The organism is Gordonia sputi NBRC 100414 (assembly GCF_000248055.1).
GTDB classification, from domain to species: domain Bacteria; phylum Actinomycetota; class Actinomycetes; order Mycobacteriales; family Mycobacteriaceae; genus Gordonia; species Gordonia sputi.
The window spans coordinates 57,672-115,342 of sequence record NZ_BAFC01000059.1; the positions used below are offsets into that span (position 1 = coordinate 57,672).

Below are 57,671 nucleotides of genomic sequence, written 5' to 3' on the forward strand. Positions count from 1 at the left end.
CGGCACACTGCCCGACGGCGCTCTCGGACTTCGCTTCGACGACGTCGACTTCGCGTTCGGCGACAAGGCCGTCCTGCACGAGATCGACCTCGACATCGCTCCCGGCGAGTGCGTCGCGATCGTCGGACCACCCGGCTCCGGGAAGTCGACCATCGCGGAATTGACCAGCCGCTACCTCTCCCCGACCGCCGGCGAGGTGTCACTGGTCTCGACCGATGGCACCCACGACGTCGCCACGCTCTCCGCCGAGAGTCTGCATTCCGCGGTCGCCGTCGTCTTCGACGAACCGTTCCTCTACTCCGACACGATCGCCGCCAACATCGCACTCGGCGTTCCCGCCGATGCACGCACGCTGCCAGACGGCTCGCCACACCCACGCCTCGTCGACGCCGCAGCCCGCGCCGACGCGCTCGAGTTCATCACTGCCCTCCCCGACGGATTCGAGACGATCGTCGGCGAGCGTGGCCTGACCCTCTCGGGAGGCCAACGACAACGCATCGCGCTCGCCCGTGCGCTGTACGCCGACCCACGCGTACTCGTGCTCGACGACGCAACATCTGCCGTCGACGCCACGACCGAATCGCGCATCCTGCGTGACCTGCGCAGCGGCGGGGATGCCCGGCCGACGATGCTGGTCCTCGCGCATCGACGGTCGACGCTGATGCTCGCCGACCGGGTGGCCGTTCTCGACGATGGGCGGATCACCGACATCGGAACCGTCGCCGAACTCGATGCCCGCAGTCCGCGCTTCCGTGCCTTGATGACCGGCGTGGTCGTCGAGTCGTCGAGCGCGTTGGTCGCGCAGCGCGACACGACACCTCACGCCGAGCCGACGGCACCTGCGTCGGCCGACGACGCACTCATGGACCGGCTGTGGCCACCGGCCGATCCGGGATCGACACCGGCGGCAGACGTCAGCGCGGCGTCGACGATGTCGCGCATCGCCCCACCACCGGGTCGCGGACCGAGTGGTCGCGGAGGCGGTGTGGCGAGCGCGCTCGGTTCGATGCAGGCGACGCCCGCATTGCTCCGGGCCGTCGACGCCCTGCCGCCCGCCGACGAGGATCCCCGAGTCGACACCGCGTCGGTACGTCGTGAGAACCGACAGTTCAGCCTGTGGGGCATACTCTCGCCGGTCCGCCTGCTGCTGATCACCGCGATCGTCTGCATCTCGCTGGACACGCTCATCGGCCTCGCTTTTCCGTCGTTGGCCCGTGCGGTTCTCGACGCCGCGGGCCGCGCCGACGAAGCGCGCCTGTGGGAGGTCGCGGCCTTCGGTGTCGGACTGGTCGCGCTCGGCTGGATCGTCGGCGCCGTGATGACGTTGACGTCGACACGCGCAGGCGAGCGCGTCCTGTTCGGCCTCCGGGTGCGCAGCTACGCGCACCTGCAACGACTCGGCCTCGACTACTACGAGCGCGAACTGTCGGGCCGCATCATGACGCGGATGACCACCGATGTCGACGCGCTATCGACGTTCCTGCAGACAGGTTTGACCTCGGCGATCGTCGCCGTGCTGACCCTCGTCGGTGTCACGGTCGCACTGCTGCTCACCGATATCGAACTCGGACTGATCATCCTGCCCGTGTTTCCGATCATGATCGCCGCGACCATCGCGTTCCGACGGGTCGCCGCGGATGCGTACACCCGCTCGCGCGAACTGGTGAGCGTGGTCAACGCCGACTTCCAAGAGAACATCGCGGGGATCAGAACCACACAGACCTACCGCAACAGCGACATCGCCATGACCCGCTTCACCGATCGCACCGTCGAATGGGTGCGCGCACGAATGCGTTCGCAGCGGGCCATCTCGGTGTACTTCCCATTCATCACGCTGATGTCCGACGTCGCGACGGCCGTGGCGATCGCCGTTGGTGCACATCGCATCTCGACCGGAACGATGCAGGCGGGCACACTCGTCGCCTTCATCCTCTATCTCTCGTTGCTCTTCGGACCGGTGCAGCAGCTCTCTCAGGTCTTCGACGGCTATCAGCAGGCAGTCGTGGGGCTTCGACGCATCGCGGACCTCCTCCGCACACGCAGCTCGCTGGAGTCACGCGAGGATCGGATACCGGTGCCCGCCAACGGTTTCGACGGCGACATCGAACTCGACGACGTCGGGTTCCGGTACACCGGCGCTCATGCCGACGCGCTGCGCGACGTCGAACTGATCATCCCGGCAGGTTCGTCACTGGCGCTCGTCGGTCGCACGGGGGCGGGCAAGTCGACAGTCGTCAAACTGCTCGCCCGCTTCTACGACCCCACCAGCGGTGAGGTGCGCATGGATGGGACCGACATCCGCGACTTCGGACTGCTCGACTACCGACATCGGATCGGGCTCGTACCCCAGGAACCACACCTGTTCACCGGTAGCGTCGCCGAGAACATCGCCTATGGCCGACCCGACGCCGACCGGACACAGATCGCGGCCGCTGCACTCGCTGTCGGCGCCACCGATGTCATCGCCGGACTCGACGGCGGGATGCGCCATCAGGTCGGCGAACGCGGCGGCGGGTTGTCGTCGGGCCAACGTCAACTCATCGCGCTTGCGCGGGCCGAACTAGTCGACCCCGACCTCCTGCTTCTCGACGAAGCAACCGCGACCCTCGACCAGGCCACCGAAGCGCTGGTGCTCGCGGCGGGCGAGACGGTCACCCGCCGACGCACCTCGGTGATCGTCGCCCACCGACTCGCCACCGCGGCGCGCGCCGATCGGATCGCCGTCGTCGACAACGGACGCATCGTCGAGTTGGGAACACACGACGAGTTGCTGTCGTTGGGTGGAAGGTACCGCGCGTTCTGGGATGCAGGTGTCGATTCGGACGTCGACGGTATCGAGCCTGCTCAAGGCGACGATCGCGTCTGACGATCGACGTTGCTCACCAGGGTCGCGGGTCGGGACCGCAACCGGGTGTGACGTCGGCGCGGTCGGTACACGGGGCGCAACGTCGCGCGCGTACCATGAGCAGGTGGTGCGTCGTAATCTTCACAAGGGACTCCACGACGCGAGCGAGCGACCCGACACCAGAGGGAATTGAGGCGAGATACCGCTGTGAGCAGTTCGATATCAGATTTCGGACAAAACACGTGGCTGGTCGACGAAATGTACCAGCAATTCAAAGAAGACCCGAACTCGGTCGACCCGAGTTGGCACGATCTGCTGAAGGACTACAAGCCCGGCGACGATGGCTCGTCCAACGGCACGTCAGCAGCATCTGCGGGGGCATCGTCTGCGGCCAAGTCCACAACCGCAGCGACTACCAAGACCGCATCGACCAAGACCGCGCCCGCGAAGAACACGGCGTCCGGCAACGGATCGGGAACCGCACACAGCAACGGTGCGTCGAACACCGCAGCCCCTAAGAAGACCGCAGCCGCGAGCAGCAACGGCAGCGCCTCGTCGAATGGCAAGGCCGCACCCCGTCAGGTCACTCTCGACCAGGAGCCGACCCCGCGTCCGACCACCACCAACTCCCCCGCCCGCGAGTCGACAGCCACCAAGGCCGCGTCGGGTCACAGCGTTGCGAGCCGCGACGGATCGTCGCGGTCACAGAAGGCGCCTGCGTCGGCCAAGGCCGCGTCGACGACGACGGACGCAGCACCCGCCGAAGACACCGAGAAGGTTCTACGCGGCGCCTCGGCCGCCGTTGCCAAGAACATGACGGCGTCGCTGCAGATCCCGACCGCCACGTCCGTTCGTGCGATCCCGGCCAAGCTGATGATCGACAACCGCATCGTCGTCAACAATCATCTGGCCCGCACCCGCGGCGGCAAGATCAGCTTCACCCACATCCTCGGCTACGCGATCGTCCAGGCGATCAAGGCGTTCCCGAACATGAACCGCCACTTCGCCGAGATCGACGGCAAGCCGAATGTGGTCACCCCTGCGCACACCAACCTCGGTCTGGCGATCGACCTCGTCGGTAAGGATGGCAACCGCTCGCTCGTCGTCGCCGCCATCAAGAACTGCGAGACAATGGGTTTCGCCGAGTTCTACTCGGCGTACCAGGACATCGTGCGCCGTGCGCGCGACGGCAAGCTCACCGCGGAAGACTTTGCGGGCGTGACCATTTCGCTGACCAACCCGGGCACCATCGGCACCGTGCACTCCGTGCCGCGCCTGATGAAGAACCAGGGAGCCATCATCGGTGCGGGTGCGATGGAGTATCCGGCCGAGTTCCAGGGCGCGAGCGACGAGCAGATCGCCGAACTCGGTGTCGGCAAGTTGATGACGCTCACGTCCACCTACGATCACCGGATCATCCAGGGCGCCGAGTCGGGCGACTTACTTCGCAGGATCCACGAACTGCTCCTCGACGACGCGTTCTACGACGAGCTGTTCACCGCGTTCCACATCCCCTACGAGCCGATCCGTTGGCGTCGTGACATCCCCGCAGGCGTCGTCGACAAGAACGCGCGGGTACTCGAGCTGATCGCGGCCTACCGCAACCGCGGGCACCTCATGGCCGACACCGATCCGCTGATGATGGACAGCTACGCGCGCACATCGCATCCTGATCTCGACATCCTCACCTACGGCCTGACCCTCTGGGATCTCGACCGTAGTTTCAAGGTCGGCGGCTTCCACGGCCAGGACACGATGAAGTTGCGTGACGTGCTCTCGATCCTGCGCGACGCGTACTGCCGACACGTGGGAGTCGAGTACACGCACATCCTCGAACCGGAGCAGCAGCGCTGGGTTCAGGAGCGTGTCGAGATCAAACACGTCAAGCCGCCGGTCGCCGAGCAGAAGTACATCCTGTCCAAGCTCAATGCCGCCGAGGCCTTCGAGACCTTCCTCCAGACGAAATACGTTGGGCAGAAGCGCTTTTCGCTCGAGGGCGCGGAGTCGGTCATCCCGATGATGGACGCCGTGATCGACCAGAGCGCCGAGTATTCGCTCGACGAGGTCGTCATCGGCATGCCGCACCGCGGCCGCCTCAACGTGCTCGCGAACATCGTCGGCAAGCCCTACTCGAAGATCTTCACCGAGTTCGAGGGCAACCTGAATCCGTCGCAGGCGCACGGGTCCGGTGACGTGAAGTACCACCTCGGCGCCGAGGGCAAGTACTACCAGATGTTCGGCGAGAACGAGATCAACGTCTCGCTCACCGCGAATCCCAGCCACCTCGAAGCGGTCGACCCGGTTCTCGAAGGGCTCGTCCGCGCCAAGCAGGACCAGCTACCCGAAGAGCGTGAGTTCTCGATCATGCCGCTCATGCTGCACGGCGACGCCGCGTTCGCCGGCCAGGGTGTTGTGGCCGAGACCCTCAACCTCGCGATGCTGCCCGGTTACCGCACCGGCGGCACCGTACACATCGTGGTCAACAACCAGGTTGGGTTCACCACGGCTCCCGAGCATTCCCGATCGAGCGAGTACTGCACCGACGTCGCGAAGATGATCGGTGCCCCGATCTTCCACGTCAACGGCGACGACCCCGAGGCGTGCGTCTGGGTGGCCAAGCTGGCGGTCGACTACCGCGAAGCCTTCCACAAGGACGTTGTCATCGACCTCGTCTGCTTCCGCCGTCGCGGACACAACGAGGGCGACGATCCGTCGATGACCCAGCCGGCCATGTACGACGTGATCGACACCAAGCGTGGCGTCCGCAAGTCCTACACCGAGGCCCTGATCGGTCGTGGTGACATCTCCACCAAGGAGGCCGAAGACGCGCTGCGTGATTACCAGGGGCAGCTCGAACGGGTCTTCAACGAGGTCAAGGAACTCGAGAAGTTCACCCCGGAGCCGAGCGAATCGGTGGAAGCCGATCAGCCGCTTCCGCAGAAGCTCGTGACCGCCGTCGACAAGTCGGTGCTCGAGCGCATCGGCGACGCGTTCTACGACACTCCGGACGGTTTCACTCCGCACCCACGCGTGAAGCCGGTGCTCAAGCGCCGCCACGAGATGAGCCGCGACGGGCACATCGACTGGGCGTTCGCCGAGTTGTTGGCCTTCGGTTCGCTGGTGCTCGAGGGACGCACCGTTCGCCTGTCGGGCCAGGACTCGCGTCGCGGTACGTTCAGCCAGCGCCACTCGGTGCTCATCGACCGTGAGAACGGCTCCGAGTACACACCCCTCAATCACCTCGCACCGCTCGACGGAGACGCGGACTCGGAAGGCCGCTTCATGGCCTACGATTCGCCGCTCTCGGAGTTCGCGGTGGTCGGTTTCGAGTACGGCTACTCGGTGGGCAACCCCGACGCACTCGTGCTGTGGGAAGCGCAGTTCGGCGACTTCGTCAACGGCGCACAGTCGGTGATCGACGAGTTCATCAGCTCGGGCGAGGCCAAGTGGGGTCAGCGTTCCGACGTCGTGCTGCTCCTGCCGCACGGCCACGAGGGCCAGGGCCCCGACCACACCTCGGGACGTATCGAGCGGTTCCTGCAGTTGTGCGCCGAGGGTTCGATGACGGTCGCGCAGCCGTCGACGCCTGCGAGCTACTTCCACCTGCTGCGTCGGCACGTGCTCGACGGGATCAGCCGTCCGCTGATCGTGTTCACGCCGAAGTCGATGCTCCGCAACAAGGCTGCCGTCAGCCCTGTCGAGGATTTCACCGACGACAAGTTCCGCTCGGTGATCGACGATCCGAAGTTCTTGAAGGACAACGGTGATCGCAGCAAGGTCAAGCGCGTCCTGCTGGTGAGCGGCAAGATCTACTACGAGATCGCCGCCCGTCGGGACAAGGAGAGCCGCGACGACATCGCCGTGGTCCGCGTCGAGCAGCTCTACCCCGTGCCGCATCGTCGTCTCCAGGAGACGCTCGAGAAGTACCCGAACGCCGACGATTTCGTGTGGGTCCAGGACGAACCCGCCAACCAGGGACCGTGGCCGTTCCTCGGACTGTGGCTGCCCGAGATGCTGCCGAACCTCCTCAAGGGTCTGCGCCGCATCTCGCGTCGCCCGATGTCTGCACCGAGCTCGGGCTCGTCGAAGGTGCACGCCGTCGAGCAGCAGGAGATCCTCGACGAGGCGTTTGCCTGAGGCGTCGAATAGCAACGAGTGAGGGCCGCACCCGTTTCGGGTGCGGCCCTCGCTCGTTTGTCGATCAACGTCGGAAACTCACATAGGTCCCAGCGGAAGACTGAGCGGTCAGCTCTCCGAGAGCGGACGCGGATCGAATGTCACGCGAATCCGCGTGATCAGGCCGTTCTCGACGTGACTCCAGTTCGCCGTCGGTAGTGATGCGTTGTCGGTGACCAGGTCGAACCACGTGATCGCATCGGCACCGTCCACAACACGCGCGTGCAAGACGAGATCGCGCATCAGGCGCTCCGACATCCCGCGCAGACCGGCAATGCACTCGTCGATTCCGCGTGCCGTCCCCATCACACCGACGAAGTCGACGTCGGGGGCGAGAACCGAACGCAACCGGTCGAAATCGCCTGCGCGCCATGCGTCGAAGTAGGTTGTCGCCGCATCCCTGGTGATCGCCGTATCGGCCTGCGCAGTTGTGTCCACAGTCATCTCTTCTCCCTTTCGAAGCATCGGTCAGTGGGTGTTCGCACTCCAGACTGCTCGGCGGCGATTAATCTGTCCAACATCTATTTCTTATGGCATTTATCATTGCCAGTCATGGAACTGCATCAGCTCCGCTACCTCCTCGCGGTCGTCAACACCGGATCGTTCACCGCTGCAGCGTCGACTCTGCACATCAGCCAGTCGGGTGTGAGCACTCAGATTCGCAAGCTCGAGAACGAACTGGGGATCGCACTGCTGCAGCGCACCACCCGACGCGTGACGTTGACGAGCGAAGGAGAGCGAGTACTGCCCGCCATTCGCGGGGCAGTCGAGGGAGTCGACGCGGTCGTCGCTCTGGCCGACGATCTGCGCGGCCTCACCACAGGGACACTGCGGGTGGGCACCGTGAGTGGACTCACCTGGCAGCCCATCTTCGACGCCATCGCGAGCATGCACCACGATCATCCCGGCGTCGACATCTCGGTCCGTGAAGCCATCTCGACGACGCTCATCGACGGGGTGCACTCGGGCGAGCTCGACGTCGCGATAGCTGCGTGGTCGGGCGAGCCGCCCCAGCACGTACACACCACAGTCATCGTCGACGACGCGCTGCATGCCGTCGTCGCGCGAGATCATCCGTGGGCGACGCGTGCCGATGTGGGACCCGATGAGATCGCCGATGCCGACCTCATCTCGCTCACCCGCGGCACCGGCGCCCGCACAGCACTCGACGCCCTGCTGGCACGTGAGCGAGGCGCTCGGGTTCCGCGCTGGGAGGTCGCAACGCCGTCACTTGCGCACATGCTGACCACGCGCGGGCTCGGCGTCGCCGTACTCAGCGAGAGCACCGCCGCCTCGTGGCGAGACACGGTCAGCCTGCCGATCACCGACCCTTCCGCGCGATCCACACTCGGCATCATCTGGCGCGAACCCCCGTCACCGGCGACCGCGGCCCTGCTCCGCGAGATGCGGCGTCGAACCGGTTGATCCCGAGGATTCCCGTACGACAAACGCACGACGCAGGCCTTCCACCTGCACCGACGTCGGCGGATCATCAGTGGCATGGCCGGTCTGATAGTCGTAGCAGTGCTCGTCGTCGTCTTGACGCCCATGGCGCTGATGTACCGACGGGCGTGCAGGCAGGCTCGGGAGTTTCGTGAATTCCGACGCGCACAGGGGCTCTCGGATCCGAGTCAACGGCCACCGTTCCCAGGAGACCCGACCGGCGGCAACTGGGGTTTCTGGGGTCCCTGATACGCCTGGTTCAGTGCGCCGGAAGATCGGTGAGGGTCGTGACAAGGGCAGGCAGGGACGAGGAAATCACGGCAAGCAGTTGGTCGCGGGTGATCTCCCCGTCGGTGAGCCAGCCGATCGTGACCTCCTCGACAAAGGCGATCCACCCGAATGTCGCCAGTCGGACCGCCGGGGTGACCTCGACGCCGAGCGCAGGCGCGTGATCGAGGATGCGCTCGGCCATCACCGCCCTGGTGCCGTCGATCACGGCGCGCATCGCCGGATCGGTACTCGACGCGCCGCGCAGGAATGCGGTGTAGGCGCTGCGATGCTCGCTGACGTAGTCGACGAACGCTGACAACGAGCTCCACAGGATGGCGAGCGGATCGTCGAGGGTCTCGTCGGGCGCTGTCAGCCGCAACATCTCCTCGCCCTGCGCCTTCGCGATGGCGACGTGAAACTCCTGCTTCGACGCGAAGTAGTGAAACAGCAGTGCGCGCGACACACCGGCGACCTCGGCGATCGCGTCGATGGACACCTCGTCGAGCGGCCGCTCCGACACCATCTGCAGCCCGAGCGCGATGAGCTGGTCGCGTCGGGCCTCCGGGCTCATCCTGGTGCGCTTCGACTGGGTCACAGACACAGTCTAGGCGACTTATTGACCAGCGTTCAATACGCTATTGACTAATGTTCAATAGGCCCCTAACGTGAGGAGCATGACAACGCACAATGTTGAGGTTGCGATCGTCGGCGCCGGGTTCTCCGGCCTCGGCGCGGCGATCAAGATGAGCCAGAACGGCTTCACCGACTACGTCATCCTCGATCGCGGAGCTGACTTCGGCGGCACCTGGCGTGACAACACCTACCCCGGCGCCGCGTGCGACGTCGCGTCGAACCTGTACTCGTACTCGTTCGCCCCCAATCCCGAATGGTCACGCTCGTACTCTCATCAGCCCGAGATCCACCGGTACATCAACGACGTCGCGGATCGTTTCGGCGTGCGCGACAAGGCCAGGTTCGGCGTCGAGGTCACCCGTGCCGCGTGGAGCGAGTCGGACCAGCACTGGCTGATCGACACGGTGCCCGCCGGAACCGACCCCGACTCGTCTGCTGTGACGACGTACCGGGCGCAGCACCTCATCGGCGCGGTTGGCCCGCTGTGCGAACCGAATCTTCCGGACATCGACGGCATCGAATCGTTCGGCGGAACGGTCATGCATTCCGCGCGCTGGGACGACGACGTCGAGCTCTCGGGTAAGCGCGTCGCCGTGATCGGCACCGGTGCGTCGGCCATCCAGATCGTCCCCGAGGTGGCCAAGCGCGTCGCCCACCTCGACGTCTACCAGCGCACGGCGCCGTGGATCGTCCCGCGTACCGAGCGGCCCTACACCCCGGTCGAGCGCTGGCTGTTCAAGAACGCGCCCATCGTGCAGAGCGCCGGTCGCGCGGGGGTGTACGCCTTCAACGAGTTCATCGCCTTCGGTCTGACGCACTCGCGTACCGCGCTCAAGCCCGTCGAACTCGTCGCGCGCGCCAACATCGCGCGCGGAATCCGTGACCGTAAGCTGCGCGACAAGGTCACTCCCCGCTTCCAGGTCGGCTGCAAGCGAATCCTGCGATCGAACGCCTGGTACCCGGCACTTGATCGACCCAACGTCGACCTCGTCACCGACCCCATCGCACGCGTGACGCCGTCGGGCATCGTGACCGCGGACGGCACCGAGCGCGAGATCGACGTGTTGATCGTCGCGACAGGCTTCCACGTCACCGATTCGCCCGTGTTCGACTGCATCGTCGGCGCCGAGGGACGATCGCTCGCCCAGACGTGGGAGACGAACGGAATGCAGGGCTACAAGGGGTCGTTCGTCCACGGCTTCCCGAACATGATGCTGATGGTCGGACCGGCGACCGGACTCGGACACACCTCGATGGTGTACATGATCGAGTCGCAGCTCAACTACCTGGTCGACTATCTCAAAACCGTTCGCGCACAGGGAATCACGCGCGTCGACGTCGACGAGCAATCGCAACGCGGGTACAACACCGGCATTCAGCACGCGCTTCGCAACAGCGTCTGGGTCAACGGTGGTTGCGCCTCCTGGTACGCCGACGACAACGGCAACATCACGACGCTGTGGCCGGGCTTCACGTTCAACTTCCGCAAGCAGACCCGACGATTCGATGTCGCGGCATACGACGTCGCTCGCGATTCGTCGGCGACCGACACCCCGCCCGTGCTCGCGAGCACCCGCGCCTGATCTCGACTTCATCCGCGTGCACGCCGGATCTCGCACGCACCAACACACACAGGAGAACACCATGAAGAACTTTCGCGACAAGGTCGTCGTCGTCACCGGTGCGGGCTCGGGCATGGGCCGCGAACTGGCGGTGAAGCTGGGCCAACAGGGCGCCAAGCTGGCGATCTCCGATGTCAACCCCGATGGCCTCGCCACGACGGAGAAACTCGTCGCCGAGACAGGCGCACCGGTGCACGCCCAACTGCTCAACGTCGCAGAGCGTGAGGCGGTCCTCGAATACGCCGACACGGTCATGGCCCACTATGGCAAGGTCAACGTCGTCTTCAACAACGCGGGCATCGCGCACCACGGCGAGGTCGAGCGCACCGAGTTCAAAGACATCGAGCGCGTGATGGACGTCGACTTCTGGGGCGTCGTCAACGGAACGAAGGCCTTCCTGCCACACATCATCGCGTCGGGCGACGGCCACATCGTCAATACGTCGTCGCTGTTCGGTCTGCTGTCCGAGCCTGGCCAGGCGGCCTACAACTCGGCGAAGTTCGCCGTTCGCGGGTTCACCGAGTCGCTCAATCAGGAGATGTTGATCGCCAAGCACCCGGTGCGCGTCACCTGCGTGCATCCTGGCGGCATCAAGACCGCGATCGCCCGCAACGCGACGGTCGCCGACGATTACGACCAGGCCAACTTCGCCAAGTTCTTCGACAAGTACCTCGCGCGCACCTCGGCGTCGTCGGCTGCCGACACCATCATCAAGGGCGTGAAGAAGAACAAGGCGCGAGTGCTCATCGGCGCCGACGCCATCGTGCTCGACGTCTGGGTGCGCCTCGTCGCGTCGAAGTACCAGGGCGTCGTGGCGGGCGTGACCAAGCGGGTCACCACATCGTTCCGCTGACCGCTGTCGTCGTTGCTCAGTTCGTGCGAAAGACGACGTAGTCGACCGCACGAACTGGGCGACGCCCTTCTCTCCGATCGAATTTCTCCGATCGAGCGGTATCCACACGATCGAAATATTGTTCGATTTTTCCTCGACGTTGTCCGTATTGTCGGGTAGTGTAGAACACATATTCGACACGACGTGGGGCGGGGGTGGCGGCACGTGAACAGCAACAGCGATAGTGGAAACGGCCGTGCGCCTTCGGCTTTGGCCACGGCGGCGGTGGGGTCTGCGGATGCGGTGGTGGCGGAGAAACTGTCACGCCTCGCTGCGGTGTTGGATGAGTTGGCTGCCGTGGATGTGTCGTTGGTGTCCGACGACGTGCTCGTCGAAGCCACGATTGAGGCCGAACGCCTGGCGTTGCGGACGGCGGGCGCGGTCACGGATCGCTTGGTCGTGGAGGCCTCTGACCGGGATCTGCCCCACTCGTTGGGTTTCCGCGATATTCGGAATTTCATGGGACAACGTCTGCATATTGGCGATCCGGCCGCCCGGCATCGGGTGATCGCCGCGACCGGATCGTTCACCACGATCTGCGGCGACCGACTCCCACCGTCGTGTCCGACTTTGGCCGGCTACGTCGTGGAAGGTCGGGTCGCTGGCGCACACGTCCGCGCGGTGTTGGAGGTGTTGGAGGCGATCCCCGGTGAGGTGTCGGCGGAGACGAAAGCTGCCGCCGAAGCACAGATGGCCGGGTATGCGGTCCAGTTCACCCCCGCCGAAATCACCAATTTGGGTTCACGATTGTTGGCGCATCTGGATCCGGATGGGACGCTCACCAACCCGAAAGACCGCAAACGTCGACGCCGCTTGTGGGTGAACCGGCAAAACGCGCAACTCATGTCGCGGTTGACCGCGGATTTGGATCCGATCGCCCGCGCACGCCTCGATGCGGTGCTCGACTCGTGGGCCAAACCCGGCATGAACAACCCCGACGATCCCGACTCACCCGTGGGTCCGATCACCACTGCCAACGCCGAACAGGTGGCTGCGGCGGCGCTGTTGGATCAACGCTCACCCGCCCAACGCAACCATGACGCCTTCTCCGCCCTCCTCGGGCAGGTACTCGAATCCGGGATGTTGGGTAATACGCATCGAGGGTTGCCGATCCAGGTGATCGTCACCACCAGCCTGCACGAGTTGGAAGCACAAGCGGGGATCGCGCAGACCACATCCGGAACACTCCTCCCGATCCAAGACGTGATCGAGATGGCCGCTTCCGCCGGTGCCAGTCAGTATTTGGCGGTGTTCGGTGAGCACACCAGTGTGCCGCTCTACCTGGGTCGGTCGAAGCGGATCGCCACGTTGGGGCAACGGTTGGCGTCGTTCGCCTCACCCGGCGGCAAAATGTGTTCCGCCCCCGGCTGCAACCAACCCGCCTCACGGGTGCAGATGCATCACGCCGCGAAAGACTGGGCCGACGGCGGGTTGACCGATATTGACCAGTTGGTGCCCGCGTGTGATGTACACAACCGCAGGGTTGGGCCGAAACCTGGCCAGTTCACCACCCGCATGATCACCGACGGACCCGACACCGGCCGGGTTGCGTGGCGGCTCAACGCCAAACCGGGGATGCCGGCCAATCCGGAACGCATCAACCGCGTCGCCGACGTCAAAGCCGATTTCCACGACTACCTCGCTGCCGAACACATCAGCAACGAAGCCGCCGCCACAGCACGCGCGGGCGGGACGGGCACAGGCGCGACGGTTACCGAGATCGGCGCGCGAGCCCCGGGTTCAACGGACGCGGAGATCGTCGCGGACGCAGTCGGTGCCTGGATGGTGTCGCCTTCGACGCCAAGTGCGCCGAGGGCGAATGAGTCGACGTTGACCGGCGTCGAGCTCGCGTTGGCGGGTTCGATGCGCCTGACCGGTGCCCCACCGCTCAGCGCGCGGGTCGACATCCAATGGAACCTCGCTGATCCACCCGAGCCCGAGCCGCCCACAGACCCCGACGCGCCAACTGGTCCGGCCCCACCAGCCAGCCCCTGGTGGCTCGGCGACGTCGACCCACCAGGAGGCGTCGACCCACCGCTGGCAGACGCAGCCTGATCGCCGCGCCAGCTGACCGGCCGCGCCAGCTGACCGGCCACGCCGACCCGGCCGACACGCTAGCCCAACGAACCGGGCAAACCGTCGAATCCGGCTGTGCCGCAACCGTCTACACCCCGCCACCACACCCCGGTGGCGGGGCAGACGTGGTTGAGCAACGTGGTTGGGCAACGTGGTTGGGGGCGACGAAGCCTCCTGCCCCGCTCCAACTAGAGGCCGTGCTCGCCGAGCCACCCGGCCGCGAGGTCGCGTGGCTTGGTGCCCGCGTCTGCGCGTCGTGCGAGTTCGGCGAGATCGGCGGTGGTGATCTCCCCCGCGACACGATTGATCTGCTTGACCTCGCTGCGGGTCAGCGCGGCGGTCCGGTACACCGGCACGAGATTCTGCGCCCGCGGCCCGCTCTGCGGCGACTGACTCGACGGGGCGGATGGGGTGGATGTCGTAGTCGGAGTAGCCGGGGTTTGTCCCGCGTCCTGCTGCGTCGGCACGGGAACTCTCAGCGCCTGGATTTGTGGCGCCGCGGGGTCGATAGCGACCGCGGCGTCGAGGGCTGTCACGACGCCGACAGCCTGTGCCGTCCCGACCCGTGCGATCACCTCGCGTGCCGATCCGACCGACTCCACCGCACCGAAGCGACAACCCTGCGCGGCAAACACGGCCATGTCGGCGGGTTGCGGACGTCCGACGACCACCACGGGAAGCCCTTCGGGCAGTCGCCCACATTCCGATAGGTCGGTGACGTTGCTCGACTGCGCCAGCGACGTCGCGACGAAGACCTGGGGCGTTGCGCTCACCGGCGTCGCGTCGCCCACCGAAACACCTTGGGGCAGAGAGCGATTGAGCTCGTCGTAAACCTCGTCCGACGACGTGACGGTCGACTTCGGCGCGAGCGAGGTGAGCAGTTCGCCGCTGAATGCCGGAAACAGGTCGACCCGCGCGCGATCCATCTCGTCGAGCAGTGCGGTGTCGTCGCCGCGGGCCATGTCATCTGCCACGGGTGCACCGACGTCGCGCAGTGCTCCGGCGTAGATCTCAGCCATCACACGCAGCGCCGAGTCGTCGGCCGAACCGAGATGCAGCAGTCGACTCGACGACGCCGAGCCGCGCGACGAATCCGAACATCCCGCGAGCACCCCGGTGACAACCATCGCAACCGCAATGATGACAGCGGTGGCCCACACACGATTCCGCACGGCTCTCACGGTATAACGATGCCCCTGCGCGAGTAGCATCCACCTCGTGCCAATGCCCAACCTCCGCCCAGGTGCACGGAACGCACGTGGTGCGCGTCCGCTCCCCCGGATTCCGGTCCCCGTCGCACGGGCGGTCGTCGACTGCGCGGTCTATGTCGACGGGATCAGGCAGCCGGGGCGTATCACCTACGCCGACGCGTTCGAGCAGGTACGTGAGAGCGGCGAGGGGTTCGTGTGGCTCGGACTCGTCGCTCCCGACGACGCGCAGATGACCGGCGTCGGCGAGGTGTTCGGCCTGCACGAACTCGTCGTCGAGGATGCGGTGCACGCCCACCAACGTCCGAAGCTCGAGGTCTACGACGACACTCAGTTCCTCGTGCTGCGGACGGTCAAGTACGTCGAACACGAGTCGATGGAGAAGGCCAGCGAGGTGGTCGAAACCGGCGAGATCATGGTTTTCGCGGGGCGCGACTTCGTCATCACCGTCCGCCACGGCGACCACACCCACCTCCACAATCTGCGTCGACGACTCGAAGCCCGACCGGAACGCCTCGCGCTGGGTCCCACCGCCGTACTGCACGCCATCGCCGACAAGGTCGTCGACTCCTACCTCGCCGTTTCCGAACGGATGGAGGACGACGTGGTGTCGATCGAGAGCACCGTCTTCTCGCGGCAACAGCGCTGGCTCAACATCGAGCCGGTCTACCTACTCCGGCGCGAGGTGCTCGAACTGCGCCGTGCGGTCACACCGCTTGCGGGCCCGCTGTCGCGGCTGGCTTCCGACAACACGTTGGTGCCCAAGGAGATTCGACGCCAGTTCCGCGACGTGTCCGACCACCTCAGCACCGTGATCGAGCACGTCGTCGAATACGACGAAGTCCTCAGTTCCCTGCTCGACGCCGCCGCGACGAAGGTGAGCATTCAGCAGAACAGCGACATGCGCAAGATCTCGGCATGGGTGGCCATCGCCGCGGTGCCGACAATGGTCGCAGGCCTCTACGGGATGAACTTCGACATCCTGCCCGGCATGCACGACCGACAGGGCTTCGGCATTCTGTGCCTGGTCATGTTCCTCATCTGCGGCGGCCTGTGGGCGACGTTCCGTCGAAGTCACTGGCTGTAGTCGGCGACGTACCTGGCTGCGTGGCCAACCTGCGCGGACGGCCCGCGCGAGGCGTGTCGCACCGGATCACATGGTGGCGGGAGAACGCCTAGGGTCGGCGATGTCGATGCCCGCTTCCGCCCACGCCTCGCGCAGGGCGTCGGCTCCCTTGAGTCGCACCCAGGCGGCTTCGTTCGCGGTGATCGGGATCGTTCGCAGGAACCGCACCGGTTCCATCGGGTCGGGTAGTGCAAGCTCGCCCAGATCGTCGGCCATCGTCAGTAGCGCGGTGAACGGCGCGCCATCCCACAGGGGCTCACCGAGATCGACCAGTGCGTCCGGCGCGAGGATGAGTCCCTCGACCGCAGGCGCCGCGGCAACGGTCGCCAATCGCCGGTGCAGTCCGGGCATCGGGACCCGGTTGTGCATCCGCACCACAAGTTCGGCGCGCGGGCCGCGCAGCGGGTCGGCATGCAGGTCGCCCGGATCGGTCATCGGATGACGGGCGCATCCGACGGTCACGAACACCACGTCGTCGTCGAGCGCGAATCGTTCGACGTCGATGGGCTCGACGCCCAGGAAGGTCACCGACGCCCGCTGTGGTTCGACGCCGAGTTCGGAGACGACGTATTCGTGCACGGTGTCGGTGACGGAAGGACTCACGGCACTCAACGGTAGCCGGGCGGTTCAGGGACGCGGTAACCGCCGGTGCAGCGGATTGGTGGTCACCGGCGTCGAACGTCGCGGCGAACCCGGGACCGACGACACAACGGCCGGTGCGTCGGCGGTCGCTCGTGTTGCGTCGTGTGCCCGCATGGCAGCACTGTCGCCGACGCCGAGCCGCGGGGCGGTCACGATTCGTCGAGCACGCTCCGAGCAGACCGGGCACTCCACGTCGTCGGGGACGGTGAGCATCGAGTGCACCTGTTCGACGTCATCGCATGCCTGCGGGCACCGGAAGACGTAGGTTGGCATGTGCAGACCATAGCGCGACCTGTGCGTCGCGGAATCTTGAATGGCACTGCACCGTCGCGACATCAGGAGGCCGTCATGCCGGAGTTGCTCTTCCCGTTGGACTCATCGAAGCCGTTCACCGCGCAGCAGATCGTCGGACACAATCGGTGGCATCCCGATATTCCGCCTGCGGTCACGGTGAAGCCGGGAGACACCTTCCGCGCACATTGCCGCGAGTGGTTCGACGGCGCGATCCACAACGACGACTCGGCAGACGACATCCTCAACGCCCCGCTGAACAACGTGCACACACTCTCCGGACCGTTCGCGATTGAGGGCGCGCAGCCCGGCGACCTGCTGATCGTCGACATCCTCGACGTCGGGCCCATTCCCCAGGAGGATTCGGGTCCGCTCGCAGGTCAGGGATGGGGTTATACGGGCATCTTCGCCAAGCTCAACGGCGGTGGGTTTCTCACCGAACAGTTCCCCGACGCCTACAAGGCGATCTGGGATTTCGCCGGGCAGAGCGCGACGAGTCGCCATGTGCCGCATGTGAAGTACACCGGAATCGTGCATCCCGGCCTGATGGGCACGGCCCCGAGCCCACAGTTGCTGGCAACCTGGAATGCGCGGGAGGGCGCGCTGATCGCCACAGATCCCGAACGCGTTCCGCCACTGGCACTTCCACCCGAACCCGACGGCGCCATCCTCGGATCGCTGAGCGGTGCCGACTTCGGTCGCGTCGCCGCGGAGGCTGCGCGAACGGCACCGCCTCGCGAGAATGGCGGCAACCAGGACATCAAGAATCTCACCAAGGGCAGTCGCGTCTTCTATCCCGTCTTCGTGCCGGGCGCCAACCTGTCCTTCGGCGACCTGCATTTCTCACAGGGCGACGGCGAGATCACCTTCTGCGGGGCCATCGAGATGGGCGGTTTCATCGATCTGCACGTCGACCTGATCAAGGGCGGCATGGAGACCTACGGCGTCACCGAGAACGCGATCTTCATGCCCGGCAACACCGATCCGCAGTACTCGGAGTGGATCGCGTTCTCGGGTACATCGGTCACGCTCGACGGTGAGCAGCGCTACCTCGACTCCGACCTCGCCTACCAGCGGGCATGTCTGCACGCGATCGAGTACCTCACGAAGTTCGGATACAGCCCGGAGCAGGCGTACCTGCTTCTCGGCTCGGCACCGATCGAGGGACGGTTGTCCGGGGTCGTCGACATTCCCAATTCCTGTGCGACCGTGTACATTCCGACCGCGATCTTCGACTTTCCGGTCGCGCCCTCCAAGGACGGCCCGGTGCGGATCGACCCGGGAATCGGCGCTCCGCACGCCAGCTTCTAAAGGGCTCGGCCACGTGCACCGCGCGCCGGTTGCCCTACCCTGACACACATGGTGCGTGTCCTGGCTGTCGCCGACGAGGTGGTGGACTCACTCACCTTCGGGGTGGGCATCGAGGGAAAACCCGACCTCATCCTCGGCGCCGGGGACCTTCCCTTCGATTATCTGGACTCTCTCATGATGCTCTGCGACGCGCCGTGCGTTTTCGTTCCGGGTAACCACGACCCAGATCTCAGTGGTTACCGACAATCCAGGACCGGCTGGGTGCGCGCCGGGCTACCGGCACGCGATCCCGGACCGCTCGGAGCGATCAACGCCGACGGCCGCACCGTCGAAGCCGCCGGGCTGCGTATCAGTGGACTCGGCGGCTCCATCCGCTACAACGGCGGCCCCAATCAGTACACCGAAGCGCAACAGCGATGGCGCAGTTGGCGAGTCCGTATCGGCGCCCACCTGCGGCGGCGTCGACCCGATATCGTCTTGACCCATAGTCCTGCCCGTGGCGTCGGTGACGGCGACGACGCGCCGCATCGCGGTTTCGAGTGCCTCAACGGCCTGGTGTCGGACCTTCATCCGGCACTACTCGTCCACGGCCATGTCCATCCGTTCGGCGCACATCCTCAGGACAAGATCGTCGGCAAGGACACCGTGTCGATGAACGTGGTCGGATACTGCCAGTTCGACATCGAGCCCGAGAGCCGCGACTTCACGATCGTGAGGCGACGATATGGCGCGTGACACCGGATTTCCCGACGCCGACGCCGAGAACGACTTCGCCCGCATGCGACGTCAGGCCGAACTCGCCCGTCTCACACACTGGTTCACCCGCCAACCCGCCGACGTCAACACGATCCTGCCGTTCGACGAAGTCGTGCGCGCACTCGGCAGAACCGGCGAGACCAACCTGGGTCTGCAGCAGGTCAACGTGCGTGACATCGTCGGAAGTGTCGACCGGACAAAGGATTTCGACAAGTACTTCCGGCCGACGTCGTCGCGCATCCGGCAACGTTGGCAACGTCTTGCCGCCGCGCAGCGTCGGGGAGAGTCGGTCCCGCCGGTACTGCTGTACAAGATCGGGTCGATGTACTTCGTGATCGACGGCCATCACCGCGTCTCGATCGCGATCGCCCGCCATGTCGAGACGATCGACGCCTACGTCACCGAAATCCACACACGCATCACACCTGACGGCATCAACGCGCCGTCGGACCTCGTACTCAAAGACCACCGCCGACTCTTTCTCGCACGCGTTCCCCTCACGGGAGCGCAGGCCGATGCCGTGCGCCTGTCCGACCCGTTCGCCTACGCCGAACTCGCAGAGGCGGTCGAGGCGTGGGGTTTTCGGCTCAGCCAGGAGGTCGGAGAGTTCCTGAGCAGACCGGAAGTCGCGCGCCGGTGGTTCGGTGAGGAGTTTCTACCGGTCGTCCGAATGGCACGCCGCGCCGAGGTCCGGCCGGACATCACCGACGACGCCGAGCTCTACATGTGGGTCGCGGGCGAGCGCTATCGCCTTGTGCGCAGGCACATCTGGGACGACGAGATCATCGAGGAGCTTCGCGAGCAGTCGCGCCGCCGCCGGCGGTAGTGGTCTCGACAGGCTCGACCAGCGGGTTGGCGCTCGAGCAGCGGTGGTCTCGACAAGCTCGAGCAGCGGGTCGGCGCTCGAGCAGCGGGTTGGCGCTCGACCAGCGGTGGTCTCGACAAGCTCGACCAGCGGGCTGACGCTCGACCAGCGGTGGACGCGCGACCAGCGGAAAACCCCGCTGATCGAGCAGGGCACGAGCGAAGCGAGTACCCGTGTCGAGATCACCTGCGGCGCAGGCTCACTCCCGACTGCTGGTCGAACACGGCGATCTTGTCGGTGTCGAACACCAACTCGGCGCGCGAGTTCTTCGTCACCGCCGACTCCGGCGAGAGCCTGGCGACCATCTCGCCGGTACCGAGGTCTGAACCCGAGTCCGCCGCCAGTTCAGCCAGGGCGTCGTTGGCTGCGCGGCCCGAGTCAATGGTGAAGTAGGCGTACTTGTCCGAACCCATCGACTCGAGCACATCGATGTCTGCGGTGAACGTCGTGCCACGTGCCTTGACCGCCGGATCGATGAGCGAGGCGTCCTCGATCTGCTCGGGCCGGATACCGATCAGCACCTCGCCGTTGCTGCCTTCCTTCTTCGCCTCGGCTGCAATGACATCGTGGTCGCTGAGCACCAATCGTCCCAGCGGCGTATCGATCGCGTCCGCGCTCAGCGTGCCGGGCAGGAAGTTCATCGACGGCGAACCGATGAACCCGGCGACGAACACGTTGACCGGATTGTCGTAGAGCTCGTTGGGTGCGCCAACCTGCTGGACATATCCGTTGCGCATCACCACCACACGATCACCGAGGGTCATCGCCTCGGTCTGATCGTGCGTGACGTAGACGGTCGTCGTGCTCAGTCGCGTCTGTAGACGTGAGATCTCGGTGCGCATCTGGACACGGAGCTTGGCGTCGAGGTTCGACAGCGGCTCATCCATGAGAAATGCCTTGGGCGACCGCACGATCGCGCGCCCCATGGCGACGCGCTGGCGCTGGCCACCGGACAAATTCGACGGCTTGCGGTCGAGGTACTGAGTCAGATCGAGGATCTTGGCGGCCTCGTCGACCTTCTTGTTGACCTCATCCTTGGGCAGCTTCGCCAAGGTGAGCGGGAACGCGATATTCTGCCGGACCGTCATGTGCGGGTAGAGCGCGTAGCTCTGGAACACCATGGCGATGTCGCGGTCCTTGGGCGACTTGTCGTTGACCCGCTCTCCACCGATGTACAGGTCGCCGCTGCTGATGTCCTCGAGACCCGCGATCATGTTGAGGGTCGTCGACTTTCCGCAGCCCGACGGCCCCACGAGGATGATGAACTCGCCGTCGGCGATCGTGAGGGTGAAGTCGTGGACGGCGACAGTGCCGTCCGCGTATTTCTTGCTGACGTTGTCGAGCACGATCTCTGCCATGGGGACTATCCCTTCACCGCGCCGGAGGTCAAGCCGGCGACGATTCGACGTTGGAAGAAGAGCACAAAGATGATGATGGGAATGGTGATGACGACCGCCGCAGCAGCGATGGAGCCGGTCGGCTCCTCGAATTGCGAACTACCGGTGAAGTTCGCGATCGCGACGGGAGCGGTGATCGCCCGCTCGGTCGAGGTCAACGACAGTGCGAGGAGCAGGTCGTTCCAGGCGAAGATGAACACCAGGATCGCCGCGGTCACAACACCGGGCGCTGCGAGCGGCGCGATGACCTTACGGAACGCCTGAAATGGCGTGGCGCCGTCCATCTTTGCCGCCTTCTCCAACTCCCACGGGATCTCGCGGAAGAACGCCGACAGAGTGTAGATGGCCAGCGGCAGAGCGAACGTGATGTACGGGAGGATCAGGCCGAGCCAGGTGTCGAAGAGTCCGATACTGCGCTCGATGTTGAACAGCGGTGTGACCAGGGAGATCTGGGGGAACATCGCGATCAGCAGTGCGGCACCGACGAGCAGCTTCTTGCCGGGGAAGTCCAGTCGCGCAACCGCATAGGCGGCCATCGTGCCGATCGCGACGGCGATGAGCGTGGTGATGAGACCGATTCCGAGCGAGTTGCGCAGCGCAGAGGTGAACGCACTCGTCTGGAAGATCCCCGAGTAGTTCTCCAGTGTGAAGTGCGTCGGGAAGAAGTTGCCGTCGGTCACGCTGCTGGCCGGCTTGAACGACAGGCTGATGATCCACAGCAGCGGAATGATCGCGTAGAGCACGACCAGGATGTCGGCGATCAGCCAGCCGACCCGAGATTTGGCGGTGCGGTTCATGGCGTCCTACCTCCCCTCGTTGTCGGAACCGGGCGCGGCGGTGCCGAAGCCCTTGATGAAGATGAAGGCGATGATCGCGACACACACGAAGATAAGTATCGAAATCGCTGATCCCACACCCAGATTGAACGCCTTGAACAGGTTGTCGTAGCCGAGCATCGACACCGAGTAGGTGTTGTTGTTGCCCGCCGTCAACACATAGATGTTGTCGAAGATGCGGAACGCGTCGAGCGTACGGAAGAGCAGCGCGACCAGGATCGCGGGCTTCATCATCGGAATGATGATGCGCCGCAGGCGGGTCCACGCGCCCGCACCGTCGACCTCTGCGGCCTTGAGTAGCTCATCGGGCACCAGCGCGAGACCGGCGAGCAGCAGCAGCGCCATGAACGGCGTGGTCTTCCAGACCTCGGCGAGCACGATGATCGCCAGTGATGGCCACTGCTGCGTCAGCGGCGCACTGCCGTCCGGCAGAAGATTGGCGAGGTAGCCGGTTCCGGGTGTCCACGCGTAGTACCACGAGAACGCGGCCGCAACCGTCACGATGCCGTAGGGGATCAGCACGACCGTCCGGATCACACCGCGCCCAAAGATGGTGCGGTGCATCACGATCGCGATCGCCATGCCGAGCACCAACTCGATGGCGACCGACACCACGGTGATGCCGAGCGTGACGAAGAACGCCGTCCACCAGTAGTTGGAACTGAGCACCGTGCCGTAGTTGCTGAACCACGTGAACTCACGCTCGCCCGGCGCCGACAGGCTCGACTTGTTGAGCGACAACCAGAATGCGTAGACGATCGGGTACGCGGTGACCACCAACATGAGGATCACTGCCGGAGCGATCAACCAGTACGCCAGTCGACGTTCCTGCTTCTTGCCCTCACTCACCTCACCGGATCGCTTCGCGCGCTTCGACGACGTCGCGGGTCGCTCCAGAGTCGCCGTGGAAGTCCCGCCTACCGACCTCGCGGCATCCGAGCGGGAAGCCGCCCCGACCACCGTGGCTTGCGCGGCGGTAGGCGTCAGGGGCGCCGACTTCTTCAAAGACGGAGCCCCAGAGGACGGGACCTCAGTGGACGGAACCCCAGAGGACCGAACCTCAGCGGACGAGCCGCTCGACGTCGGCGCGGCGTGCTCGGGTGCGCCCCCGGTGGGCTGCCCGAGACGCTCCGGCGGCGTCCACGCGTCCGAATGCACTGTGCGCCCGTACGATCCGGGTCCGTGCCCGGTTGCCGATCCGTCCGTCGTCGCCGATCCCCCGGTGTCGTCACCGTCGCCGGGCATTGCGTGCCTGCCCCTGCGCTCCTCGGCCGGGTCGTTGCCCGTGCCGTCGTTGCCGGATGTCATGGGATGAGTCCCTCCCCGTTGATCGCCTTCTGCACCTGCTCGGCAAGCTCGTCGACAAGGGTCTCGGGGTCCCAGGAGCCGACCGGAGAGAGCTTTGCCTGCAGCAGCGTCGAGATCGCTTGGTAATCAGGTGATTTCGGGCGCAGTGCAGCATGCTCGGGTTCGAGCTGGAGTTTGATGTCGTCGGCCATCGGATAGGCCGCGCGGAAATCGGGATCGCTGTAGAGCGACGAGATGACCGGCGGGGTGCCCGCGTCGATCGAGTAGAACTTCTGCGCCCGCGCATTCGTCAGACACATCGCCGCCTCGAACGCCAGGTCTTTCTGCTGCGAGGTGTTCGCCACTGCGATATTCAGTCCGCCGACCGTGCTCTTGGCCGGAATTCCTTCTGTCACACCGGGATAGGGAGCGAAGTCGAACTTCTGCCGAACCGCACGGGTCACCGGCGCCAGTTGTTCGTCTGTCGGGGTGTTGTCCTTGTCGGCGAACAGACCGGAATATTGCTGGAGTTCGGTCAGGAACGGCACGCTGCCCGCGGCGGCATTCTCGCGCATCGAGGACAGCACGAACGGCCAGTTGACCTGGTAGATCGCCTTTCCCGTCTCCATGCCCAGTCGCGAACTGGTCTCGTCGCCGTTGGTCAACGACGGATCGTGTCCGGGAGCGGTCGCAACGGCCTTCAGAATGCGAAGCGCCTTCACCGTGGCCGCTCGATGTTCTGGGGTGTCGTTGAGCGTCACCTTGTTCGGGTCGTTGGGATCGACCACCTCGCCGCCCGCGCTCGCGAGTACCGAGTTGAACCAGACCATCAGGCCTTCATATTGCTTGCCCTGCACCATGATGTAGCTCGGCCCGCCCTTGGCAAGGCTGCGGGTTGCGTCGGCCACCATGCCGTCCCACGTCTTGGCGGGCTGGCTTTTGTCGAGGGTCTCGCGCAGAACATCCTTGCGGTACCAGAGCAACTGGGTGTTGGTCCAGATCGGGATCGCGTAAAGGCGTTCCGCGTCATCGTGCTTGGTCTTCCACTTGGCGGTCTCGAGCGGACCACCGAGCGTCCTGCCTTCCACCTCACCGGCGATATTCTCGGGTACCGGCGTCAACCAACCCGCGTCGGCGAACTCGGCGGTCCACACGACGTCCATGCCCATCAGGTCGAGGCTCTTGTCGTTGCCGGAGAGCCGTCGCGCCAACTGCAGGCGCTGGTCGTCGGCAGCCTTGGGCAAGGCCGTCGTCACGATGCGATATTTGCCACCGGACTCCTGAGAACACTTGTCGCCCATGGACTTGATCGAACCGGCACCGTCGGCAGGCGGGTACAGATTCAGGACTCCTGGTTCATGACCGGAACCGCACGCGGACACGATCGGGAGCACGGTGACCAGTGCCGCAGCGGCGACGGCCGCCTTCACCGACATACGTCGCGATCGGCTCCGCCCCACTGCTCGCCCGGCAACATCGCCTGCGGCCCTATTCCGCTGGACCCCAATGCCTGTATCCCTGTTGCCTATATCCGTGTTACCGAAATGCCTGTTGCCCGTATTCCCGTCGTGATCGCCGCTTTCGGCTTGGTCACCGTCGCTCCGCACGCAGCCTCCTCGATGTCGTACGCAGCACAGCGAGCGTCACCGCGCGCCATGGCGTTGGTGGCTACGCTAGCCCGGCGCGGTAGTGACAAGCAACACATTCGGCGCGACCGTGCCAAAGTTCTTCGCGCACGCCGGTTTCACGCGCATACGCACGGGATCGAAGAGTGGGTCAGGGATTGAGGCGGGCGAGCATGTCGCGGGCCTTTTCGGCACTCTTCGGGTCGCAGAGAACGTCGTAGCGTCCGGCGACGAGTTGCATCGTCGACGCGAAGTCACGCTGGCCGCGAGTCGCCGCGTACGGGATCGTCGTCGAGATGACGCCGAAGACGATGCCGCCGACGAGACCGAACAGGATGGGCACCAACGCGTTGCCGCTGACGACGAGTGAGACCAGCAATCCGAAGAACAGTCCGAGCCATGCCCCCGAGACCACACCGCCGCCGATCACCTTGCCCCAGGTGAGTCGGCCGATGACACGCTCGACCTGCATCAGGTCGACGCCGACGATCGTCACGTCCTGGACGGTGAAGTTCTCATCGGAGAGATAGTCGACAGCACGTTGCGCCTCAGCGTAAGTCGAGTACGAGCCGATCGGCCACCCTTTGGGCGGGGTCGGGAGACCCGGGGTCTGCCGACCGGAACTCAACGGGTTGGTCATGTCATGTCCTCCACTCGGCAACTACCCTTACCCACATGGCGTCGGTGAGCAAGGTCTTCGTGGCCAGATTAGTCGGATTGGCGGTCCTTGGTCCTGATGGTGAGTCGATCGGTCGTGTCCGCGATGCCGTCATCGCCGTGCGCCTTCCGGGACAACAGCCTCGCGTGCTCGGTCTCGCCGTCGAATTGGCCACGCGCCGACGGATCTTCGTCCCCATGCTCCGGGTCACGTCCATCGACCCCACCGCGGTGACCCTCAACACCGGAACCGTGAGTTTGCGGCGACTGCACCTGCGCCCCGGCGAAGCACTCGCGATCGGGCAGATCCTGGACACGCGCGTGCGAATCGACGATCCCGACCACGAGGACCTCGAGGGCATCGACATGATCGTCGTCGACCTCGGTATCGAGCGCACCCGTACTCGCGACTGGGTGGTCTCGCGTGTCGCGGCACGTCCGGCACGTCGAGGACTGCGACGCGGCGAAACCATTGTGGTGGAGTGGAATCGGGTGCAGGGACTCACCGCGAGCGCACTCGAGCTACCCGGACAGGGCGTGGCACAGGCGCTCTCCCAGTTCGAGGGGATGCGTGCCGCCGACGTCGCGAACGCCCTGCGCGAGTTGCCACCCAAACGTCGCGACGAGATCGCCGAAGCCCTCGACGACGAGCGGCTCGCCGACGTGCTGCAGGAGCTGCCGCCGGACGATCAGACCGAAGTGCTCGCACACCTCGGCGTCGAACGTGCCGCCGACGTGCTCGAGGCGATGGACCCCGACGATGCCGCCGACCTCCTCGGCGAACTGTCGGACACCGAGGCGGAGTCGCTGCTCGAGCGAATGGATCCCCAGGAGTCGGAGCCCGTCCGACGACTGCTCACCCACTCCCCCGACACCGCGGGCGGCCTCATGACCTCGGAGCCGCTGATCGTCACCGCCTCCACCACGATCGCCGAGGCGCTCGCACGAGTCCGCGACCCCGACGTCACCCCGGCAGCGGCCAGCATGATCTTCGTCGTGCGTCCACCTACCGCCACGCCGACCGGCCGTTATCTGGGATGCGTACACCTGCAGGCGCTGCTGCGCGAGCCACCTGCGAACATCGTCGGTGGCATCCTCGACACGGACCTGCAGTCGTTGCACCCCGACGATTCACTCGAGACGGTCACGCGCTACTTCGCGACCTACAACCTCGTTTGTGGACCGGTGGTCGACGACGAGAACCACCTCCTCGGCGCGGTCAGTGTCGACGACCTCCTCGACGAGATGCTCCCGCGTGACTGGCGCGAGAACGAACCCGAGGACGACGAACCAGAGTCGGCGACGGCAGGCGCCGCGAACGCCAGCGGCACATCAGGAGCGAGTGAATGACGAGCGAGCAGAGCACCCGCCGCCTCGACACCCCCCGCGTCAACCGACGCCCGTCGTTCCACGTCGACAGCGACCTGATCGGCATGTACGCCGAGCGCATCGCGCGCTTCCTCGGTACCGGCCGCTACCTGGCGATTCAGACGGTGATCGTCATCGTGTGGATCATCATCAATCTCAGCTGGGTTGCGCTGCGCTTCGACCCGTACCCGTTCATCCTGCTCAACCTGGCGTTCTCGACGCAGGCCGCCTACGCAGCTCCCCTGATCCTCCTGGCCCAGAACCGGCAGGAGAATCGCGACCGGGTCGCGCTCGACGAGGACCGTGCGCGGGCCGCCCAGACCAAAGCAGACACGGAGTTCCTCGCCCGAGAGCTCGCCGCGGTCCGCCTCGCCGTCGGCGATACCGTCACCCGCGACTACCTGCGAAAAGAACTCGACGACATGCTCGACGACCTCACCGACCGGCTCGTCGCCCGCCTCGAGGGACTCGATGGCTCGACCGAGACCGAGAAGGCGCGGCATCACCCCGAGCGCTAGTACCGCGTTGCGCGTAACTTCACGGGTAGATCACGCGATGACTTTCACATGGTGAACTTTCGTGGAGGTTCCACAATCGGACGCGTGACCCATATGTATGGTGGGTCACAGCCGGAGTGCCGTCGGACATCAGTCGACAGTGACGCCCGGCGTTTCTGTGGAGGCAATGGAGTGTCGATGACGGGTCAGACTCGACTGTTGGGTGGCAGCGATCTCGGGAAGGTCCGAGATTGAAAGCGCCACACCCTTTTCGACGTCGTCGCGGCCCCAAGCGCACCCGACTCCCCGGACGAGCTCTCGCCGTCGGCGCGGGCGGTGCCCTCGTCGGTGTGATGGTGCTCGGAGCTGCGACGTCGAGCGCCCAGGGCGGGGTTCCGGTGGCGGTGCGCGCCGAGCCCGAGAAGCCGGTGGTGCTCGCGGCGGTCGCACCTGCCGAACCGGTCGCGCTGCTGGGATTCGCACCCCCGCCGACCGTCTCGGCCAGTTCCGCCGCTGCGGCGACCGCGGCCGCTCCGCAGTATCGTCTCGCCGCTGACCTGCCATCGGGTCCGCTCGGCATACCGGGCGTCGTGCTCCAGGCGTACAAACTTGCCGCGAACCGCATCGGTACCGAGGAACCACAGTGCAAGCTCCCGTGGTTCCTGCTGGCCGGCATCGGCAGGATCGAGTCGAATCACGCGAGCAACGGGTCCGTCGACCAGTCCGGCAACACCATCAATCCCATTGAAGGGCCCGTGCTCGACGGCTCTCTCGCAGGCAACGAGGTGATTCGTCACCAGGGCGGCTATGCACGCGCGATGGGACCGATGCAGTTCATTCCCAGTACGTGGGCGGCATGGGGAGCCGACGGTAACGGCGACGGCAAGGCCGACCCGAACAACATCTTCGACTCCACCTACTCTGCCGGCCGCTACCTGTGCTCGGGATTCACCGACATCATGACCGACAAGAACAAGGTCGCAGCGGTGTACCGGTACAACCACTCGATGGATTACGTGACCAACGTCCTCGCCTGGGCCGGGGCGTATGCGACCGGCGTGATGCCGACCAACCCCATTCCCGAGCCGAAGCGACCGTCCTCGTCCTCGTCGTCGAGTTCCAAGCCGTCGAAACCGTCGAAGCCTCCGAAGCCGGGCGAACCGAGTTCACCCGACTCGTCGTCGGATTCGTCGACGCCATCGACTCCGACAACGCCGTCGCAGCAGTGTCTTGGCGCGATCTGCCTGCCTCCGGGTATCACGATCCCCGGCCAGCCCGCGCCCAAGCCCGCACCCCAGCAGGACGCGCCGCGCAAGCCAGGACCAGCGACGACGAGCACCCCCGCACTCAAGGTCCTACCGAGGTAGGTGTGCCTCGAGGTCGCGGCCAGATGGTCGGACCGACTGCGTGATCGGTGTCCGGGTGGGCACCCCACCCGTTCTCTACCTGCGCTGATCGCGGCGCTAAGCTGGCGGAGATGACTACCGGAGTTCAGCCAACCGAATCCGCGATCCGCTCAGCGCTGAGCAAGGTCAACGATCCCGAGATCGGCAAGCCGATCACCGACCTGGGAATGCTCAAGTCGGTGCAGATCAACGACGACGCGAGCGTCGACGTCACCATCTATCTGACGACGTCGGGTTGTCCGATGCGCACCGAGATCTCGGGTCGCGTGGAGAAGGCCGTCGCCGACGTCCCCGGTGTCGGCACGATCCGCGTCGATCTCGACGTGATGGACGACGAGCAGCGCACCGAGCTACGCAAGAAGCTCCGCGGCGACAAGGCCGAACCGGTCATCCCGTTCGCACAACCCGGTTCGCTGACCAGGGTGTATGCCGTTGCGTCCGGTAAAGGCGGCGTCGGAAAGTCGTCGGTGACGGTCAATCTGGCGACGGCCCTCGCGCAACGCGGGCTGTCCGTCGGCGTACTCGACGCAGACATCTACGGCCACTCGGTACCGCGCATGCTCGGCAGCGACGCCAAGCCGACGCAGGTCGAGAAGATGATCATGCCGCCGATCAGCCACAACGTGAAGTTCATCTCGATCGGGCAGTTCACAGACGGCAACACCCCGGTCACCTGGCGCGGACCGATGCTGCACCGCGCGCTTCAACAGTTCCTCTCCGACGTCTACTGGGGAGATCTCGACGTACTCCTCCTCGACCTCCCACCCGGAACCGGCGACGTCGCGATCTCGATCGCACAGCTCATCCCCGGTGCGGAGATCCTCGTGGTGACCACCCCGCAGCAGGCCGCCGCCGAGGTCGCCGAACGCGCGGGCGCGATCGCGCTGCAGACCAGGCAGAAGATCCTCGGCGTCGTCGAGAACATGTCGTGGCTCGAACTTCCGGACGGTACGCGGATGGAGCCGTTCGGCTCCGGAGGCGGTGAGAAGGTCGCAGAGCGGTTGACGCGGGCAGTGGGGTCGAGCGTCGACCTGCTCGGTCAGGTACCGCTGGAGACGGCGCTGCGTGAGGGCGGCGATACCGGTGAGCCCGTTGTGCTTTCGGCGCCGGATTCGGCATCGGGACGCGCACTGCGCGCGATCGCCGACAAGCTCGCGGTGCGTCGACGTGGCCTCGCGGGCATGAGCCTCGGCATCGACACGACGCGCCACGGCTGACGGCCACAACGCGCCACAACCGACGCGGTCCCGAGGCTGCGATCAGCGGGGATCGGAAGTCAGGTGGCGTCCCAGTCGGCGACGTCGTGCCGACGCGGGGTCTGGTCTGAGTTCGACGCACTCGTCGTCGAACTCGGAGCGTCCTTGGTCATGGGTACGGGCGCGGAGACCGGCTTGATCGGCGGGGTCTGCGAGTCGCGCTCCACGGTGTTCGACGACGGCCCGCTGGTGAAGATCGACGAGTCGCCGTCGAAGAGATGCTTGGTGATCATCGACTGCGGAGTGAGTCCGCGTAGCTCGTTCAATTGCGACAGCGGCTTACGCAGCTCGTCGAATTCGGGGCCGAAGTCGTTCTTCAGCTGATCGGTGGCGCCCGTCGCGTACTCGCGGGCCTTGCGCAGCGACTGCATCGTCCACGACACGGCTCCGGGTAGGCGCTCGGGGCCGAGAATGACCAACGCAGCGACGAGCAGCACGAGGATCTCACCCCAACCGATGCTGCTGAACATGGCACTTCCCTACTTCTGTCGCCGAAACGTCGCCGCTAGTCGCTGGCAGTGGTGATCGACCCGTTAAAGGTTCGACCATCACGCCAGTAGGTGAACGGCACCCGCTCACCGATCTTCGTCGTGCGCACCGCAACCGTCAATTCGTCGGCGCTTTCGATGCTGCGGCCGTTGAAGGAGGTGATGACGTCGTTCTCCTTGACGCCCGCCTGCGCGGCGGGTCCGTCGGCGACGACATTGCGCACGCCAGCGCCGAGTACACGGTCGTTACGGACCGAGCTCGCGCTCACGCCGATCTGCGGATGGTTGACCTTGCCGTCACGGATCAACGACTGGGCGATGGGGATGGCCTGGCTGATGGGGATGGCGAAGCCGAGACCTATCGAGCCGCCGGCACCCGAGGCGATGGCGGTGTTGATGCCGACCACCTCCGCTGACTCGTTGACGAGCGGACCACCAGAGTTGCCCGGGTTGATCGCGGCATCGGTCTGGATCGCGTCGATCACCGCGTCGGTGTCCGACTCGGCGTCGGGTGGGAGTGGAACCGCGCGGTGCGTCGCGCTGACGATCCCGCTGGTGACAGTGCGGTCGAGTCCCAGCGGCGAGCCGAATGCGATGACCTCTTCACCGATCTGCAGGTTGTCTGAGTTGCCGATCTTGGCAACCGTCAGGTTGGCCACGTTGTCGACCTTGAGTACCGCGAGATCGGTGTGGATGTCGCGGCCGACGATCCGGGCAGGCACACGGTTGCGATCGGAGAAGACAACCTCGAGCTTGGCGCTCCGGTCGTTCGCAGCCATCGAGATCACGTGGTTGTTGGTGAGGATGTAACCGGCGGAGTCGATCACGAAACCCGAACCGGTGCCGTAGGCGCTCGCGGTCCGCACATCCACCGACACCACCGATTTCTCGACAGCCTTCGCGACGCGCGCGACGGCCGATTTCGGCTCTCCCCCGCCGTCTCCACCATCACCTGTCGAGAGTTTCACCGTGTTGCTGTTCAGCGGCGCCGCGACCTCTGCGGTAAACCGGCCGATCAGTCCGCCGACCAACCCGATCAGCAGTGCCAGCACGGCGAGGGTGGCGAGGGCGTACCACGTCACCCGCTTACCGAACAGCAGATCCTTGACGCCCAGCTTCGGACCGGCGACCGTCGGTTGTCTCGCGGCCTCGTCCACGAGTGCCGGCGCGTCCAGGGAGGCGATGCTCTCCGGGTCGCGCCACGGATCTGCGGGAGCGGGCTCGTCGGTCGAGACACCATACGCGGCGAGTGGATCGCGTTGGAGCGTCTCGTCGGAACCCTCCGGCCTGCCGAAGGCTTCGGCCAGCACCGCGTCGGGTGGCGCGATCTGTGGAGCGGGCCCCGACGACGACGGCGTTGTCGCGAAGGAGCCACGTACGCCTGCGGGACGGCCGAAGACCTGCGCGGTCGCGGGAGACACCGGAACGTGTCGCTGCTGGCCGCGGGCCGCAGCGCCGTCGCTGGTGTGCGCGTCGCCGGGCTGGGTATCGCCGCGCTGGGTATCGCCGCTCTGGGTATCGCCGGGTGGCGTCACGCCTCCCGTTGCAGCGGCGTTCTCACGGCTGAACGGTGAATCGTCCGGCTGCGAACGGCGTTGACCGCCGTCCGATCCGCCGGCAGCGGTCTCGTCGATGTCGTCTGCTCCCACGCGTTGGTTTCCGGTACTCAGCGCCCGCGCCAGCGGTTGCGGCGCCCGCGGGCGGGCTCACCGCTGACCGCATCGATCGGCGCAGTGGCGGGGCGAGATGACTCGTGCCCGAAGTCGGCCTGTGCGTTCACCGGTGGTAGGCCCGATGCTGCGAGTGGTCCCGGGGTGGCACAGGGCCCGTGGAAACGTCCATCCGGAAACGGGCTCGCATGAAAGTTGTTGGGACCGAGCGTGCCGGCACTGCGGCCCTGTTCGCGACGGTTCTGTTCGCGACGGTTCTGTTCGCGACGACCCTGTTCTCTGGAGCCCTGTTCGCGATGGCTCTGCTCTCTGCGGCCATGTTCGCGGCGATCACGCACGCCTGTCATGTCGATCTCACGCGTGGGGATCTGGCTCAACTGGCCGAGCAGATCCGCGGGCATCGCCACGGTGCCGGAATCGCGCAGCCGGGTGCGGGCATCGAGTTGTGCGTCGACGGCATCCATGCATTCACGGCACAGCGCGAGGTGGTGGGTCGCCCGCACATGCGCAGTCATGCCCAGCTCGCCGTCGACAAATGCCGCGACGGCCTCGGGTGCGAGATGCTCGGTTGATGCGAATCGACGCGGGCGGGGGCGTCGGAAAGCGGGGTTGGGCGCGAAGGACGACGTCGCGGGCGACCATGTGGCGGGGTTCCACGGAGAACGTCTCCGGCCCCGCATGCCCGGCGATGCAACCACACCGTCGGCGTGCCCGGCGGTGTCGACGTGAGGTGCCCCATCAGCAAACGCCCCATCAGCAAACCCACCGTCAGCAGGCGGGCTGTTGTCGACGTGCGCTCGTTTGTCGGCGTCCGCTGCGGAATCTCGTCGATCCCGTCGGCCGTCCATCATGTGTGATTCACCCCTCTTCACAGGTCGGTCTCCGTGGGCGAACCGGTCGGGTCCGCGAGACGGAGGGCGCTGCGTGCCCGTGCCGGCACCACAGCCTATCCGAATCCCAAACGGCACGACGGTGCCCGGGGTTCCCGAAACGGGTGAAAACGTCAGCTTCCGACGGCTACCGAGCGTCGATTGTCGTGGCCACGAGCCGCGAGGTAATCACGGATCGTCTGCCTTCCCCGGTGGATACGACTGCGCACGGTACCGAGCTTGACGCCGAGCGTCGCGGCGATCTCCTCATAGGACAGTCCCTCGATATCGCAGAGGACGACTGCGGCGCGAAAATCGGGGGTCAGCGAGTCGAGTGCCGCCTGGAGGTCCGGGTCGAGATTGGCGTCGGCGTAGATCTGCTGGGGATCGGGCGTGTCGCCGGGGACACGGTCGTACTCCTCGGGCAGCGCCTCCATACGGATCTTATTGCGACGACGAACCATGTCGAGGAAGAGGTTGGTCGTGATGCGGTGCAGCCAGCCCTCGAACGTGCCCGGCCGGTAATTCGACAGCGAACGGAACACCCTGATGAAGGTTTCCTGCGTCAGATCCTCGGCGTCGTGCTGATTGCCCGACAGGCGGTAGGCCAGCCGATACACGCGGTCAGCGTGCTCACGGACCAACTCGTCCCACGTCGGCATCAAGAACTCGTCGCCGGTCGCGTCGAAGCCTGCGGTCCCCGAGGGGATGACGTCGATCGTCTCGACTCCCGTATTCAGTTCTGCGGTGGTGGACGCCTGGGGATCAGTCATCGCGTGTGGCCGGTTCCCTTCTTTGACTGTCGAGCGGCACAAGTCCGATTCGACACGAATTCGCTATCTTGAACACCTGCGCATCGACGGCTATTCCGACCACCGCGCCCGTGCTGTTGTCTCACCTTCTCCCATCGCGGTGTGGTCGCAGTGTGAGGCGGCTGAGGTTTCACTGAGTAAGTCTTCGCTGAGACGTACTCGCCGAGTAGGTCTTCCCTGCCGAGCACGTCGTCACAGAAGTACGTCGGAGCCCGCGACGATTCGGATGGGTCAATTTTGCGGCGCGTCGACCCCCGTGAACACCCGAATCGGGCGTGCCACTGACATCGAGGGCAGTGCGCGGCCTAATCTCATGGAATGACCGATGCACCCACCGGTACCGATGCCGCTGCCGCGGCCCTGATCGACTACGCCGAATCGGCGATCGTCGAAGACGACGCGCTGGCCGCCGCGCGGGCACGCGCAGAGGAACTGGGGACCGATCCCGTCAGCCCGGCGGTGGGTGCACTGCTGGCGTTGCTGGCTCGCTCGTGCGACGCACACGCCGTCGCCGAGATCGGGACCGGTACGGGGGTCAGTGGCCTCTGGCTCCTCAACGGGATGTCGGGCGACGGGGTCCTCACCACCATCGACCCTGAACCCGAACACCACCGAGCTGCGCGCGCGTCTTTCGCAGGCGCCGACATTCCGCCCGGCAGGACCCGGCTGATCAACGGCACTCCGCGTGAGGTGTTGCCGCGGCTGTCCGACGGTTCCTACGACCTCGTCTTCATCGACGGTCCGCTGATCGACCTCCCGACCTTCGTCGACGAGGCCGTCCGGATGTTGCGGCCGGGCGGTGTGGTCGTCGTACACAACGCCACGGCGTCGGGAGCGGTCGGCGACCCGACGCGCACCGACCCGGTGACGAGCGCAGCACGAGCCGCCGCGTTGCGCATCGCCGACGACGATCAGTTGCTGCCCGTCGTCGTTCCCCTCGGAGGCGGTGTACTCGCAGCGGCGAAAGCCCGCTGACAGGTACTCGCAGCGGCGAAAGCCCGCTGACGAACTCGACGGACTCTCAGACGTCGGTGGAGAAGCGGACGCCGCCGTCGGGCAGTTGCACTCCCGGCCACACGCGCGCGCCGCGCAGTAGTTCACACCGCGCGCCGACCTCTGCGCCGTCGCCGATGACGGTGTCGCGGATGAGCGCACGCGGGCCGATACGCGCACCCTTGCCGACGATGCTGCGCTCGACGACCGCACCCGCTTCGACGACCGAGCCGTCGAACAGCACCGCGCCGTCGAGTCGGGCACGTGGGCCGACCTCGCAGCCGCGACCCACGACGGTTCCGCCGACGAGGACGGCACCGGGCGCAACGCCCGCGCCCTCGTGGACCAACGACTCACCGTGACGGTCACCCAGAGCAGGCGAGGGCGCGATTCCGCGCACGAGGTCGGCCGAGCCCCGCACGAAGTCTTCCGGCGTACCCATGTCACGCCAGTAGGTGTTGTCGACGTAGGCCTGGACGCGCTTGCCTTCGGCCAGTAGGCGCGGGAACACCTCGCGCTCCACAGACACCTCGCGGCCCGCGGGGATCTGCTCGATGACCTCGCGGCGGAACACATAGGTGCCCGCGTTGATCTGATCGGTGGGCGGGTCCTGGGTCTTCTCCAGGAACGCCGTGACCCTCCCGTTCTCGTCGGTGGGCACGGAGCCGTAGGCACGCGGATCACCGACGCGCACAAGATGCAGCGTGACATCGGCCTCGGTGCTCTGGTGTGTCGCGACCACCTGGCTGATGTCGGTTCCGCTGAGCACGTCGCCGTTGAACACCACGATGTCCTGGGCGGTGAGCAGATCGAGCACATTGCGGATGCCACCGCCGGTGCCGAGCGGCTCGTCCTCGGTCACGTAGCGAAGGCTCAGATCGAGCTTCGAGCCATCGCCGTAGTACTCCGAGAACACACTCGCCTTGAAAGAGGTGCTGAGTACGACGTCGGTGATCCCTGCAGCGCGGATTCGCGACAACATATGGGTGAGGAAGGGCAGGCCTGCGACGGGCAGCATCGGTTTGGGCGCCGACAGCGTCAGCGGGCGCAGCCGTGTGCCCTTACCGCCGACGAGGATCACCGCCTGGGTCTTCGACATGTCGACGTCGGCACTGGGCGCGGAAGTCGACGTGGCCGTGCTCGGCACGGTGAATCCGGTCACTGGTCGTGTCCTCTCGGGTGGGTCGAATCATCATCATCGATCAGGGCGCGCCCCGCAGCGCGGACTGCGAGGCGAGAGCGAACAGCGAGTCCGAGCCGCAGGGCGAGGCGCAGCGGTGCGCGCAGCAGTCCCTGGTTGCGATCAGCCTGGAACATGTAAGCGCTGCGATGGTGTGCGGGCAGCATCGCGCCGGGGTCGCGACCTGCGCTGTGGCCCTTGGTGTGAGTGACCTCGGCGCCCGGCACGTACAGGTTGAGCCATCCGGCTTTGCCGAGCCGATCACCGAGGTCGACGTCTTCCATGTACATGAAGTACCGCTCGTCGAAGCCACCGATCGCCTCGAACGCCTCGCGGCGCACCAGCAGGCACGATCCCGACAGCCACCCGACGGGCCGTTCGCTCGGCGCGACGTCGTCGGCGCGGTAGGCCGCCGTCCACGGATTCGACTTCCACACGGTCCCGAGCAGCGCATGACCCGTTCCCGAGACCAGGCTCGGGACACTGCGTGCCGACGGGTACACCGAACCGTCCGGTTCGTAGATCAGGGGTCCCAGCGCGCCGGCCCGCGGCCACCGTGCGGCGGCTGCGACCAATTCGTCGATCGCACCCGGCGACCACTCGACGTCGGGGTTTGCGATCACGATGAAGTCGACGTCGGCGCCGAGTTCGGCAACCGCCCTGTTGATGCCTCCGCCGTAGCCGATATTGCCGCCGGTGTGCACCAACGTCACGTTGTCGTGGTCGCGGGCGGCGGCCTCGGGCGCGCCGTCGCCGGAGCCGTTGTCGGCGATGATGACGCGGGGTACAGCGGAGGTCGCGTGGTCGAGACTCTTCAAGAAGGTCTCCACGTGGCCGCCGGACCAGTAGGTCACCGTCACGACACCGAGGGCAGAAGTCACCCGGTCAGGGTAACGAACGGCAGGCAGGATCCCCGACGTCCCTCCCGGGTGCGTCCTCCCGCGTTCGTCACAGTGGTCTGCCGATCAGCGGAACCTCACTCGTCGCCGACGCCGGGTTCCGAGATCGCCGCGGCCAGCGCATCCCGCCATCCCCGCAGCGGAGTCAGCCCCGCGCCTGCCCAGGACGACGCGTCGAGGACCGAATAGGCCGGCCGCGGTGCGGGCCGCGGGAACTCGTCTGTGGTCACGGGCGATACCCGCGCCGGGTCGGCACCCACGTCCGCGAAGACGGCCTGCGCGACGTCGAACCACGTGGCGGCACCCGTGTTGGTGGCGTGCAGCACCGCCCCGGTCACGGCGTCGTCGCCGACGCGTGCCGCCAATTCCCACAGGCCGTCGGCGAGGTCGCGCGCGTAGGTCGGTGAACCGGTCTGGTCGTCGACGACGGTGATCGCACCGCGCGTCGCCTCGAGACGGCGCATCGTGCCGACGAAGTCGGGGCTGTCGCGGCCTCCGGTGTACACCCAGGCGGTGCGCACGATCGTGGCGGTCGGATCGGCGGCTCGCGCAGCACGCTCGCCCTCGAGTTTTGTTGCGCCGTACACGGTTTCGGGGGCGGGACCGTCGTCGATCATGATCGCTTCGTATGGCGTGGTCCGCGGCGCGGGCCGCGTCTCGCCCTCGGTGGGGCTGCCCGCGGCAGCCCCACCGAAGACGTAGTCGGTGGAGATGTGGATCAGCCACGCGCCGGCTCCGGCGGTCTGCGTCGCCAAATTTGCCGGGCCGCTGGCGTTGACCGCGGCGGCACGTTCGCGATCGGACTCCGCGGCGTCGACGTTGGTGTAGGCCGCGCAGTTGACCACGACGTCCCCGACGTCGAGGTCGGCGAGTGCCCGCCCGACGGACGCGGCATCGGAGATGTCGATGTCGCGCGACGTCAGCGCCCGCACGTGCGGCGGTCGGTGCGCGGAATCGAGCAGCGCCGCGCCGAGCTGACCGCCCGCTCCGACGATCCACACCGTGCGCGCTTTCGGTGCGCTGCCGCTGTCCGATGGTTTCGTACCGACGTCGTCACCACTGTGCATGGCCTCATCGTGCCGCACTGATCCCAGCCTCGCGCACGTGACCTGACACACGGGGTGTCGATCGTCACGTCACGCGGACCTCCGACGACGAGATCGCGTCGGCGTTGCAACCGCGATATTGGGCGCCACTTCAGTAGCCTGACGTCAGTACAACAACTTCAGTAACGTCAACCTCTTGAATAACGGCATTCACATGCGTCCCGCGGGGAACGGGACGCGATCCCCTGAGCCGGGAGCCGAACGCCGGATTCGACGATCGCAAAGGACCTGACCACTCGTGGAGTCACGACCCGAAGGCGCGCGTCGGCGGCCCAGCGGCCCTCGACGCCCAACCTCGGACGCGCACGACGAGTCCCGGGCGGCCCATCCCCGACGCCCAGCCCAGGACGCGCACGACGAGCAACGCGCGACCCGCCCGAAACGACCCCGCCCCGACGGCGCGCCATCAGACGCGCCGCGGCGCGAAGGCACGGGAGATCCGCGCCGACGGAGTACCGGCCAGCGGAGCACGGGCCAGCGGAGCACGGGCCAGCGAACTTCCGAGCGTCAGCGGACCGGCGAGCGTCGGGGCAATCCCGAGGCGTCTCGTCGACAAGGTCCCGACGGACAGCGCCCGCGTACGCCGCAACCGCCTCGGCAAGCACCGACCTCACGCCGGTCCGCCGCGGCCGCTGACAAGGTCGGCGCACCCGCGGAGCCAGGCGTGAAGCGACGGCCTCGGCAGCGTCGCTCCGGAGAGATTCACACCAAGAGCTCGGCCATTCCCAACTCGAGCCCCACCACACCGGACCAGAAGACTCCCGACAAGAAGACCCCGAACCAGGATCCACCTACGCCCGCCCGCGGAACCCTCGCGGCCGTCGGCGGCTTCGGACGCAAAGCCTGGGGGCGCGGACTGATCGCGCTGGTCTCGGTCGCCGTGCTGGTCTGCACCGGGTACGCGTGGAGCAGCGTCAACGGACTGACGTCGAAGATCACCCAGCTCGGGGGCCTCGGTCTCGGCGGAGGCGACGACGGCGCAACCGACATCCTGCTCGTCGGCACCGATTCCCGCACGGACGCCAAGGGAAACCCGCTGTCGTCCGAGGAACTCAAGTGGCTGCGGGCAGGCGACGACATCTCCACCAACACCGACACCATCCTGCTCATTCGCATCCCCAACGACGGATCGTCGGCCACGGCCATCTCGATCCCACGCGACTCGTACGTGTCGGTCCCCGGCATCGGGATGTCGAAGATCAACGCCGCGTACGGCACCACCCGTGAGGGTGCGCGCCAACGAGCGGTCGAAGCGGGCAAGCCGGAAGAGGACGCCGAGCGCGAGGGCACCCTCGCGGGCCGCAAGGCGCTCATCGACACGGTTGCCGACCTCACCGGCGTCAAGGTCGACCACTACGCCGAGGTCGGATTGCTCGGCTTCGCGTTGCTGACCAAGGCGGTCGGTGGTGTCGAGGTATGCCTCAAAGATGCTGTGAACGAACCGCTTTCGGGTGCGCGTTTCAAGGCCGGACGCCAAACCCTCAATGGCCCACAGGCATTGAGCTTCGTCCGCCAACGCCACGAGCTCCCCCGCGGTGATCTCGACCGCATCACCCGCCAGCAGGTCTACATGGCGTCGCTGACGCAGAAGATCCTCTCGGCGCACACCCTCACCGATCCGTCGAAGTTGGACGACCTCGAGAACGCCGTGTCGCGCTCCGTGGTGATCGACGACGACTGGAACGTCGTGCAATTCGCCGAGCAGCTCAAGGATCTCAGCGGCGGGCGCGTCAAGTTCGCGACCATTCCCGTGCTCGACGAACAGGGCTGGAGCGAAGACGGACAGCAGAGCGTCGTGACGGTCGACCCCAATGCCGTGCACACCTTCACCAGCAATCTGCTCAACGACGGTGCGTCCAAGTCACAATCACGACGCGGCGACTACACCGTCGACGTCGACAACGCGGGCACCATCGACGGACTGGCAAGCAATGTCTCGAACATCTTGACCAACAAGGGATTCCAAGCGGGCAAGACCAGCAGCACGCCCGCCGACATCAAGGACTCGGTGATCTACGCACACAGCGCCGACAACCCAGGCGCGCAGTTGCTCGCGAAGGATCTGCGTGCGGTGCGCGTCGAGTCGCAACCAGACCTCGACGAGCATCACCTGAAGTTGGTGCTCACCAACACCTTTGCCGGTCCGGGATCGATCAACGACACCGGACCACAGACGAACAACACACCCGCAAGCGAGCGGGTGGGCAACAACGCCCCACCGATCACGGCGGGTACCAACGGACCGGTGTGTGTGAACTGATGGACTGTGGGAACCGATGACCGACGACACGCTGACCACCTCCCTGCTCGGGCGTATCGACGACTGGGCCCGCCCACTGCTCACCTATTACGACGACCACACCGGCGAACGCACCGAGTTGTCGGGTGCGACGCTGGGCAACTGGGCGGCGAAGACCGCCAACTATCTCGTCGTCGAACTCGGTCTCGCACCCGGCGACGACGTCGTCGTCGATCTGCCCGAACACTGGCAGAGCGCCGCAATCCTGTTGGGCGCGTGGTGGGCAGGCGCGCATGTGCATGTCACTACCGAGGTCGACGCTCCGCGGGTCGCGTTCACCAGCGCCGCGGGAATCGACGAGCACCCCGACGCCGACGAACTCGTCGTCGCCTCGCTCGATCCGTTCGCGCTCGGCGTCGGCGACCTTCCACCGGGGGTCACCGGCTATGCGTCGGCGGTCCGAGTGCACGGCGATCAGTACTCGCCGCCTCGATATTCGGGTCCTGCGCTCGACGGCGCCCCTGCGGCCGACATCCTCTCCACCGCATCGGCCACAGCGTCCGACGACGGGGTCTCCGCACACAGCCGGGTACTCTCGACACGTGAATGGCGCACGGGTGCAGGCATTCTGGGCAACATCATCGCGCCGTTGAGCGTCGGCGCCAGTCTCGTGTGGGTCTCCCCGACCCCCGCCACCGACCTTGCGGCGCGTGCGGCCTCCGAGCGCGCCGACGTCGTTCTCGACTGACGACGACGCCCGTCGAGGTGAACACTTGTTCCAGAGTGGTTCACGGCGGACGCCTCACGCGGCAGAGTGGGCCGTATGCAGCTACCCGACTGGTTGGCCCGCGCCAACAAGAAGATCACCAATCCTTTGCAACGACGCTGGGCGCCCTATCTGGCGCCGTGGGCGATGGTCCATCACGTCGGACGCAAGAGCGGGCGAAACTACTCGAACCCGGTGCTCGCGTGGGTCAGTGAGACGGGCGACGAAGAGAAGATCTACATCATCCTGACCTACGGGCGCGACACCGACTGGGTACGTAACACGCTCGCCGCGGGCTCGGCCGGGATCACTCGAAAAGGCAAGCAGTACACACTGATCCGGCCCACCATCATTCCCGCCGACTCACCCGACCTTCCGCTCGCAGCCGGTCTCGCAGGCCGCGCGTTCGAGTGGGCACTCCAGGGCACCCTCGTCGCCCCTGACGGCCGCGAGGCGTGGTCGACAGGCACGTCGCGGTGACCCGACACACCGCCGACGACCCGCTCTCCGACTTCCACGTGCGGATCGCAACCCACCACGGCACCCCTCGCCGCGTCCACAGCATCGGCGAGGGCCCCGCCGTGATCATCATCGCCGAGATGCCCGGTATCAGCCCCGCCGTCGCCGACTTCGCCAGACGGGTCGCGGGTATCGGCGCAACCGCGGTCATGCCGTCGATCTACGGTGTGGACGGCCAGGATCCGTCACCGTCGAATCTCGGGGTCGTCGGGGCCGCGTCGAACATGCTCGGCACGATGGGACGCGCCTGCATCAGCAGGGATTTCACGATCCTCGCGACGGGCAGGACCTCACCCGCCGTCGAGTGGATGCGGGCATTGGCCGCCGAGGAACACCAGCGCTGCGGCGGGCCAGGTGTCGGCGCGATCGGCATGTGCTTCACCGGCGGGTTCGCCCTCGCGATGGCCACCGACGAACGCATCCTTGCGCCCGTCCTGGCTCAACCGTCGCTGCCGTTCGCGATCAGCCCCCGTCGTGCACGATCACTCGACATCTCCGACGACGACCTCGCAACGGTCGTCGGACGGTGCGCACGCGGACTCGACGTCATGGGCGTGCGATTCGAGGGCGATCGGATGTCGCCACCGTCGCGCTTTCGGTTCCTACGCGAAGTCCTCGGCGACGCATTCCTCGCGATCGAACTGCCCGATTCGGCGGCCAATCCGGAATCACCGTTGCCGACACCGCATTCCGCGCTCACCAACGACCTCGTCGACGTTCCGGGCGAACCGACGCACGACGCCCTGGTCGCGGTACTCGACTTCTTCGCCGAGCGGCTCGGGATCACCAAGCCGGTCGCGGACGATCAGTAGCCGCTGATCAGTAGCTGGTCAGCCCAGCTTCTCAGTCGCCGCCGAGCAGCCGCTGACGCAGGGCGGCGTCCTTGTCGAGCACAAGTTGTTCGAGTCCACGCTGGAAGGCCTCCATGCGTGCCCGCAGCACGGGGTCGGATGAACCGAGGATGCGTACCGCGAGCAGCCCCGCGTTGCGCGCGCCGCCCACCGACACGGTCGCCACCGGGACGCCAGCGGGCATCTGCACGATGGACAGCAGCGAGTCCATGCCGTCGAGGTAGCGCAGCGGTACCGGCACACCGATGACGGGCAGCGGGGTGGCAGCGGCGACCATTCCCGGGAGATGTGCCGCGCCTCCCGCGCCCGCAATGATGACCTCGATGCCCTCGCCCGCAGCCGACTTCGCGTAGTCGAGCATGCGCTGCGGGGTGCGATGCGCCGACACGACACCGACCTCGAACGGGACGTCGAACTCCGCGAGCGCTTCGGCCGCGGCCTCCATCGTCGGCCAGTCCGAGTCGCTGCCCATGATCAGTCCGACGCGGGCCCGGCTGCGGATCGGCGGCGACGCCGGCTCGGCTTCAAAAGCGGTGCCGGTTTCAAAAGCGGCGCCCGCCTCCGTGGCGGTGTCGGACTCGGGAGCGGCGCCGGACTCGCCGGCCACGTCCGGCGCAGATGTAGCGCCTGCCTGGGTCGTCCCAGTCTCCGTTGTCCCAGCCTCCGCTGCCGCGGTCTCCGTTGCCCCAGCCTCGGTCGTGTCTGTCTCGTGGTCCACCAGGTCGCCTGTCGTTTCGTCGTTCACGGTCTCGTCGTTCACGGATTCGTCGTTCATGAATGCGGGTCCCAACCGTCCGTCCACTCGGCGTGTGACATCCAGTGCGCCGCGCGCTCGGCACGCTCGCGAACCGCAGCGCCATCCTCGCCCGGCTTCCCCACGATGTTGACATGGCCGATCTTCCGATCGGCGCGTTCTCCCTTTCCGTACAGGTGAATTCGCGCGTCGGGCATGCGTGCCATCAGATGGTGGGTGCGCTCATCCATCGACATCTCCGGCGCCTGTGGTGCGCCGAGGATGTTGGCCATCACGGTCACCTCGGCGCGCGGCGAGGTGTCGCCGAGCGGGTAGTCGAGAACGGCCCGGAGGTGCTGTTCGAACTGCGACGTCACAGCCCCGTCCATCGTCCAGTGGCCACTGTTGTGTGGACGCATCGCGAGCTCGTTGACCAGCAGCTCGCCGTCGGTGGTCTCGAAGAGTTCCATCGCCATCACACCGACGACGCCGAGTTCCGATGCCAGCCGCAGCGACATCTCCTGTGCACGTTCGGCGGTCTCGGCACTCAGATCCGGTGCGGGAGCGATGACCACCGCGCACTGTCCCCGACGCTGCACGGTCTCGACCACAGGCCATGCGCCACCCTGCCCGAACGGCGAGCGCGCGATCATCGCCGACAGTTCGCGGCGCATCTGCACCTTTTCCTCGGCGATCAGGTCGACGCCGGCAGCGAACTGCTCGTCGAACACCGCGAGCGCGTCCGGCCCGTTGTCGACGATCCACACGCCACGTCCGTCGTATCCGCCGCGTACGGCCTTCAACACGATGTTCCAGCCGTGCCGTTCACCGAATTCGACGAGTCGGCCGCGAGCCAGTCCGAGGTCACCTGCGAGGTCGGCGAAATCGGGTACAGGTAGCCCCAATTCGCTCAGCTTCACCCGCATCGCCCGCTTGTCCTGCGCGAACACCAGCGCGGCCGACGGTGGCCGCACCGCGACGCCCTCGGACTCCAGCACCCGAAGATGCTCGAGGGGCACCCCCTCGTGGTCGAAGGTCAGCGCCACCGCACCAGTGGCGGCGCGTCGGAGATCGTCGAGATCGTCGTGCGAGCCGAGCACGACGTCCGCACTGACCTGGGCGGCGGGATCTGTCGCACTCGCGGCGAGCACGCGCAGACACTCGCCGAGCGCGATCGAGGCCTGGTGAGTCATCCGGGCGAGCTGACCACCACCGATCATCGTCACGGTCGGCAAGATGTCGCGTTCGGGAATCGCTCGGGCGGCCGCATCGGGCGGTGCCGCGGCGTTTGCGCCGGTATCTGGATCTCGGGCAGTCACGCGATACATCGTGGCATGGCCGGCGTGACTGCCGCTTCACCGACCATGCAATGGGCATCCACCCACGTCACCGATGAGGTACCCGGTCGCGCCGCAGCCCCACCCGTGCGCCGACATCGCGCGACGTCGACGATGCACCGGCGCCCTGGGGTCGGGCGTTCTCGTGGTCGGCCGCGGGCACCACGATCGCGAACACCGGCGGCCGTCGCGACGTGAGTTCGAGTCGTCCGCCGTCGGCCTCGACGAGTGCTCGGGCGAGTGAGAGTCCGACACCGTTGCCCGCGCCGCCGGAGAACCCTCGGCGGAAGATGTCGGTCGCCACGTCGTCGGCGACGCCGGGGCCCTCGTCGGACACGGTGATGCGCAACATGTCGCCTTTGAGGTCGCTGACGGAGATTCGACACTCCCCGCTGCCGTGCTGTAGCGCGTTGTCGACGAGCACGCTGACCGCTTCCCGCAGCCGACCGGGACCGGCGCTGCGCGCAATCGCGTCGCCGGAGAATGATGCGGCCAACGTGCGGCCCTCGGCGGTGAAGGCCTGATCGAAGTCACCGACAAGGGTCATGATCAGCGACGACACGTCGATGCTGTGGGGTTGTACCGGTTCGTCGCGTGAGGCCGCAACGAGTTCGTCGAGTTCCGCGGCGAGACGCTCAACCTGCCCGAGCGCGGCTTCGGCCTCGCTCACGACGGCCGGATCGTCGTGCAGCGAGAGTTCGTCGAGTCGCAGTTGGATCGCGGTGAGGCGCGATCGAATCTGATGCGAGACATCGCCGACGATCTCGCCCTCGCGTTCGAGCCGCAGTGCGATCTCGGCGTTCGCGTCGCCCAGCGCGCGCGAGACGCGGTCGAGCTCGTCGATACCGTAGGTCTTCCACCGCGACCGGAAGTCGCCGCGAGCCATGGCCTCCGAACGGTCGGCGAGGTCGATGAGAGGGTCGGCGATGCGCCCGGCCGTCACCGCAGCCGCGACGGTGCCGGCGGCCATCGATCCCGCGACCACGAGGCAGACGATGCCGACAGCGGCGAGTTGGTCGCTGCGGACGCTGTCCATCGGGATCTCGAGAATCAACGTGCCCGCAGCGCCGAGGCCGATCGAATCCGACATCGTCGCGCCGGTGATGTCGGCGCCGATCGACGTGATGGCCCGCCTACCGTTGGCGTCCTGATAGCGCAGGGTGAGCCTGCCGTCCTCGGGAAGCATGAGCCGAATCGACTCCGAGTCGATGGCCGCGTTGTTGAGGTGTTCGCCCATCTCCGCCTGGCGGATGATCTGATCGGAGATCGTCTTCAGACGCGAATCCATCAACTGGTGCGCGCTGTCGGCCACCCACCACCATGCGATGACGCTGAGCGGGATTCCCAGCAGCGCGCCGACCGCCATGAGCATGGCGATCATCGTGTAGAGGATTCGACGGCGCACTGGAAGGTCTCTCCCTAGGCGTCGAACCGAAAGCCGACGCCGCGCACCGTCACGATGTGGCGCGGTCGGTCGTGACGGTCGTCGCCGATCTTGCGACGCAACCAGGAGATGTGCATGTCGAGGGTCTTCGACGAACGCAGGTCCGCAGAACCCCACACCTCGGTCAGGATCTCGTCGCGCGACACCACCTCACCGGCACGCTCCATGAGGAAGCGCAGCAGATCGAACTCGCGGTTCGCGAGCACCAGGTCTTCTCCGTTGACGAGCACCCGCCGCCCGCGCGCGTCGAGTTGGACGTCGCCGCCGGTGAGCACGACGTCGACGGTCTGCCGTCGCCGCAGCAGCGCGCGCACCCGCGCGAGCAGTTCGGCCAACCGGAAGGGCTTGCCCACGTAGTCGTCGGCGCCCGCGTCGAGTCCGACGACGAAATCGACCTCGTCGGTGCGCGCGGTCAGCATCAACACCGCGAGCTCGGGACGTTCGACGCGCACGCGCCGACACACCTCGAGTCCGTCGATCTCCGGAAGCCCGAGGTCGAGGATGAGCAACTCATAGCGTTGATCGCGGGCCTGCTCGAGCGCAGCCGATCCCGTCCCGACGACGTCGCATCCGTAGCCCTCGCGGGCGAGCGCACGCGCCAGCGGTTCGGCGATCGCCGCGTCGTCTTCTGCCAGCAATACGTCCGTCATCGCCTGTCGACCTCCACGCGGCGAGAGTACGCGGAGTCGCCGTCGTGTCGGCGACCCTCGTGTCTGTCGGCCAGGTCAAAGCGGTCGCCGAAGTCATCCTCGTGTTCGTCGAGCACCTCGTGATACAGCAGCGAATGCACCCGTTCGACCTGCGGCACGTCGTCGAACAGGAGCGGTTCATCGGACGCCGACTCGATGACCAGGGTGCCGGTGCGCAGCATGCGGTCGAGGAGTCCGTGTCGAAATTCGACGGTGTTGATCCGTCGGATGGGAATGTCGATACCCGAGCGGGTGAGCACTCCCCTGCGGAAGATCACGCGACGGTCGGTGAGTACGAAGTGAGTCGATTTCCATGCGATGAGCGGACGGACGAAGAACCAGACCGCGGCAGCGACCCAGCACGCCGCGACAACGATGTTGAGAATCAGCGCGAGCGTCGTGTTCATCGTCGACGCCCCGATCGCCCCCGCCGCGAGTCCTGCGAGTCCTGTGCACACGATGAAGATCGAGAACGGGCCGATCAGACACTTCCAGTGCGGGTGGTGATGCACGACGACGCGCTCACCACTCGCGAGGTTGTCCCTGGGAAACGACATGAATCTCAGCATATCCGCAGATGAACGGGCGGTCGGTCAACCCGGCCCGGCTCCTGCCGCCCGCTCGGTAGACTGCGTGCACACGACGCGCAACAGGTCAGGAGAACCATGAGCTACCGCGACCCCCGCGACCCCCGAGATCAGGACCCCAGGGATCAGGGAACGGCGCGCTACGAGACCGGCTACTCGCCGCAGTCGCGTGCCTACAGCCAGCCGACCGATCGGTACCAGCAGCAATACGGCAATCAGCAGCCCGGCGACCCTCGCTACAGCTCCGGCCAGTCCGACCCGAGATACGCCGCCGCGGGCTCGTACCCGAACCAGCCCAAGCAGCGTCAACGACCGAACATCAACGCGGGTCTCTACGCGGGCGGCGTCGTGATGACGGGCGTCGTGACCGGCCTGGCCGCCTGGCTGGTGGCGTGGATCATCCGGGCCATCGCCCAACGCGTCAACGAGGCGGGCAATCTCGGCGTCTGGAACCCACTCGCGCAGGACGAGTATTGGTTCGCGATCACCGGATTCCTGTGCGCACTCGCGGGCGGCGCCCTCTGGTACGTCCTCTACCTGACGACCCCGTCGCCCAACCAGTTCTACCGCTGGATCGTCGGGCTACTGATCGCCGCAGCGGTGATCATCCCGCTTGTGCTGTCGGCGCAGATATCCACCGGGATCGGTACGGCAGTGGTGCATCTCGTCATCGGCCTGCCGGTTCTGTCGCTGATCCCCGCAATGGGCGAGAAGAGCATCCAGCGCTGAATCCTGTGGGCGCCGTGCTCAGTCCTGTGCGGGACGCAGGTGCAGCACATCGCCCGCGGCGGCCGTGAATCTCTCGCCGTCATCGGTGCGCACAGTGATCCGCCCCTGCTCGTCGATGTCGTCGGCAACACCCTCGACGTCGCGGTCGCCCGGCAGCGAGAGCCGAACACGACGTCCGAGCGTGTCGCAGCGATCCCGATAACGTCGCGCGACCTCGGCGATGTCGTCGGGCCACGGCGCGTCGGCCAGTGCCCGCAGGTACTCCGCGACCAGTGCGGCAACGTCGACCGGGCGGCCGCTTTCCACCCGCAGGCTCGTGGCCGTCGGCACCGGAAGCTCGTCGGCGGTCATGCCGGTGTTGATTCCGATCCCGACGACCACCACCCCGCCCGTCGGCGCCGGGATGTACTCGGCGAGGATGCCTGCCACCTTTTTCCCGTCGACGAGCACGTCGTTGGGCCACTTGAGTGTGGGACGTACGCCCGTTGCCGACTCGATGGCCGACGCCGCGGCCACCCCCGTCGCCAACGACAACCAGCCCAGCTGCTCGGTCTGATCGCCCGCGTCGAGCGCCACCGAGATGGCCACCTGCCCTCCCGCGGGAGCCGACCACACCCGCGCGTGCCTACCGCGCCCCGACGTCTGGTCGGTAGTGATGCGCACGGTTCCGACGATCCCCGGCTCCCCCGCACGCGCTGCGAGATCGGCGTTGGTCGACCCCGTCGACTCGACGACCTCGATCGTCGACCCCACACCGCTTGCGGGCGAACCGAAGCGTTCCACGATGGCTGCACGCAACGCGTCGGCGTCCTGAGATGGTCGGGAATCCTGTGGTGTCTGCTCGTCGCTCACAGGTATCGAGATTAGTCACCCGAGCAGCGTCGTCGTGGCACACTTCGACACCTCGACGTGGCACCGATCACGAGAAAGATGAGGACGATCTCATATTGGGGTGGTTGACGCGGGCTACCGAGCGCTCGATAGCATCGGCTGTTATGACCTCTGCGCCGCAGCAGCCCGACGCTGCTCCAGACATCCACACCACCGCAGGCAAACTCGCCGACCTGCGCGAGCGCCTCGACGAGACGTTGCATCCGGTCGGTGAGGCCGCCATCGAGAAGATCCACGACAAGGGCAGACTCACCGCCCGCGAGCGCATCACGCATCTTCTCGACGAGGGGTCGTTCGTCGAACTCGACGCGCTCGCCCGTCATCGCAGCACCAACTTCGGTCTCGCAGAACGTCGCCCCGTCGGCGACGGTGTCGTGACCGGGTACGGCACCATCGACGGCCGCGAGGTCTGCGTCTTCAGCCAGGATGTCACCGTCTTCGGCGGCAGCCTCGGCGAGGTCTACGGCGAGAAGATCGTCAAGGTCATGGACCTCGCGATCAAGACCGGCCGCCCACTGATCGGCATCAACGAGGGTGCGGGCGCCCGCATCCAGGAGGGCGTGGTCTCCCTCGGTCTCTATGCAGACATCTTCTATCGCAATGTGCGCGCATCCGGCGTGATCCCCCAGATCTCGCTGATCATGGGACCTGCTGCCGGCGGCCACGTCTACTCGCCCGCGCTCACCGACTTCGTCGTGATGGTCGACCAGCAGAGCCAGATGTTCATCACCGGTCCCGACGTCATCAAGACGGTCACCGGTGAGGACGTGACGATGGAGGCGCTCGGCGGCGCCAACACCCACATGACCAAGTCGGGTGTGGCCCACTACGTGGCGTCCGACGAGGAGGACGCACTCGAGTACGTCCGCGACCTGCTCGCCTACCTGCCGAGCAATAACCGCGCAGATCCGCCGCGGCTGCCCGTCGACGAACCCGCCGCCGGTTCGATCGAGGACACCCTCACCGATGAGGATCTCGAACTCGACACGCTCATCCCCGACTCACCGAACCAGCCGTACGACATGCACGAGGTCATCCGGCGCATCCTCGACGACGACGAGTTCCTCGAGGTGCAGGCCGAGTACGCGACCAACATCCTCGTCGGCTTCGGCCGGGTCGACGGACGCAGCGTCGGCATCGTCGCCAACCAGCCGACCCAGTTCGCGGGCTGCCTCGACATCAACGCATCGGAGAAAGCCGCGCGTTTCGTGCGCACCTGCGACGCGTTCAACGTCCCGATCGTGACCCTCGTCGACGTTCCCGGCTTCCTCCCCGGCACCGACCAGGAATACAACGGCATCATCCGTCGTGGGGCCAAGCTGCTCTACGCCTACGGCGAGGCGACCGTCGGCAAGATCACCGTCATCACCCGCAAGGCGTACGGCGGTGCGTATGACGTCATGGGTTCCAAGCACATGGGTGCCGACGTCAACCTTGCGTGGCCGACCGCTCAGATCGCCGTGATGGGCGCATCGGGAGCCGTCGGATTCGTTTATCGTGCGCGCCTCAAGGAGGCCGCGGCCAACGGCGAGGACGTCGACGCGCTGCGCCTCCAACTGCAGGAGGAGTACGAGGACACGCTGGTCAACCCCTACGTCGCCGCCGAGCGTGGCTACGTCGATGCGGTCATCCCGCCGAGCCACACACGCGGCCAGATCGCGACCGCACTCAAGCTCCTCGAGCGCAAGGTCGTCAACGTACCACCCAAGAAGCATGGGAACATTCCGCTGTGAGCTCACCTGACGACAACACGCCTGCCGACGCCGAAGCCGGGCAGCAATCGGCCCGCTCCGTGTTGCGTGTCGTGAAGGGCAATCCGACCGACGAGGACGTCGCAGTTCTGGTGGCACTGCTCGCCACCGGTGGCGGTGGCGCTCCGGAACCGCACAGCGCGGAGCCGCGCAACGACTGGGGCCGTCCGATCGACCGCCTCCGTCCTGTGTGTGGTTCGGCGTCGTCGTTCCTGCGCTTCTGACGGGAACGCCGACGTGTCCAGCGAGGAGTCCGACGCGACCCGAGCCGGTCGACGCTACGAGGTGATCCTCGGCTCGGCGTCGCCCGCGCGCCTGACGGTGCTGCGTCATGCGGGTCTCGACCCGAGAGTCGTCGTAGCCGACGTCGACGAGGACCACCTCCTCGAAACCATGGCTGCCGAGAATCCGGGCGACGCCGTGACGCGACTGGCCGAAGCGAAGGCCGACTCGGTGATCGCGACCCTGTTGGCCGAACGCATCGACCACGCCGCCACCGACGACGCGCAGACCCTCCCCGACCTCGTGGTGCTCACGTGCGACTCGATGCTCCTGTATCGAGGCACGCTGACGGGTAAACCACACTCTGCGCAGGTGGCGATCGAGCAGTGGAAGCGAGTGCGCGGCGACGAGGCCCAGCTCGTGACGGGCCACTGCGTGGCGCACATCAGCGGACTCGATGTGGTCGGACGTTCGGCGGAGTCCGCGTCGACGGTGGTCCGGTTCGCCGACGTCGACGACGACGAGATCGAGGCGTATGTGTCGACGGGCGAACCGCTCGAGGTCGCGGGCGCGTTCACGCTCGACGGCCGTGGCGGGTGGTTCATCGCGGGTATCGAGGGCGACCCGTCGTCGGTGATCGGCATAGGACTGCCCACCGTCCGTCACCTTCTGCGCCGACTGGACATCCCGGTCGCGGCCCTGTGGTCTCCCAACGCGTCTTCCTAGCACCCGCGCCGGACTGATATCCGGGCACGAGTCGTCCCCGACACGAGTGCCCCAAACGTGTCTAGGTCGTCACAAAACGACTGGTGAACCGCGCCCGCCCAACCGTGCGGACGGAGTGTTGTCGACTAGGCTGAATTTCGCCGTCCTGCGCCGCCCGCGCCGTGGCCCGATCCGAGCTGGAGAATCTCACCGTGACTGTGGAAACCGATCCGAACCCGGCCTTCGCCGGTTACGCGCACCCTGAGCGTCTGGTCACCACGCAGTGGCTGTCCGCGCATCTGGGGGCCAAGGGTCTCAAGATCATCGAGTCCGACGAAGACGTCCTGCTCTACGACATCGGTCACATCCCGACCGCACAGAAGGTCGACTGGCACCTTCACCTCAACGATCAGGTGGTGCGCGACTACATCGACGGCGAGCAGTTCGCAGAGTTGATGCGCAGCAAGGGAATCGAACGCGACGACACCATCGTCATCTACGGCGACAAGAGCAACTGGTGGGCCGCGTACGCACTGTGGGTCTTCACGTTGTTCGGTCACGAGGACGTTCGCCTACTCGACGGCGGTCGCGACGCATGGATGTCGGAGGATCGCGACACCTCCTTCGACGTCCCCGAGTACCCGCGGTCGGACTACCCCGTCGTCGAGCGCGACGACTCGCTGATCCGCGCCTTCGAGGCAGATGTACGCGACTCGCTCGGCACCGAGCCGCTGGTCGACGTGCGCTCGCCGCAGGAGTACACCGGCGAACGCACCCACATGCCCGACTACCCCGAAGAGGGTGCGCTGCGCGGTGGTCACATCCCGACGGCGATCTCTATCCCGTGGGCCAAGGCCGCACGCGCCGACAGCCGATTCCGTTCACGTGCCGAACTCGACGAGATCTACGGCGACCTCGACCCCGCAACCCCGACCATCGCGTACTGCCGCATCGGCGAGCGGTCGAGCCACACCTGGTTCGTGCTGACCCATCTCCTCGGATTCACACACGTGCGCAATTACGACGGGTCGTGGACCGAGTGGGGTAACGCCGTGCGCGTCCCCATCGCGGTCGGCGAAGAACCCGGCGACGCACCCGCGTAGGAATACCGATGGGCACACTCCCCGCATCCCTTGCCGAGATCGTCGACGACTTTGCCGCACTTGGCGATTCGGACAAGGTGACACTCCTCCTCGAGTTCGCGGGCGAACTCCCCGCACTCCCCGACGACCTCGCGACCGAGGCGATGGAACCGGTACCGGAGTGCCAATCGCCGGTGTTCTTATCGGTCGACGCCGCCGACGCCGACGCCGTGAGGCTCTATTTCAGCGCCCCGCCGGAGGCCCCGACGACCCGCGGTTTCGCGTCCATCCTCGCCCAGGGCCTCGACGGCGAATCCGCCGACGCGATCCTCGCGGTGCCCGGCGATTTCTACCACGACCTCGGACTCGACGCCGCGGTCAGTCCACTGCGTCTTCGCGGTATGGCCGGGATGCTCGGCAGGGTGAAGAGCCAGGTACGCAGTCAGACCGGTCATCAGTGAAGTTCATCCAGATCCTCGAGGAGCCGATCGAACCGGGCGGTCTCGTCGAGTGGGTTCCTTCTGTTCCCGGCGGACTCGGAGGCTGGCTCGACGACACACGGCTGACGTCGCACAACCACGAGCAGCATCTGCGCGACGCGTTCGACTACCGCGTGCGCACCCGCAAGGAGGGCGGTCGCGAGTCATGGCTCGGACTGTCGATCCACTTCGACGAACCGCTCTCGATTCCCGCTATCCGTGCCGCGCTGTCGCAGTGGATTGATCGCCACGAGGTACTGCGCAGCCACGTCATCATCAAGGCCGACGGCCTGCACCGGTTGAGCACGCCGCCGGGCACCGTCCGACTCAAGATGGGCCGAATCGGGTGGTACTCCGAGTCCGGTCCGCTCCTCGAACAGATCGCGGGCGCCTTCGACCGCGCGACCGCCCCGATGCAATGGCCCGCCTACATGTTCGCCACCGTCGGCCGCGAATCGTCGTTCACGCTGCTGTTCGCCGCCGACCACTCGTTGGTCGACGGCTACTCGCTGATCATGGCCCAGCACGAACTGATCACGCTCTATCGAGCCGCACGCGACCGCACCGACCCCGCACTGCCCGAGGTCGGTAGCTACGTCGACTTCAGCGCACAGGAGCGTCGACTCGCCGACCAAACCGGAGCCGACCATCCCAGCGTGTCCACCTGGACGTCGTTTCTGAAGACAGGCGCAGGCGACATGCCTGCGTTCCAGACACCGGCGGCGAACACCGCCGTCGACGAGCCGCCCGATCCCGCTGTCGACGTCCCGCAGGAGTCGCTGTCGGGTGTGATCGTCGACGACGACTCGGCGAACCGCTTCACGGCGGTGTGCTCGGAGGCCGGCGGCACTCTGACCGCGGGGATACTCGCCGCGTTCGCGATCGTCCATCATCGCCGCACCGGTGATCGGGAGTTCCGCTGCGTCCTGCCGCGGCACACACGAAACGAGCAGCGGTGGCTCACCGCGCTTGGTTGGTTCGTCGCCGTCGCCCCGTTCTGCCTGGACATGTCGGATTCGCCCACCTTCGACCAAGCGGTGGCCCGCGCAACCGACGAGCTCAAACGCGCACGTCAGGGCGCATCACTGCCATTCCTGCGTGTTGCGGATCTCATCGGCTATCGGGGTGAACCGCAGTTCGTCATCTCGTTCATCGACACGCGCTACGCTCCCGGCGCCGCCGAGGCCGACAGTGGCCGCGCCACCGTGATCAGAAGCCACAGTTACGCCCGCAACGAGGTCTTCATCTGGATCAACCGCACACCGTCGGGTATGCGCTTCTCGGCACGATTCCCCCAAGAAAGCCATGTCGGCGAGGTCGTCGGCCCCACGCTGATCGCCGACCCCGAAGCACGTACCGCTCCGGGTGAGATCGCGCGCGAGGAGGGTCCGGTGCACGCCTACCTGCATGATTTCGCCGAGTTCGTCCGGTCCGTCGGTGACGCAAGCACATTCGGTTCCACGGTGTGACCCCGACCGCAACCGAACGATTGCTCGGTGGGCTAGGGTGAACCGCGGAACCCACCCGATAGACTCGAGTGGTTGACGTCGCCCAGATGACACCCTCCAGGTGAGAGCACAGTCCACGTGACAACACCGCCCAGGCGTGACACCGGTACGACGAAGCCGCACGATCAACAACGAGTGGTGAGACGAGGGGGACGTCGCACACCGGCGGCAGCACCCCGTGAAGACAGCTCAGCACAGAGCCAGGCCCAGGAGATCAAGCAAGTGCCCAGTGAACAAGCGCCCAACTCCACGATCAGCTCCAACTCGACGATCAACAAGGTCCTGATCGCCAATCGAGGAGAGATCGCGGTCCGCGTCATCCGCGCCGCGCGCGACGCCGGAATCCCCAGCGTCGCGGTCTACGCGGAACCCGACGCGAACGCCAAGTTCGTGAAGCTCGCCGACGAGGCCTTCGCCCTCGGCGGTCAGACCTCCGCAGAGTCGTACCTGGTCTTCGACAAGATCCTCGACGCCGCCGCGAAGTCGGGCGCCAACGCCATCCACCCCGGCTACGGGTTCCTGTCCGAGAACGCCGATTTCGCCCAGGCAGTGCTCGACGCCGGTCTCATCTGGATCGGACCGTCACCGCAGTCGATCCGCGACCTCGGCGACAAGGTCACCGCGCGCCACATCGCACTGAAGGCCGACGCCCCGATGGCTCCGGGCACCAAGGACCCGGTCAAGAACGCCGACGAGGTCGTCGCATTCGCCGAGGAGTACGGCGTGCCGGTCGCGATCAAGGCGGCGTTCGGCGGCGGTGGCCGCGGCATGAAGGTGGCCTACACCATTGCGGAGATCCCCGAGCTGTTCGAGTCGGCCACCCGTGAGGCCATCTCCGCGTTCGGTCGCGGCGAATGCTTCGTCGAGCGCTACCTCGACAAAGCGCGCCACGTCGAGGCGCAGGTCATCGCCGATCAGCACGGCAACGTGATCGTCGCCGGTACCCGCGACTGCTCGCTGCAGCGTCGTTTCCAGAAGCTCGTCGAGGAGGCACCCGCACCGTTCCTCACCGACGAACAGCGCAACCGCATCCACTCGTCGGCGAAGGCCATCTGCCGCGAGGCCGGTTACTACGGTGCGGGCACCGTCGAATTCCTCGTCGGCAACGACGGCCTGGTCTCGTTCCTCGAGGTCAACACCCGCCTGCAGGTCGAGCACCCGGTCACCGAGGAGACGTCGGGCATCGACCTCGTCCGCCAGCAGTTCCGAATCGCCAACGGCGAGAAGCTCGAGTTCTCCGAAGACCCCGCACCGCGCGGACACTCCATCGAGTTCCGGATCAACGGCGAAGACCCCGGCCGCAACTTCCTGCCCGCCCCCGGCCCGATCACGGTCTACAAGGAGCCATCGGGTCCCGGTGTGCGCGTCGACTCCGGCGTCGAGCAGGGCGACGTCATCGGCGGACAGTTCGATTCGATGCTCGCCAAGCTCATCGTCACCGGCGAGAACCGCGAGCAGGCACTCGAGCGTGCGCGCCGCGCCCTCGACGAGTTCGAGGTCGAGGGACTCGCAACGGTCCTCCCCTTCGACCGTCACATCGTCACCAACCCCGCGTTCGTCGGCCACACCGATGAGAACGGCGTCGAGACGTTCGACGTCTACACCAAGTGGATCGAGACCGACTGGGACAACCCGATCGAGCCCTACACCGGTGGCGCAGCCATCGAAGAGGACGATTCGGCGCCGCGCCAGAACGTGGTCGTCGAGGTCGGTGGCCGCCGCGTCGAGGTCTCACTGCCCGGCGACCTCGCTCTCGGCGGAGGGTCGTCGAGCAATGGCGTTGTCCGCAAGAAGCCGAAGCCGCGCACTCGCAGCAAGGGTGCCGGTGCTGCCGCGTCCGGCGACTCGGTTGCCGCGCCCATGCAGGGCACCGTCGTCAAGATCGCCGTCGAGGAGGGCCAGGAGGTCTCCGCAGGCGACCTCGTCGTGGTGCTTGAGGCGATGAAGATGGAGAACCCGGTGACCGCGCACAAGGACGGTGTCGTGACCGGCCTCGCCATCGAGGCGGGCGCAGCCGTCACCCAGGGCACCGTGCTGCTCGAGATCAAGTAGCCACCCACCATCCATCCAGTCGGGCCCGACCATGCGGTCGGGCCCGACTGCGTTTCGAGGAGGTCCGATGGAACCGATCGAGATCAACGCGGGCGCCTGGTACCTGCGCGGAGTCCGCGACGACGAGCGGATCTCCGACGCCGCGGCACTACGCGACCTGGGCGTCGACGATCCCGAAGCCTATGTGCGGCAAGTAGATTCGGGTTGGGCCGACGAGTCGTCGTTCACCTGGGCGGTCTGTGAGCCGACGACGGGCGAACTCGTGGCGACAGTGTCGGTAGTGCTCGACGACGATCGCGCGCGGGTCGTCGGAGATGCCCGTGACGGATACGACGACGCGCTCGCTGCCGCGTATCCGGTGGTTGCCCGATTCGCCACGGGAGCACTCGGCGTCACGGTGTCCGACCAACAGACGTGACGAGCATCAACTCTTCGTCAGTACGCGCGCGAGTAGGTTGAGTTGTAGGGAAGTAACGACCTACAGGAGATGGTTCACGATGGCAGAGTTTTCCACAGTCACGGTGCTCGGTGCGGGCGTACTCGGATCTCAGATCGCATTCCAGACCGCGTACAAGGGAATCGACG

Annotated in this window: 52 protein-coding genes and 1 pseudogene (2 of these 53 cut by a window edge); 30 read left to right on the forward strand and 23 right to left on the reverse strand. The window is 66.3% G+C overall.

Going from position 1 to position 57,671, the window contains the following annotated elements:
* Together GOSPT_RS10015 and GOSPT_RS10020 are read left to right on the forward strand one after the other, a co-directional pair.
* On the forward strand, positions 1-2,866 hold the 3' portion of the coding sequence (locus GOSPT_RS10015) for an ABC transporter ATP-binding protein (RefSeq protein WP_039855518.1). It extends 1,049 nt beyond the left edge of the window; only the last 2,866 of its 3,915 coding nucleotides appear in the window; its start codon lies off the left edge, out of view; its stop codon occupies positions 2,864-2,866.
* A gap of 237 nt (positions 2,867-3,103) precedes the next feature.
* Entirely contained in the window at positions 3,104-6,982 is a 3,879-nt protein-coding gene (locus tag GOSPT_RS10020) for a multifunctional oxoglutarate decarboxylase/oxoglutarate dehydrogenase thiamine pyrophosphate-binding subunit/dihydrolipoyllysine-residue succinyltransferase subunit (RefSeq protein WP_005205770.1), read from the forward strand.
* A 108-nt stretch (positions 6,983-7,090) separates the two neighbouring features.
* On the opposite strand, the gene GOSPT_RS10025 is transcribed toward GOSPT_RS10020, so the two are convergent.
* Complete coding sequence (locus GOSPT_RS10025; RefSeq protein ID WP_005205771.1) at positions 7,091-7,465, reverse strand: nuclear transport factor 2 family protein; 375 nt, start codon at positions 7,463-7,465, stop codon at positions 7,091-7,093.
* A gap of 108 nt (positions 7,466-7,573) precedes the next feature.
* On the opposite strand from GOSPT_RS10025, the gene GOSPT_RS10030 reads away from it, so the two are divergent.
* Both GOSPT_RS10030 and GOSPT_RS23615 read left to right on the forward strand, forming a co-directional pair.
* Complete coding sequence (locus GOSPT_RS10030) at positions 7,574-8,446, forward strand: LysR family transcriptional regulator (protein WP_005205772.1); 873 nt, start codon at positions 7,574-7,576, stop codon at positions 8,444-8,446.
* 75 nt (positions 8,447-8,521) lie between these two features.
* Positions 8,522-8,713, forward strand: coding sequence for a hypothetical protein (locus GOSPT_RS23615; RefSeq protein ID WP_141630856.1), 192 nt, complete (start codon positions 8,522-8,524; stop codon positions 8,711-8,713).
* Between the two features lie 10 nt (positions 8,714-8,723).
* On the opposite strand, the gene GOSPT_RS10035 is transcribed toward GOSPT_RS23615, so the two are convergent.
* Positions 8,724-9,305, reverse strand: coding sequence for a TetR/AcrR family transcriptional regulator (locus GOSPT_RS10035; protein ID WP_005205773.1), 582 nt, complete (start codon positions 9,303-9,305; stop codon positions 8,724-8,726).
* 103 nt (positions 9,306-9,408) lie between these two features.
* Here GOSPT_RS10035 and GOSPT_RS10040 point away from each other — a divergent pair, with 103 nt between their 5' ends.
* The 3 genes from GOSPT_RS10040 to GOSPT_RS10050 all read left to right on the forward strand — a co-directional run bounded on the left by GOSPT_RS10040 (position 9,409) and on the right by GOSPT_RS10050 (position 13,936).
* Positions 9,409-10,950 carry a flavin-containing monooxygenase gene (locus GOSPT_RS10040; RefSeq protein WP_005205774.1) on the forward strand — a complete coding sequence of 514 codons (1,542 nt, stop codon included), beginning with the start codon at positions 9,409-9,411 and terminating at the stop codon, positions 10,948-10,950.
* A 61-nt stretch (positions 10,951-11,011) separates the two neighbouring features.
* Complete coding sequence (locus GOSPT_RS10045) at positions 11,012-11,842, forward strand: SDR family NAD(P)-dependent oxidoreductase (RefSeq protein ID WP_005205775.1); 831 nt, start codon at positions 11,012-11,014, stop codon at positions 11,840-11,842.
* Positions 11,843-12,046: 204 nt separating this feature from the next.
* A complete protein-coding gene (locus tag GOSPT_RS10050; protein ID WP_005205776.1) occupies positions 12,047-13,936 on the forward strand; it encodes an HNH endonuclease signature motif containing protein in 1,890 nt (629 codons plus the stop codon).
* Positions 13,937-14,145: 209 nt separating this feature from the next.
* Here the strand turns inward: GOSPT_RS10050 and GOSPT_RS10055 are convergent, their stop codons facing one another.
* Positions 14,146-15,168, reverse strand: a complete 1,023-nt coding sequence (locus GOSPT_RS10055; RefSeq protein WP_005205777.1) for a glycine betaine ABC transporter substrate-binding protein — start codon at positions 15,166-15,168, stop codon at positions 14,146-14,148.
* Between the two features lie 13 nt (positions 15,169-15,181).
* Here GOSPT_RS10055 and GOSPT_RS10060 point away from each other — a divergent pair, with 13 nt between their 5' ends.
* Positions 15,182-16,252 carry a magnesium and cobalt transport protein CorA gene (locus GOSPT_RS10060; RefSeq protein WP_005205778.1) on the forward strand — a complete coding sequence of 357 codons (1,071 nt, stop codon included), beginning with the start codon at positions 15,182-15,184 and terminating at the stop codon, positions 16,250-16,252.
* Positions 16,253-16,318: 66 nt separating this feature from the next.
* On the opposite strand, the gene GOSPT_RS10065 is transcribed toward GOSPT_RS10060, so the two are convergent.
* The gene (locus GOSPT_RS10065) at positions 16,319-16,894 is read right to left on the reverse strand and encodes a suppressor of fused domain protein (protein WP_174273051.1); all 576 of its coding nucleotides are present in this window, start codon (positions 16,892-16,894) and stop codon (positions 16,319-16,321) included.
* A gap of 24 nt (positions 16,895-16,918) precedes the next feature.
* Positions 16,919-17,206 (reverse strand): FmdB family zinc ribbon protein, encoded by a 288-nt coding sequence (locus GOSPT_RS10070; RefSeq protein ID WP_039855522.1) that lies wholly within the window; start codon positions 17,204-17,206, stop codon positions 16,919-16,921.
* Between the two features lie 75 nt (positions 17,207-17,281).
* Between GOSPT_RS10070 and fmdA the strand changes: the two genes are divergently transcribed.
* Genes fmdA through GOSPT_RS10085 form a run of 3 tightly spaced genes read left to right on the forward strand, consistent with a single transcriptional unit; the run spans position 17,282 to position 20,117 of the window.
* Positions 17,282-18,535, forward strand: coding sequence for a formamidase (gene fmdA, locus GOSPT_RS10075; protein ID WP_005205781.1), 1,254 nt, complete (start codon positions 17,282-17,284; stop codon positions 18,533-18,535).
* A gap of 48 nt (positions 18,536-18,583) precedes the next feature.
* Entirely contained in the window at positions 18,584-19,270 is a 687-nt protein-coding gene (locus tag GOSPT_RS10080; protein WP_005205782.1) for a metallophosphoesterase family protein, read from the forward strand.
* A complete protein-coding gene (locus GOSPT_RS10085) occupies positions 19,260-20,117 on the forward strand; it encodes a ParB N-terminal domain-containing protein (RefSeq protein WP_005205783.1) in 858 nt (285 codons plus the stop codon). The genes GOSPT_RS10080 and GOSPT_RS10085 overlap by 11 nt, the downstream gene beginning before the upstream one ends.
* A 221-nt stretch (positions 20,118-20,338) precedes the next feature.
* On the opposite strand, the gene GOSPT_RS10090 is transcribed toward GOSPT_RS10085, so the two are convergent.
* The 5 genes from GOSPT_RS10090 to GOSPT_RS10110 all read right to left on the reverse strand — a co-directional run bounded on the left by GOSPT_RS10090 (position 20,339) and on the right by GOSPT_RS10110 (position 25,941).
* On the reverse strand, positions 20,339-21,514 hold the full coding sequence (locus GOSPT_RS10090; RefSeq protein ID WP_005205784.1) for an ABC transporter ATP-binding protein: 1,176 nt from the start codon (positions 21,512-21,514) through the stop codon (positions 20,339-20,341).
* 5 nt (positions 21,515-21,519) lie between these two features.
* Complete coding sequence (locus tag GOSPT_RS10095; RefSeq protein ID WP_005205785.1) at positions 21,520-22,350, reverse strand: carbohydrate ABC transporter permease; 831 nt, start codon at positions 22,348-22,350, stop codon at positions 21,520-21,522.
* 6 nt (positions 22,351-22,356) lie between these two features.
* Positions 22,357-23,697, reverse strand: a complete 1,341-nt coding sequence (locus GOSPT_RS10100; protein ID WP_005205786.1) for a carbohydrate ABC transporter permease — start codon at positions 23,695-23,697, stop codon at positions 22,357-22,359.
* Positions 23,694-25,112, reverse strand: a complete 1,419-nt coding sequence (locus tag GOSPT_RS10105; RefSeq protein ID WP_039855524.1) for an extracellular solute-binding protein — start codon at positions 25,110-25,112, stop codon at positions 23,694-23,696. Before GOSPT_RS10105 ends, GOSPT_RS10100 begins: the two co-directional genes overlap by 4 nt.
* Before the next feature lie 340 nt (positions 25,113-25,452).
* Positions 25,453-25,941, reverse strand: coding sequence for a YflT domain-containing protein (locus GOSPT_RS10110; protein WP_005205789.1), 489 nt, complete (start codon positions 25,939-25,941; stop codon positions 25,453-25,455).
* Between the two features lie 35 nt (positions 25,942-25,976).
* Between GOSPT_RS10110 and GOSPT_RS10115 the strand changes: the two genes are divergently transcribed.
* The 4 genes from GOSPT_RS10115 (at position 25,977) to GOSPT_RS10130 (ending at position 30,446) form a co-directional block, all read left to right on the forward strand.
* Entirely contained in the window at positions 25,977-27,308 is a 1,332-nt protein-coding gene (locus tag GOSPT_RS10115) for a magnesium transporter MgtE N-terminal domain-containing protein (protein WP_039855526.1), read from the forward strand.
* On the forward strand, positions 27,305-27,844 hold the full coding sequence (locus GOSPT_RS10120; RefSeq protein WP_005205791.1) for a DUF1003 domain-containing protein: 540 nt from the start codon (positions 27,305-27,307) through the stop codon (positions 27,842-27,844). Before GOSPT_RS10115 ends, GOSPT_RS10120 begins: the two co-directional genes overlap by 4 nt.
* A gap of 230 nt (positions 27,845-28,074) precedes the next feature.
* Complete coding sequence (locus tag GOSPT_RS10125) at positions 28,075-29,190, forward strand: lytic transglycosylase domain-containing protein (protein WP_039855527.1); 1,116 nt, start codon at positions 28,075-28,077, stop codon at positions 29,188-29,190.
* Positions 29,191-29,300: 110 nt separating this feature from the next.
* Positions 29,301-30,446 carry an Mrp/NBP35 family ATP-binding protein gene (locus GOSPT_RS10130; protein ID WP_005205793.1) on the forward strand — a complete coding sequence of 382 codons (1,146 nt, stop codon included), beginning with the start codon at positions 29,301-29,303 and terminating at the stop codon, positions 30,444-30,446.
* A 59-nt stretch (positions 30,447-30,505) separates the two neighbouring features.
* On the opposite strand, the gene tatB is transcribed toward GOSPT_RS10130, so the two are convergent.
* The 4 genes and pseudogenes from tatB to sigE form a co-directional block, all read right to left on the reverse strand.
* Positions 30,506-30,955: a Sec-independent protein translocase protein TatB gene (gene tatB / locus GOSPT_RS10135; RefSeq protein WP_005205794.1), complete on the reverse strand. Its 450-nt coding sequence runs from the start codon at positions 30,953-30,955 to the stop codon at positions 30,506-30,508.
* A 35-nt stretch (positions 30,956-30,990) separates the two neighbouring features.
* Positions 30,991-32,622, reverse strand: a complete 1,632-nt coding sequence (locus GOSPT_RS10140) for a trypsin-like peptidase domain-containing protein (protein ID WP_005205795.1) — start codon at positions 32,620-32,622, stop codon at positions 30,991-30,993.
* 365 nt (positions 32,623-32,987) lie between these two features.
* Positions 32,988-33,323: pseudogene (locus tag GOSPT_RS24295) on the reverse strand (hypothetical protein); the annotation flags it as partial.
* 323 nt (positions 33,324-33,646) lie between these two features.
* Complete coding sequence (gene sigE, locus GOSPT_RS10150) at positions 33,647-34,285, reverse strand: RNA polymerase sigma factor SigE (RefSeq protein WP_005205797.1); 639 nt, start codon at positions 34,283-34,285, stop codon at positions 33,647-33,649.
* Between the two features lie 357 nt (positions 34,286-34,642).
* Between sigE and GOSPT_RS10155 the strand changes: the two genes are divergently transcribed.
* Positions 34,643-35,299, forward strand: coding sequence for an O-methyltransferase (locus GOSPT_RS10155; RefSeq protein ID WP_005205798.1), 657 nt, complete (start codon positions 34,643-34,645; stop codon positions 35,297-35,299).
* Between the two features lie 46 nt (positions 35,300-35,345).
* Here the strand turns inward: GOSPT_RS10155 and manB are convergent, their stop codons facing one another.
* The 3 genes from manB to rfbD all read right to left on the reverse strand — a co-directional run bounded on the left by manB (position 35,346) and on the right by rfbD (position 38,463).
* The gene (manB, locus tag GOSPT_RS10160) at positions 35,346-36,416 is read right to left on the reverse strand and encodes a mannose-1-phosphate guanylyltransferase (RefSeq protein ID WP_210734924.1); all 1,071 of its coding nucleotides are present in this window, start codon (positions 36,414-36,416) and stop codon (positions 35,346-35,348) included.
* 59 nt (positions 36,417-36,475) lie between these two features.
* Positions 36,476-37,378 carry a glycosyltransferase family 2 protein gene (locus tag GOSPT_RS10165; protein ID WP_005205800.1) on the reverse strand — a complete coding sequence of 301 codons (903 nt, stop codon included), beginning with the start codon at positions 37,376-37,378 and terminating at the stop codon, positions 36,476-36,478.
* A 95-nt stretch (positions 37,379-37,473) separates the two neighbouring features.
* Entirely contained in the window at positions 37,474-38,463 is a 990-nt protein-coding gene (gene rfbD, locus GOSPT_RS10170; RefSeq protein ID WP_005205801.1) for a dTDP-4-dehydrorhamnose reductase, read from the reverse strand.
* Between the two features lie 703 nt (positions 38,464-39,166).
* On the opposite strand from rfbD, the gene GOSPT_RS10175 reads away from it, so the two are divergent.
* The 4 genes from GOSPT_RS10175 to GOSPT_RS10190 all read left to right on the forward strand — a co-directional run bounded on the left by GOSPT_RS10175 (position 39,167) and on the right by GOSPT_RS10190 (position 42,838).
* Entirely contained in the window at positions 39,167-40,762 is a 1,596-nt protein-coding gene (locus tag GOSPT_RS10175) for an LCP family protein (RefSeq protein WP_005205802.1), read from the forward strand.
* A gap of 16 nt (positions 40,763-40,778) precedes the next feature.
* Complete coding sequence (locus tag GOSPT_RS10180; RefSeq protein WP_005205803.1) at positions 40,779-41,489, forward strand: TIGR03089 family protein; 711 nt, start codon at positions 40,779-40,781, stop codon at positions 41,487-41,489.
* A 75-nt stretch (positions 41,490-41,564) separates the two neighbouring features.
* Complete coding sequence (locus GOSPT_RS10185; protein WP_039855529.1) at positions 41,565-41,987, forward strand: nitroreductase family deazaflavin-dependent oxidoreductase; 423 nt, start codon at positions 41,565-41,567, stop codon at positions 41,985-41,987.
* Positions 41,984-42,838 carry a dienelactone hydrolase family protein gene (locus GOSPT_RS10190; protein WP_005205805.1) on the forward strand — a complete coding sequence of 285 codons (855 nt, stop codon included), beginning with the start codon at positions 41,984-41,986 and terminating at the stop codon, positions 42,836-42,838. The genes GOSPT_RS10185 and GOSPT_RS10190 overlap by 4 nt, the downstream gene beginning before the upstream one ends.
* A gap of 31 nt (positions 42,839-42,869) precedes the next feature.
* On the opposite strand, the gene purE is transcribed toward GOSPT_RS10190, so the two are convergent.
* From purE to GOSPT_RS10215, 5 genes are all read right to left on the reverse strand, one after another.
* Positions 42,870-43,379, reverse strand: a complete 510-nt coding sequence (gene purE / locus GOSPT_RS10195) for a 5-(carboxyamino)imidazole ribonucleotide mutase (protein WP_039855548.1) — start codon at positions 43,377-43,379, stop codon at positions 42,870-42,872.
* Between the two features lie 269 nt (positions 43,380-43,648).
* Positions 43,649-44,938: a 5-(carboxyamino)imidazole ribonucleotide synthase gene (locus GOSPT_RS10200; protein ID WP_005205807.1), complete on the reverse strand. Its 1,290-nt coding sequence runs from the start codon at positions 44,936-44,938 to the stop codon at positions 43,649-43,651.
* Between the two features lie 58 nt (positions 44,939-44,996).
* Positions 44,997-46,352, reverse strand: a complete 1,356-nt coding sequence (locus GOSPT_RS10205) for a sensor histidine kinase (RefSeq protein ID WP_005205808.1) — start codon at positions 46,350-46,352, stop codon at positions 44,997-44,999.
* Positions 46,353-46,366: 14 nt separating this feature from the next.
* A complete protein-coding gene (locus GOSPT_RS10210) occupies positions 46,367-47,041 on the reverse strand; it encodes a response regulator transcription factor (protein ID WP_005205809.1) in 675 nt (224 codons plus the stop codon).
* Positions 47,038-47,637: a PH domain-containing protein gene (locus GOSPT_RS10215; protein ID WP_005205810.1), complete on the reverse strand. Its 600-nt coding sequence runs from the start codon at positions 47,635-47,637 to the stop codon at positions 47,038-47,040. Before GOSPT_RS10215 ends, GOSPT_RS10210 begins: the two co-directional genes overlap by 4 nt.
* Positions 47,638-47,745: 108 nt before the next feature.
* Here GOSPT_RS10215 and GOSPT_RS10220 point away from each other — a divergent pair, with 108 nt between their 5' ends.
* Positions 47,746-48,396 (forward strand): DUF6069 family protein, encoded by a 651-nt coding sequence (locus tag GOSPT_RS10220; RefSeq protein ID WP_005205811.1) that lies wholly within the window; start codon positions 47,746-47,748, stop codon positions 48,394-48,396.
* 18 nt (positions 48,397-48,414) lie between these two features.
* On the opposite strand, the gene GOSPT_RS10225 is transcribed toward GOSPT_RS10220, so the two are convergent.
* Positions 48,415-49,248 carry a biotin--[acetyl-CoA-carboxylase] ligase gene (locus tag GOSPT_RS10225; RefSeq protein ID WP_141630857.1) on the reverse strand — a complete coding sequence of 278 codons (834 nt, stop codon included), beginning with the start codon at positions 49,246-49,248 and terminating at the stop codon, positions 48,415-48,417.
* A gap of 143 nt (positions 49,249-49,391) precedes the next feature.
* Between GOSPT_RS10225 and GOSPT_RS10230 the strand changes: the two genes are divergently transcribed.
* The 9 genes from GOSPT_RS10230 to GOSPT_RS10270 form a co-directional block, all read left to right on the forward strand.
* The gene (locus GOSPT_RS10230; protein WP_005205813.1) at positions 49,392-51,020 is read left to right on the forward strand and encodes an acyl-CoA carboxylase subunit beta; all 1,629 of its coding nucleotides are present in this window, start codon (positions 49,392-49,394) and stop codon (positions 51,018-51,020) included.
* Positions 51,017-51,262 (forward strand): acyl-CoA carboxylase subunit epsilon, encoded by a 246-nt coding sequence (locus GOSPT_RS10235; RefSeq protein WP_005205814.1) that lies wholly within the window; start codon positions 51,017-51,019, stop codon positions 51,260-51,262. Before GOSPT_RS10230 ends, GOSPT_RS10235 begins: the two co-directional genes overlap by 4 nt.
* A 13-nt stretch (positions 51,263-51,275) precedes the next feature.
* Entirely contained in the window at positions 51,276-51,986 is a 711-nt protein-coding gene (locus GOSPT_RS10240; RefSeq protein WP_005205815.1) for a Maf family protein, read from the forward strand.
* 191 nt (positions 51,987-52,177) lie between these two features.
* A complete protein-coding gene (locus GOSPT_RS10245) occupies positions 52,178-53,068 on the forward strand; it encodes a sulfurtransferase (protein WP_039855552.1) in 891 nt (296 codons plus the stop codon).
* A gap of 8 nt (positions 53,069-53,076) precedes the next feature.
* A complete protein-coding gene (locus tag GOSPT_RS10250; protein ID WP_005205817.1) occupies positions 53,077-53,508 on the forward strand; it encodes a SufE family protein in 432 nt (143 codons plus the stop codon).
* On the forward strand, positions 53,505-54,995 hold the full coding sequence (locus tag GOSPT_RS10255; RefSeq protein ID WP_005205818.1) for a condensation domain-containing protein: 1,491 nt from the start codon (positions 53,505-53,507) through the stop codon (positions 54,993-54,995). The genes GOSPT_RS10250 and GOSPT_RS10255 overlap by 4 nt, the downstream gene beginning before the upstream one ends.
* A 261-nt stretch (positions 54,996-55,256) precedes the next feature.
* Positions 55,257-57,086, forward strand: coding sequence for an acetyl/propionyl/methylcrotonyl-CoA carboxylase subunit alpha (locus tag GOSPT_RS10260; RefSeq protein ID WP_005205819.1), 1,830 nt, complete (start codon positions 55,257-55,259; stop codon positions 57,084-57,086).
* A 67-nt stretch (positions 57,087-57,153) separates the two neighbouring features.
* Positions 57,154-57,504, forward strand: a complete 351-nt coding sequence (locus tag GOSPT_RS10265; RefSeq protein WP_005205820.1) for a GNAT family N-acetyltransferase — start codon at positions 57,154-57,156, stop codon at positions 57,502-57,504.
* A 79-nt stretch (positions 57,505-57,583) separates the two neighbouring features.
* A protein-coding gene (locus GOSPT_RS10270; protein ID WP_005205821.1) for a 3-hydroxyacyl-CoA dehydrogenase crosses the window boundary here: on the forward strand, positions 57,584-57,671 show its beginning. Its footprint extends 782 nt past the window's final position; only the first 88 of its 870 coding nucleotides appear in the window; the start codon lies at positions 57,584-57,586; its stop codon lies off the right edge, out of view.

What these genes read in the sequence shown, in the direction of transcription:
- GOSPT_RS10020 (WP_005205770.1), top strand. Translation starts at nt 3,104, where the DNA reads ATGTACCAGCAATTCAAAGAAGACCCGAACTCGGTCGACCCGAGTTGG.
- GOSPT_RS10025 (WP_005205771.1), bottom strand. Translation starts at nt 7,465, where the DNA reads ATGACTGTGGACACAACTGCGCAGGCCGATACGGCGATCACCAGGGAT.
- GOSPT_RS10030 (WP_005205772.1), top strand. Translation starts at nt 7,574, where the DNA reads ATGGAACTGCATCAGCTCCGCTACCTCCTCGCGGTCGTCAACACCGGA.
- GOSPT_RS23615 (WP_141630856.1), top strand. Translation starts at nt 8,522, where the DNA reads ATGGCCGGTCTGATAGTCGTAGCAGTGCTCGTCGTCGTCTTGACGCCC.
- GOSPT_RS10035 (WP_005205773.1), bottom strand. Translation starts at nt 9,305, where the DNA reads ATGAGCCCGGAGGCCCGACGCGACCAGCTCATCGCGCTCGGGCTGCAG.
- GOSPT_RS10040 (WP_005205774.1), top strand. Translation starts at nt 9,409, where the DNA reads ATGACAACGCACAATGTTGAGGTTGCGATCGTCGGCGCCGGGTTCTCC.
- GOSPT_RS10045 (WP_005205775.1), top strand. Translation starts at nt 11,012, where the DNA reads ATGAAGAACTTTCGCGACAAGGTCGTCGTCGTCACCGGTGCGGGCTCG.
- GOSPT_RS10055 (WP_005205777.1), bottom strand. Translation starts at nt 15,168, where the DNA reads ATGCTACTCGCGCAGGGGCATCGTTATACCGTGAGAGCCGTGCGGAAT.
- GOSPT_RS10060 (WP_005205778.1), top strand. Translation starts at nt 15,182, where the DNA reads ATGCCCAACCTCCGCCCAGGTGCACGGAACGCACGTGGTGCGCGTCCG.
- GOSPT_RS10070 (WP_039855522.1), bottom strand. Translation starts at nt 17,206, where the DNA reads ATGCCAACCTACGTCTTCCGGTGCCCGCAGGCATGCGATGACGTCGAA.
- fmdA (WP_005205781.1), top strand. Translation starts at nt 17,282, where the DNA reads ATGCCGGAGTTGCTCTTCCCGTTGGACTCATCGAAGCCGTTCACCGCG.
- GOSPT_RS10080 (WP_005205782.1), top strand. Translation starts at nt 18,584, where the DNA reads ATGGTGCGTGTCCTGGCTGTCGCCGACGAGGTGGTGGACTCACTCACC.
- GOSPT_RS10085 (WP_005205783.1), top strand. Translation starts at nt 19,260, where the DNA reads ATGGCGCGTGACACCGGATTTCCCGACGCCGACGCCGAGAACGACTTC.
- GOSPT_RS10090 (WP_005205784.1), bottom strand. Translation starts at nt 21,514, where the DNA reads ATGGCAGAGATCGTGCTCGACAACGTCAGCAAGAAATACGCGGACGGC.
- GOSPT_RS10095 (WP_005205785.1), bottom strand. Translation starts at nt 22,350, where the DNA reads ATGAACCGCACCGCCAAATCTCGGGTCGGCTGGCTGATCGCCGACATC.
- GOSPT_RS10100 (WP_005205786.1), bottom strand. Translation starts at nt 23,697, where the DNA reads ATGACATCCGGCAACGACGGCACGGGCAACGACCCGGCCGAGGAGCGC.
- GOSPT_RS10105 (WP_039855524.1), bottom strand. Translation starts at nt 25,112, where the DNA reads ATGTCGGTGAAGGCGGCCGTCGCCGCTGCGGCACTGGTCACCGTGCTC.
- GOSPT_RS10110 (WP_005205789.1), bottom strand. Translation starts at nt 25,941, where the DNA reads ATGACCAACCCGTTGAGTTCCGGTCGGCAGACCCCGGGTCTCCCGACC.
- GOSPT_RS10115 (WP_039855526.1), top strand. Translation starts at nt 25,977, where the DNA reads ATGGCGTCGGTGAGCAAGGTCTTCGTGGCCAGATTAGTCGGATTGGCG.
- GOSPT_RS10120 (WP_005205791.1), top strand. Translation starts at nt 27,305, where the DNA reads ATGACGAGCGAGCAGAGCACCCGCCGCCTCGACACCCCCCGCGTCAAC.
- GOSPT_RS10130 (WP_005205793.1), top strand. Translation starts at nt 29,301, where the DNA reads ATGACTACCGGAGTTCAGCCAACCGAATCCGCGATCCGCTCAGCGCTG.
- tatB (WP_005205794.1), bottom strand. Translation starts at nt 30,955, where the DNA reads ATGTTCAGCAGCATCGGTTGGGGTGAGATCCTCGTGCTGCTCGTCGCT.
- sigE (WP_005205797.1), bottom strand. Translation starts at nt 34,285, where the DNA reads ATGACTGATCCCCAGGCGTCCACCACCGCAGAACTGAATACGGGAGTC.
- GOSPT_RS10155 (WP_005205798.1), top strand. Translation starts at nt 34,643, where the DNA reads ATGACCGATGCACCCACCGGTACCGATGCCGCTGCCGCGGCCCTGATC.
- manB (WP_210734924.1), bottom strand. Translation starts at nt 36,416, where the DNA reads ATGTCGAAGACCCAGGCGGTGATCCTCGTCGGCGGTAAGGGCACACGG.
- rfbD (WP_005205801.1), bottom strand. Translation starts at nt 38,463, where the DNA reads ATGCACAGTGGTGACGACGTCGGTACGAAACCATCGGACAGCGGCAGC.
- GOSPT_RS10180 (WP_005205803.1), top strand. Translation starts at nt 40,779, where the DNA reads ATGACCGACGACACGCTGACCACCTCCCTGCTCGGGCGTATCGACGAC.
- GOSPT_RS10185 (WP_039855529.1), top strand. Translation starts at nt 41,565, where the DNA reads ATGCAGCTACCCGACTGGTTGGCCCGCGCCAACAAGAAGATCACCAAT.
- GOSPT_RS10200 (WP_005205807.1), bottom strand. Translation starts at nt 44,938, where the DNA reads ATGTATCGCGTGACTGCCCGAGATCCAGATACCGGCGCAAACGCCGCG.
- GOSPT_RS10210 (WP_005205809.1), bottom strand. Translation starts at nt 47,041, where the DNA reads ATGACGGACGTATTGCTGGCAGAAGACGACGCGGCGATCGCCGAACCG.
- GOSPT_RS10215 (WP_005205810.1), bottom strand. Translation starts at nt 47,637, where the DNA reads ATGTCGTTTCCCAGGGACAACCTCGCGAGTGGTGAGCGCGTCGTCGTG.
- GOSPT_RS10220 (WP_005205811.1), top strand. Translation starts at nt 47,746, where the DNA reads ATGAGCTACCGCGACCCCCGCGACCCCCGAGATCAGGACCCCAGGGAT.
- GOSPT_RS10230 (WP_005205813.1), top strand. Translation starts at nt 49,392, where the DNA reads ATGACCTCTGCGCCGCAGCAGCCCGACGCTGCTCCAGACATCCACACC.
- GOSPT_RS10250 (WP_005205817.1), top strand. Translation starts at nt 53,077, where the DNA reads ATGGGCACACTCCCCGCATCCCTTGCCGAGATCGTCGACGACTTTGCC.
- GOSPT_RS10265 (WP_005205820.1), top strand. Translation starts at nt 57,154, where the DNA reads ATGGAACCGATCGAGATCAACGCGGGCGCCTGGTACCTGCGCGGAGTC.